Origin of the sequence: Vibrio sp. 10N.247.311.14, assembly GCF_041467715.1 — a bacterium.
In the GTDB taxonomy this organism is placed as follows: Bacteria; Pseudomonadota; Gammaproteobacteria; order Enterobacterales; family Vibrionaceae; genus Vibrio; species Vibrio crassostreae_C.
In genome coordinates, this window is record NZ_JBFSVE010000010.1 from 57672 (window position 1) to 102295 (window position 44624).

Sequence of the window (44624 nt, forward strand, 5' to 3'; positions counted from 1 at the left end):
CACTCTCTCAATGATGACCCTAAAGGCAGCTCCATTTCAACGAGCCCTTTCACTTCAGACAACTGAGTAAAACCTTTTAATTGATAAAGCTTAATCGCGGGATTCTCACTGAACACACGTAGCACTAACTGAGTTGATGCTTGATTGTTCGCATGTTCAATAGCTAAATCGAGACACTTAGAGCCAAAACCTCGACCTTGATAGTCAGCTAATATCTGCAAGTCCCTAAGAAACGTTGTACCACTGGCGTAACTGAAGCGAACAACACCAATACGGCTATCCCCCACATAAATTTCATAGTTATCCAGTTCATCCCAGCTACGTAAAAACTGGCTATGACCCCAAGCGATTCCACGCGCATCGTAGTAACTCGCCATATTCGTTTTGGTGATCTGCTCTGCGAACTTAGGATCTGAACCTTTGACCAACCTTACTTCCATATTGTGTCCTTTTTTTTCAAATCACATCTGAATACGGCATAGAAAAATGCCGCATATGTTGAATCACTTTGAAGGGCTAACTATTGATCTTACCGACCGCACCGCATTTTGGTAACTCACCCGCGGGTTGTTTCCCCAGTACGCCAAGACGTAAACACCTAGTATCTGTGAAGTCCAAAGCAATGCCGATATCAGACAAGCGCTATAAACCTCGGGGAGCATAGCGATTGCCTTGTGATATTTTTCGTCTGGAATTGTCCCTTGCACTTCCATGATGCTCCAAAGTGACGTTAATCGGCGTATAACCTATCCAGAATAAAACCCATGAGCCAGCAGCAACAGGAGATAAAAACAGAAACGGCTTTAACCATCGGTGGGGAAACAAGAAATATAAAAGCATAGACACATACAATACACCAAGAAACAGACTCCAAGAGCGCACGTTAATATTAGCAATCCAATACCTTTCTTCAGCATACATAAACAAAACAACGGTTCCCAAAATACTCGCAAACATAAGTTTGCCGATATTAGTCGTCCTCTTTATCCGAAATAGTACATAACTTAGTATGGTCACCAAGACGGCAAACCACGCCATAATGTCCCAGTCCATTGAGAAAAAGCGTGGAGCATAAGTGTTGTTAAGTATGACAACGCCCAGCAACACTCCGATTGATAAGTACGCGATGCCCAGCCGTACCATGAACCAACCTAGCTTTTTCATTACTTCATTATTCATCAGCGCCAAAACTATCATCCAGCTTTTCTATAAACCAACTTCCTTGGCACGGTCCATTGGTTAAGTGCCATCGGCCATCAAATCTATTGCCACTGCCATGTGCGGAAAAACGATAATCCCATTGGCGATGTTTAGCATATAAACGTAAGTCGCCGCTTTCCGTAACCCAGCCCTCTAACGGTGTACCGTTGTAGGTAAGCCTTAGGGTAGCCTTACCCTCACGAATGGTTCCGGTAATAGTTGTGCGTTCACACATATTATTGCCAGTGGTGTTAATACGGCGGCCTAGCCACTCACTGTCGAAATCGATAGAAGGAACAAATTGGGGACTATCCGGAAGTTTAGGAAACGACTCGGAATTACTGGACCCGAACCACTGAAGCTCACGACCAACAAGGAAGAAGACAACAAAGCCGATTGATATCGCTATCACAAATCCCTTTTTCATTAGCCTCTTCCTAATCCGCTGACCTTAAGAAAAGAACCCTAACATAATGAAAAGTAATAACTTACCATCAGTTTAATTAACTTTGATATATTCCACAAATTGCATTCAAATGTTGAATATAGAGAAAGCGGCATCGTACAAAATACCGCGCATTGAGAATCAATTATGAGCAGTGCCGGAAGCTCTGCACAGAAAAACCCTAACCTTCCAAGGCATTGCGCCAATACTGAACGGTTTTCTCCGACACCGAGCCAGCCTCGGTCGCCGCTGATACTATGAAGTCACATAACCGAGCCGCAACCTCTTCATTACCCAACAAGTACAAACTGCGAATGGCTCGCGTTAACCTTAGCTGGTTATGGTCATGATTCTTTAACCATACGTGATTAGCCGGGCTAAGTGGTAACGATGAAGATATTTCACTCCCGTTTCGCTGCATACCCCAAAACTCAAGCATCAGATCAAGCACTTGTAGATGAGCTGTGCGGAGCGCTTCTGAATTAGCAAAAAGCACCTTATCTTCTTGAGTAACCAACGGGGCATGTTGATTAAACTTAGTCCCCTCATCTATTGGGAAGAACACTTGAATGTACTTATGGTCATGCTCCAACCAAAAATGATTGTAAGCCAATAACTGTTCTATATTTCGACCAAATTTGTCCGGCGCTTCACCAGATATAAAGCGAGCAATCTCACTCATTTTAAAATCCTACTGACTATAAACCCCCACTTGTGGGCGAATGCATTAATACGCAGTAAGCCGTCAAAAGCCTAGTCCTTTACGTTGTAAGTACCGATTTGGCTTAGAACTCCACGTCCCACGCGTTAGGAATCACTTTTGAATAATTTCGACTTACTTTTCTAACAAACGACACGGGAACTCTGCGACACATTTTAGCTCTGCTGTATGTTCAGGGAATCGTTCCTGAAGAAAACACAATGCATCCGTTGGCGTTGGCGTTGGCGTAGCGTATGAGTTTTAGACTAAAGCCAGCAACCAGTGTGTTAATAACTGAGTACCAAAACCTGAACGACTAAAAGAGGTAGGTAAAATAAGCAGCGAAAGATTACATCTTTCAAAGAAAAACCCTTCAGAAAGCGTCCTTCGGTGCATAGAATTTCAAGCGACTTACACTAGTGAATAATGTAAGTCGCTAACATAAGAGGCTAACGCAAGCTTCTGAACACAACCTGCTGGTCGAGTTCATTCTGATAGTCCGTGTAATCAAGCCCTTGATCAAATATGTACTCAGTGACAAGAGTGCGAATGCATTCAACTAATGTGCTTGCTTGCCAAGGCTTTTCAAAGTAACGGTCGATACCTGCTGCATTAATCGCATTGATGGTATCGGTGTGAGTGGCCTGCCCCGTAAGAAGAATTTTCTTTGTATTCGGAAAGCGGCTGTCATGGAATACTTCAGTGAGTAACTCCACGCCCGTTTTCCCTGGCATCACATGATCGGACACGATGACGGTAATGTGTTCGCCTTCTGCGTCAAGTTCATCAATGAGATCAAGCACTTCTAGCGCTGATTCACAATCTTCAATATTCAACCAACTCGCCAGCGGCTCTAAATCTTGTACCACTGCGCTCAGTACTTCTCTCTGGTCATCGACACAGATTAAATTAAGCTTCTCCATGTTCACCCTCTACTGGTAACTTGATTCTAAATACAGTTTTAGAAGCATCACTTTTCACAATGATACTTCCGCCATAACCCGCCACAATCCGCTTAACTATTGATAAACCCAAGCCCAATCCAAACGATAAACCACCTTTTTTAGTGGTGAAGTTGGGCTGAAATACCTTTCTACGAGTCGCCTCGTCTATCTCAGGGCCGTTATTCGCGATCGTAACTAATATCCTTTTCTTACTTAATCTGGTTTGAATCTCTATTGCGGCATCGTCTGAATTCGACATTGCATCACAAGCATTCTTTACAATGTTGACCCAAATCTGAACGAGCTCTGTTTTCGAGCCTTTAAAAGACGGTAAATCCGCAGGGCTCAATCGCACAGACACTCTACGTAACTCACTTTGTAGCAACGATAAGGCATGGTTAATGGAGTCGTTAATATCAACCGCTTCTTCGGTGTCGATATCAACTCTGCCAAGTTGTTTAACCGATTTTACGATGCCGACGGTGTGTCTAGATGCCAAACGCAAATCATGTAAATCACAGCCCATCTGCCAAAAACGAATCGCTTCTTCTGGTTTTTTCAGCCAATGCTTTGAAATAACGTCTGTTGCAGATAAAGCATCAATTGGAATCGCCTTTGCAAGAGAGCGAGCAATGTTCTTGTCTAAACCATATTTTCTTTCAAATTGTCGCCCACGTGTTCGCGCTTCTGACGACGACGTTTTCTGACCATGCATTAACCCAAAATCGAAAAATTGACTGGCTTCTGGATGCACTTCTTCAAGTAGCTCCATGATGACCGTTTCAAGTCGGCCAGATTTACTATTTACTACACCAATAGCGTTGTTAAGCTCATGGGCAATCCCTGCAGCCAATTGACCCAAGGTCGTCATTTGCTCAGCAGTATGTAACTTCTCTAGCGCTTTTTGTTTCGCTATCGCTTCTTGTGTTGCACGGCGTTGACGACGCGACAACTCGTTGACGATCACAGGTGTGAACTGTGCGGTAAGAGGGCCAAAGTTACGTTCATCTTCTGCAGGCGTGTCTTTATCGATCCACGCTAACTCAACATCGGTTTTAGCAACAACCGTTGAAGATGCTGTCCAATTACCTGAAAAGAAGCTATGAACGCCAATAAAAGCCCCACTACCCGCGCTAAACACTCGCACTTGCGGTGTATTCGCTTCGGAATAAAATCCTTCCAGTTCTCCACTAAACACATAATACAAACGAGTGTTTAACGCTGATTGTTCAATAATGGTGTTACCGGCACGGCACGTCACCCGACGTTCGGTCTGATTAAAATAACGATCGATAAGTGCTTCTAGCTTTTGTTGATACACGTATCGTTATCCTATGTGACCAATTGAATGTAGCACCCACACCATAACAAAACTCAGTAGCACACCAACCACACCCAAAATAATACCGATTCTGGCCATTTGATTACTTTGCACATGACCCGTGGCATGAGCCAACGCATTCGGTGGCGTACTGATTGGCAGCGACATACCTAATGAAGCAGCAAAAGTCACAACCAGAATTAACGTTAACTCACCGCCTAGTGGCGTGAGTGAAGCCATAGACGAACCTAATGCAGCCATAATTGGCATTAACAAGTTAGCCGTTGCGGTATGAGACATAAAGTTTGCCATTACCAAACACAAGAACGCCGCTCCGAACAACACCACATATGGTGAGTAAGCATCAAACGGAATGCTGTGTACCACGAGCTTTGCTAATCCAGTTTTATCGAGCGCTAAACCAAGCGCAATACCACCTGATACAAGCCACAATACGTCCCAAGAAATTTTCTTCAGGTCTTCTTTATTGATGATCCCTGTGAGTGAGAACACAGCGACAGGAATCAGAGCGACGGTGTAAGAGTTCATGCCATGGCTTGAACCCATTAACCAAAGAATGATGGTCAGCGCAAAAGTGACGTACACCGCAATAGCTTTGGGTGTTTTAAGGAATTTACCTTTAATACTTAGTTCGATTTTCTTTTGGTCAGCTTTGTACATAAAGCCTATTAAAAACCACGCTAACGCCATCATAATAACGACAAACGGCACACCAAATGCCATCCATTCACCGAACGTAATGAGGTTGTCGCCAACTAAATATTTAAGTGCGATAGCGTTCGGCGGGGTACCGATCGGGGTACCAATGCCACCGATGTTAGCGGCAACAGGGATACAAAGCGCAAACGCTATACGACCGGGGTCTTTCGGGCCAAACACAGCCAGTACCGGCGTTAAAATAGATAGCATCATTGCCGTTGTTGCCGTGTTAGACATAAACATCGAAAAGATACCAGTGATCAACATTAAGCCGAGCATCACAAACTTTGGGTCTTGTCCAAATGGCTTTAACAACACGCGAGCTAAGTTTACGTCTAATCGATATTTAGTGGCAGCCATCGCTAAGAAGAAACCACCTAAAAACAGCATGATGATTGGGCTAGCGAATGTCGCCATGATATCGCTGTATTTTAACAACTCACCAAAATGTTCCTCCCCATGCTCAAACCTTAAAAAGATCAGCCCTTTATCCGACAACATCAACAATTGCAGAACGATAATAACAACAGACGTCGCGTAGATCGGGATGGGCTCGAACACCCAACACAATGCCGCTAATAAAAAGATCGCGATAACGCGTTGTTGAATAATCGTAAGGCCTTCAAATGGAAACGCTGATAGCGGCATTACGAGGATAATGAAAGGAATTAAAATAGGGATAATGTATTTAATATAGGGGCGCATAGCACAAAAACTCTTCCTGAGATAACAACTACTTAGAAATTAGATTTAAAGTTCTAATTTAGATCCGACAACGAATTATCGACCTCTTATCACTATCTCACTATCGGCTAGATCAATGATTACGTAATCGCGATATCCCCTTTTTCGATTTTGTGCGCTACCTCTACGTTTGTATGTCATTTATTGTTGCAATTAAATTCAGGAGAGTGGTTTCTGCGTTTCTAGTCATAATCCGTTCCGGTTATTCTAGGTACTGTCAGAACAGATCAGTCGCTTAAGTCATGTCCATAAATTGAGGACCGCTTCTGAGTAACCTCTCAAATATATGAGTTAGACTTACTCGGATTGTGCGTGGTTTTGCATTTCCTTTTGCCGTAAGTTTATTTTCAAGCTCGCTTAGTAGAGCATGGAAGAAATAATAAAAAGATACCTATTCTCCCCCGAAAACAGTTCTACACAACACAACTTTCGACCGGCTAATAACATGACTATTGTTACATCTAAAAAACGTCCTACCGTTGGCATTGTGCTGCCTATGCTCAGTGGCTTCTACATGGGCGAGCTAAATGCAACCCTTAGAAGGCTTGCGAAAAACCATAAAGTCAATCTGATCTTCATCCGCTCGGGTGAGCGAAGAGATTTTAAACTTCCTATATATTTTAATCATCTCGATGCCCTTGTGGTCGTTCTCCATGCAGCGACAGTAAAGTTGATCGAAGAAGCTATAAACGCAAACATTCCAGTCATTTCTATTGGAGCAAGCTATGCGCCGCTGCCCGTTGAGCAGTATTATAGTGTGCAAAGCGATGGTGTCACTAAGCTCTATGAATGGTTACAAAGTCAAGGACACGAAGAAATCGGCTTTTGTGGCGATCTCACTGTTAATGATATCAGGTCTCGCTTCAAAGCGTATCAACGCACGGTGATTGATCATAAAGGCTCATTCAACCAACGCCATTTCTTCCGCGTGTCGAATTGTTCTCTATCTGGGGGACGAGAAGCCGCAATAGAATTTATACAGCGTAAATCCAAATGCACTGCGGTTATCTGCGCAACTGACCACAATGCTGTAGGTATGATGGAGCAACTGTCTCACAGCAATATCTCGGTACCTGACGATGTCGCCATCGTAGGCATTGATAATATTTTCGTCGGTCAACAATTCAATCCCAAGTTAACAACAGTAGACCAACAGCTTGAGCTTCTAGCGACGCAAGTATTTCACCGCGTGTTGGAACGTATTTCTGGGAAGCCTTTTAATAATGCCAATAATAGTGTCCCGCAAAAGCTCATCGTTCATCAGTCTTGCGGTAACACAAACCCAGATCTCGAACATAAAGAAGATATCAACTCAACTCGCCAAATCCTCTTAAATGTGCAAGGGCGTTCTCCCGCTGAGATATTCGAAAATTTCTATTCACAAGCACAAGGAGGTTTTGACTCAATTAGAGATGCTCAAAGCCTTTACGGAAACAATCTTGACTGGGCCTGTCTCGCTGAGTGTAATTCGGAGCAATACACTATTAGGAAATGGGTAGAAAAAGGCATGACTCAGCCAACTACCCTACCGCAACAAACAGATATTCAAGACGATATTCGCAATTTCCCATTTTTCGAACGCTATGATCATTTCGTTGCTTCCATTCTTCCTATCAACTCAGGGCAAGAAGATCACTGGAAGCTCGTCGCTGTTGTTGATTCATTGCAAGATCACCAAGATATCGGTACACAATCGGTATTCAACAATTATTTAGATATGCTCGCACTGTTCATCGAGCGCGACGAGCTTATCAATACAAGTAACAATCGTCAGAAGAACTCCCAACAGTTGTTGCAACAGCTCAAAGTAGTATCTAACAGCTCAAACGATGGTATCTGGGATTGGGACTTACTAACCAATACTCTTGTCTGGAACAGTCGGTTAACCAAAATGATTGGCTGTCAAGATACCTTTTCTGATCGTAAGTTAGGATGTGACCATCTGTTCCAATATATACACTCAGAAGACTTAGAACTTCTCGAGTCCGCCATTCATAACCACTTAAACGAAGAAGTACCGTTCAAATGTGAATTCAGGATGAAGACGCAACATCGCGGATATATCTGGGTTCATGCCAGTGGCTCAGCGGTTCATAATGCAGAAGGGCAGGCTGTGCGCTTCATTGGCTCAATGACGGATGTAACTCAAGAGCGAGAAGATGCGGAAAAGATTCAACACATGGCGTATTATGATGCGCTTACTGGCATCGCTAATCGCCGGAAAATAATGGAAAGCATCGCGCAACACATTGTGAATCGACCTAACCAAAAACGCGCGGTCATGTTGATGGATCTTAACCGTTTTAAGATTATCAACGACTCTTTTGGTCATCACGTCGGTGATGCACTTCTTTGCCACGTGACCAAACATATTCAGAACGTGCTATCAAGTGAACACCTTGTCGCACGTTTGGGAGGTGACGAATTCTTGTTTTTGTGTAATGTCAGTTCCGAAGCAGACATCAACGCACTCGCCACGCAGATTTTAAATGCCGTTCAAAACCCATTGATCGTTGATGATATTGAGATTATCAGCCAAGGAAGCCTAGGCATCGCTATGTATCCTTATGATGGCGTAAGTGCCGAAGAATTAATTAAGCAGGCCGACATTGCCATGTATCAAGCTAAAAAGCTGGGAGGACAAAGCTATCTCAACTTTCAAAGGTCAATGGCAAAAGAGACGGAAAACATAATCGAAATAGAGCACCAACTCAGTCGTGCCATCGCTCAACAAGAAATAAAGGTGCACTACCAACCTCAATATTGTGGGCAAGATGAAAAGATTACTGCTGTTGAAGCACTAGCAAGATGGGAATCTCCAACATTGGGGGATGTCCCTCCTGACCAGTTTATCGAGGTTGCTGAATCAGCTGGCCTAATCAGCAAGCTTGGTGAATGTATCATTCATCGAGTTTGTAAGGATGTTGAAGGATCTGAATGGCTACAAACCATGAGCCATATTTCCATTAATATCAGTGCAAAACAGCTGATACAGCCTCACTTCGCTCAAGAAATCATTCGAACTATTCGCCAATACCAGCTTCCTTTGACGTTATTCTGTATTGAGATAACCGAGTCAGCAGCAATTGTCGATTACGAGTTATGCATAAACTCACTTAAAGAACTACACGATGTAGGAATTTCTATCTCTCTTGACGATTTTGGCACGGGATTCTCTTCTCTATCTTTACTAAAGCAACTTCCACTAAGTGAAGTAAAGATCGACCGTTCATTTATCTCTGACATAACTCAAGGGCAGACCAACTTAGACTTCGTCAACACTATGATCATGATGGGTAAAAGCTTGGGCTATCGTGTTGTAGCTGAAGGGGTGGAAACTGCTGATCATAACCAACGCCTAAACGGACTGGGGATAGATCTGCTGCAAGGTTATTACTTCAGTAAACCTCGACCATTAAGTGAACTGGAATCAGAAGTGGCTATCAAATTGACTAGAGCTTAACCGTGGCACAACGGCATTATTTAAAAGTAATGCCATTCTTATTCACGCTTTGCGTTAACTTTACTGCCTATTGGCAGGTTAACGGAATAAAAATGAGCGTAAACAGTAGATGACATAAAGGTCGTTTAGAACCACAGATAGACCTCGTTGAGATGCCTTATCTGGACTACGACAAACAGACGTACTACCCCAATCAGACAGTTATCTTCTGGCCTCGCTACCGCTGGGGCGCAGGCGGGAATGCTGTCGCATCGTTTGCACCAGTCACTATTTCGCCAACAGAGTAAGTCGTTTCTTATTGAGTTAGGGCTTAATCGCTAGGCCCTAACTCTTCATTATCGAAGGTAAGTAAAACACAAGAGACCTACTCAGAACCTAATTACAGGGAGTAATCAAACACAATGATGTCTTCTAAAAGCGGACGAAACACATCTTTCAGCGCATCATGCTCAGGGTGCGGAAGGTAATTCTGACGGCCTTCTTCATCGGCGAACGTCATTAACACCGAGTGGGTATAACCTTGATTCTTGTTTTCAGGGCTGTCATTTAATCCCCATTCTATTGAAGTGACCCCTTCAACCTTGTTTGGCATCGCTTCAAACAACATCTTTAGTTTTTGAACCTCTGAAGCCTCAGCGTTTTCTTTAAACTTAATCAGTAGAATATGACGAATCATTCCCGTTTCTTTTTGAGTCATTCCTAGTCCTTTCGAGCGTTCGCTTACTGGTTTGTAATGCTTAACCAACACCTAATAGCGATCTAAATTAGAGAACAACAAAATGCCACACGTTACACAACATGCCAAGGCTAGATCGCTAGAGTTTATAAAATACTCCACAACCCAATAACGAAAAATGCTGCACCCGAGGGCCCAGCATTTCTCATGACAATGGTAAGCACATCTTTAACGTTAATCACGACGACCTGTAAGCTGGATCGTTTGGTCTTGATCAACGTTCTTTTGGAATTTTATTCCGCCATTAGCGGCGTCATTTCTTCCTTCAAGCACTGGATCAGATTCAACACGCTCAGCCTTTACTTGATTGCCTTCGCTTCTCATCATATCGAGAGTACTCGCATAAGTACCGTCAGCCGCGAAAGCCGTGTTCATAGATAAAGCCATCAATCCAAGTGCGATTAACTTGTTCATACATCACCTCATTGTATTTCTAATTCTTTGTTCGTTTGGTATCTGTGTTTTTGTTGGGGTAACTTTAACAATCGAACATGAACCATAGATGTGAGCTATGTGATGAGCTGCCGCCGCTCGCAAAAAGACGCACCTTTGAATCAGTGGTTATTCCAAATGCTAAAGTCTACGCTAAAAAACAAACAAGCGTAGTTCAACATCTAAAGGCCTAAATGATTACCGGGTTAACTGCTTAAAGGCTTAACCGCTTAGCTGCTTAACGACATAACTCCCCTACCATCCAAAAAAAGAAAAGGCTCCCGAGGGAGCCTTTGATTAGGGTTCTAGTGACTATTCGCTTATGTTTTTATTTTAAAATGCTTCTTCGAGCGTTTGTTCGTTCTTTTTTTCTGTTTGTTTCTCGCTGGTCTCTACCTCTTTCAAGCGCGCAGTGAAGTGTCTTAACACCGGCGGCTCGTAGGTAAAATCGAGCCCTTTCACTTGTCCTGCATTCTCTTTCACTTTTTCGAATGCTTCGATAATGAAGTCCATGTGTGTTTGTGTGTAGGTCGCGCGAGGAATGGTAAGGCGCAACAACTCAGCAGGACATGGGTGTTGTTCACCTGTTGCTGGGTCGCGTCCTTGCAGCAAAGACCCAATCTCAACCGCTCTGATACCCGCGACTTTATAGAGTTCGCACGCCAAAGCATGTGCGGGAAACTGACCAGCCGGGATATGAGGCAGCAATTTACCCGCATCGACAAACGCAGCATGACCGCCTGCTTGCTGGCACACGATGCCCATCGCTTCTAAGCCATCAACAAGGTATTGAACCTGGCCAATACGGTACTCTAACCAATCTTGGCGCATGCCGTCATAAAGGCCAACCGCAAGACGCTCCATCGCGCCACCTTCTAAGCCACCATAGGTTGGGAAGCCCTCTTGCACGACACACAAGGTTCGACACTCTGTGTACACATCCATGAAAGCGTCGTCTTTAAAGCACAACAAGCCGCCCATTTGTACCATGGCATCTTTCTTGGCAGACATAGCTAAACCATCCGCGTATTTGTAAGACTCACGCGTGATCTGTTCGATTGTCCAATCCTGATAACCCGCTTCACGTTGTTGAATGAAGTAGGCATTTTCTGCGTAGCGTGCCGAGTCCATGATCACAGGAATATCGTACTTCTGAGCGATTTCATACACGGCTTTTAGATTGGCGATAGACACTGGCTGTCCACCAGCAGAGTTACAAGTAATGGTGCTCACAATGTAGGGAACATTGGCTGCGCCCGCTTCTAAGATCGCTTCTTCCAGCTTCACCACATCGAAGTTGCCTTTGAAATCCGCGTTCACTGAGGTATCGAACGCTTCTTTGGTATAAACGTTCTTCGCCACACAGCAATTCACTTGGGTGTGGCCTTGTGTTGTATCGAAGAAGTAGTTCGACAAGGCGACCATTTTGCTGCGATCGAGCCCTTTCTCCATTTCACGCTTCTTAATAAGAACCGGAATGTAGATCTGCTCTGCACCGCGTCCTTGGTGTGTTGGAATCGTCAACTCGTAACCGAAGATATCCTTAACCGCATTCGACAATGCGTAGTAACTGCGGCTACCACTGTAAGCTTCATCACCCATTAACATCGCGGCTTGCATACGCTGAGTGATAGATCCTGTTCCGCTGTCTGTCAGTAAGTCGATAAACACATCATCACTGTCGAGCAAAAATGGGTTCATGCCCGCGTCGACAATGGCTTGTTCACGATAGGCGCGAGTTGTTCTTTTTACTGGCTCTACAACACGAATACGAAACGGTTCTGGTAGATGTTTGAAGTTTTCCATAATAATACCTTTCAATACATTCCGAACAGGTCGAAATGTATTTTCTTTAGATGTCACGAGTCCTCACTATTAAATTAATAGTTCCGTATAAAGATACACAGAAAATTAACAGTGAAAATAAACAAATTAAATAATGACTTATTAATCAAACCTAAACAGAGGCTAAGATAATTAGCGAGAACGACAAAAAACGAATACCCTACACGGAATAATAAGTGCGACATTCATACGTTCAAAGGTTATCAAAGCTGCTGATACGTAAACAAAGCTCGCTGCTTTGCTGGCGCGTGACGCCTAGAGGGTACTACTCTGAAGAAAGGTGGAACGAGAGTTGGTGATCTAAGGTATACCAAGCTAACAAGGTTAGCCAAGTTGTTGATTGCCATTTCAGATACATGTTCACAATATATCCCTACGTTGAAATCAAGATGATCCGAAGTTTAAATATAGTGCAATTGTTTTATAAATACAGCTTAAAAAAGTATAAATGTGATCAATATTTAGAATGATGATTAAATACGATAGCGTGTTATATAAAATGTGAATCACAGCTGTTTATATACTATTAAACTAGTTCAGCGAGAACCTTAATAATATCAAATCCCTTTTGAAATCAACACCTCTCTAATAAGGGGCGAAGATAGCTGTTTTCTAAAAAAGCCATCATCTAATAAAGCCAAGATCCAAAACTCGCCGATCTAGAAAAGATAAATTCTGATGAGGCTCAAACCTCACCAGAACCGTATTCGCAGTGAATGACTTACTTCTTCTTCACGGCTTGCTTGATGGCCATTTCAGCCAGTTTTGGTGTCGCCGCTTTCAATACGCTGGGTGCCACCTTCTTACCCACTTTGACTGCTTTATTCAGTTGGCCTTTAACCGACGAGCCTCTTTTCATGGCTTCTAAACGTTGGCGGTTTCTCTGAACGTTATTTGCGTCAGCGATACGCTCTATCAACGTCTGCCTTAAAGTATCTAAACCAAACTGTACCTTTTCTGGCGCAATCGCCAGCGGTAACACGATATCGGTTTGCAGCAATATATGATTGTATTCGAGCGCTTGAGCAATGATCTTCGCTTTGGTCGATGTTGGATTCTCTAAGTCATACGGTGGCTGCCAATCGTCTACAGGCTTTAATCTGTCTACCTGATTCACAACCGACACCACAATCGGTTTCTTGCGTGAGATGTTCTTAGGATCGTCATAGAAAGCATCAAATCTATCTTTCAATTGCTTATCCAAATCACGTGCAGACTGATTGGCTTTAAGCACCCATAGCACCACATCCGCTTGGGTCATCTCTTTCAGCATTAAGGCTTCGGTTTTAGGATTGCCATCAAGCCCCTGAAGATCAACAACGCGAACATCATTGTCGTCGACAAACGCGTTATACACCGTTGAAGTGTCGGTTGATGGCAGCACATCCACTTCTGCAACCAACTCTTGCTTGAGTGCATTGATAAGTGAAGATTTACCCGAACTGGTTTGTCCCACCAGCACGATTCGCACGGGTTCTAATTCAGGAGCAAAGCGTTGTTCGTCGAGCTCAGACACATCCGACGCTCTCAGTGCTTCATCTTCAATGCTGAAACGTCCGCTATAGAGATCAATCGCCACCGCCGCAACTTCATCTAATAAGGCTTGTTTAGCGGCGTATTGCATGTCATCAACCACACCTCTTGTCATTGAAGACGTCGCTTGCTCTCTCCCTAAATCAGAAACAACTTTTAGCGGGTTCAAATAGAGGTTTTTGAGGTGATTCCCCCAAATAGCGGCCTTAACGATCTTCTGCCCTAGCTCGCCATATTTATCATAGGCTTCGTAGCCCGCCTTAATGTAAGAAACCTTGAGATACTCAATGCCCGGTATATGCTCTCGCACTACCAGTTTGTAGCGTCGGCTTACCTCTTCGAACAGCTTTAGCCCTTCAGGAATCGAGAAATCGAGCGATTTCTTATCAAACTTTTTCGCCACAAACTCAAGTACTTCTAAACCGGTTTGGTCTAGGTTACCCCACTCTATGTCGACCATTAATTGTTGGCGTACATGGTGTTTTGAATCATTCCAGATCGACAGTTCTTTTTGAGACCAATCAGCCGAAGCCTTAACCAATGCATCGTTGATATCAGCTTTTTTATGCTGTGATTCAGCTTCAGCAGTATCCTCGCCAAGGCCGCCACTCTCTTTATTCGAGAAAGACTCTTTATTTGAAGAGCGGCTTGAAGAACGGCTAGAAATGAATAAAGGAATGGTGAACACCAAGGTACTCACTGCAATGGCAATCGACATTTCGAGTAGATAACCGTATTTGATCGCCAAGAAGACACCAAAACCCATCATGATAATGCTTGGGAAGATCGCCGAAATCAGGGCAATGCCCCAGCGTCCGCTCGATAGCACCGCCAGTAATCGAAATAGGTTTCTAATTTTCTTCATAACCCGACGCCGCCTTTCCTTTTTTCAGAGATTCTTTGTAGATCTTCTGCATCTCTTGTTCAGACACTTCTTCACCTTTGTTCTTGTGATAGAAGTAAAAACAAGCCGCGCGACCTAAACCATAAGAGGTGCCGAAACTCATTGCCGCTGCAGCCACCGCACCTACCGTTTGACCATAAACTGGAATCAGCTTTATCAACTGTCGAGTGCCCAGCTTCATTCCGTATTGCAAAGCAAAGCTGCTTCCCAGAGTGCCTATCAACTCACTAAAGACTCTCTTATTCCATTCGACCCCATATTGATTGGCCAAGCTGTGAAGCATTTTGGCTTGAATCGCAGGTACCGACACCAAACCAACACCCGGAATCAGGTCACTCGCTGCGGCACTTCCTGCATACCAAAGCACTTCGTTTTCTACTTGATCAAAGTTGGCTTCTTCTTGCGTGGAATGTTCTTTGTCTTGCACCATCATTCCTATCACCGGAAGAATACTGCTCAGCTTTTCTAACAAGATGTCATAGTTGTAAACCGCTTCGCTGTTAGACATAGCGTTGTCATCCGTTTCGAAATCGACCGCTACCGATTCAAACTCTTTACCCCAAGCCTTCTCTACTTGGTTGGTGTTGAACTGAATTTGCCTTGCTCGATCTGGTTCACAGGAAGACAACACCGCCGTATGAACCAGCAACAAGTGTTTAATCTTCTTCTGTTTCTTAATCTGTTTTAGAGCCGTAAGCACAGCGGATTGTTCAGGTTCGTCGGCTTTCATTACAACGACTAACGCATTACCTGCCTGACCAATCTCTTCCAAATCCTCTTTCGCATCGTAATTCGCTTCGCTGAGTCCTCTGGTATCAAGAAACCTCATCACGGGTTTGTCTTGCGGAAACTCATACGACATCGCCGTCATGGTACAAGGCGCAAAACCATTGCCCACTTCTACAGAAGAGTCGCCCGTGACCGCTTGAATAAACGATGACTTGCCCGCCCCCGTTTTGCCCAACAGCCACAATGTAGGAAGATGCTTGCGCTGATATTCATGAGCCTGAGTCAAGTCTGGGTTCTTGCTCGGATTAATGAAGTCTTTTATTTGATCAAACATGTTTAGAGTAACGCTCACTTGATGTTGAGATTCGAGTTGATGACAAAGCAATACTGACTTATATAATCACAAATCATATTAAACTTATGTTTGTTCAGTCGCACAGGTTTACAATGCCTAAACGCTTGTTTTTATTTGCGCGCTCATTTTTATAGACGCTTTTTTATACGTACGGGTATCATCGTATTGATTCGGGTACCTAACGAACATCAACAAACACAGAGAGCTCAAAGAGAAGTATGGAACAAATTTATTTAGCTGGCGGCTGCTTGTGGGGTGTACAAGAATTTATTAAGTACGTTCCTGGTGTTATCAGCACAGAAGCAGGCCGTGCTAATGGAAGCGCCCAGCCAACAGAGAACAAAGCGACACAAAGCGACGGCACACAAAGCGATTACAATGGCTACGCGGAGTGCGTACAAATTGAATTTGATCCAAACATCACGTCAGTCACGATTTTGATGGAACACTTGTTTGAGATTATCGACCCTTACAGCTTGAATAAACAAGGTGTCGATGTCGGAGAGAAATACCGCACAGGTGTATACAGCACTAATGCAGAACACTTAACCGAAGCTAAGCACTATGTTGCCTCTCGTGACGACGCCGACCGTATCGCACTCGAGATATTGCCATTGACCAATTATGTTGCCAGCGACGACATCCACCAGCATCATTTGAGCCTATTTCCTGAAGATCATCACTTATGCCATATCCCTTGGGATCTGCTGCATAAGTATAAATCACAGTAGTCACGACGTAAGATCGAGATAGTCACAACCTAAGATCGATAAAGCCTCAACAGACATTATCTGTTGAGGCTTTTTAAGTGTTAATGGTCAAGACAGCTATCGTGAATTGATTTGATAGCTCAAACCATTAAGCATTAGCCATTAAGTAATGACCCATAGCCAATAACTTACTTAGTCGTATTCTCAAGCACGTAGTCCGGACCCGCTGTTTCAGCCGTCACGACCGCAAGTTTAGACACGTCTGCACCTTCGCCTTGATAAGCGTTGATACCGTTCTCAACCGTCATTTTTGGCAGTTCAACCGAATAGCTTTCAATCAACCCAGAATCCGTTACTTGACCTACGTAAGTTTCGTCTGTGTAGGTTGCGCCGACTAATGGGTAATCTTGCGTTGCACGCACACTTACAAATTCAGGAGATTGCGAGTTATCAACCACGTTGTGTTTGAACGCCACATCAACGCCCGCATAAATGCCTTCCACTTCTGCGTTGTCAAACAAACTTACACGGTGGCTTTGGTTGCCGTAAACAATGCCCCACTCAGTGTCGACTAGAGAGTTATTCTCGATGGTGATGTTTTTCGGTGTCCACTGCTTGTTCAGCTCTTTGCCTTTCACCGATTGATCTAGCTGCTCACCATTCGCTACGTCGATAATACCTGTGTTAATAACAATGCCGCCACGTAGGTCAGCGTTGCCTTCGATCAAACCATCGCGGCCTCGAGTGTTTGCAATGTAGTTATTGCGAATCACATGATCTTCATCGTAGATACGGACGCCGCCGGTTAGGCGCTTTCCATTGCCAAGAATCATGTTGTTCTCAACCGTGTTGCCTTTTCCGTGACGCAGTGAAATAAGCGCGGTGCTTTGGAAAATAGTATTACCTGAGATCGTGTTGTCGCCCGACTTAATCGAGATAAGCTCACGCTCACCATCCATATCGATCATCAGGTTGTTCACGAACTTAGAACTTGAATCCCACTGTGAAGCTTTAGAATCACCAATACGGATCGCTTCCCAGCTGTTGCCGTTGTAACGAATCGCTTCTTTGATATCGAATTCATTGAATTGGTTAGGCTTTTGATCCATGAAGATATTATTTGCGATCAGGTGGTTGTCGGCTGTGTCATCTTTTTGTACACCGATCAAAGTGCCGCGTTTTTGCTTACCTTCGAAACGGTTGTTGATGACTTTGCCATCTTTACCCCATAGAGAAACCCATAGGTACTTTGGATACTCAGAACGACGCTCGTCTGGCTCGTACGTGTAATCATGGTTGAAGTAGTAGAATGTTGAGTTTTGCAGCGTGTTGCCATTACCCATCATACGTACTGCACCAAAGCGTTCGTTAGGACCGCCCTCAGTAAATACCAAGCCATCAAGCGTGATGTCATCGCCTTTCAGTTCAAACTGAATCAAACCAGTGATCCACGCAGAGCCTGCTTGCTCAGCCTTGATAGTGATGTCATTCGCCGTGATCGTCACTTGACCTAAGTTCGCGTATTTACCGGCAGGGATAACCACTTCGTCGCCATCTTTTAGGTTTTCAAATTGTGCTTTAAGCGCAGCCACTTGCTCTTCCGAAGCAACGGCTAAAGTGTCGCCATCTACCTCTGTTAAGCGGTCACTGCTCAATAGGTAACTACGGTCAATTTCGCTAACAGCAGGCGTAGCTTGTTCAGCGACACTGACTACGGGTGCTGTTTTTTCTTGTGTTGTACAGCCTGTTGCAAAAGCGAGTGTGAACGCGCTAATAATGCTTACCGATAATAGTTTTTTGTTCATCGTACATCTCACATTAAAGTTTGGATTATAAAAATGACGACCACCCGTTCAGGTGGCCGTGATGTTATTTAGGATGCGTATTAAATTAGCCTTCGGCTGGAGTCACTTCGTCTTGTTGCTCGACTTTGTCATCGACTGCTTTAACAAGTAACAGACCAACAGAGAACACAATCAAGCCACACAGAACGAATACCATGCGTCCCCACATTGGGTTTGGCAGTACGAACATAGTCATTACGCCCACACCCGCTACCGCGATAAGTGAACCCAACATACGACGTTGCTTGTTATCCAGTTTCTTCTGTTCATTACTTTCAGCAACTAGTGGCGTCGCTAGGTTGTTGAAGAACTTGTCTACGTCTTTCTCACGGTGCTCAGCAAGAGGCTTGTAGAACAGTGTTGAAAGAACAAAGAAGCCAGCAGTAAATATGATGTGACCGATAAGGCCGATAGCCACTTTCAGGTCAGCCCACTCACGGCCAGTTAGTTCATTTAGACCGAACCAGTTTTGAATCATGTCCGCAGTGATAACGAAACCAACGAAGTAAGAAACCACACCACCTACAACTAGCGTGCCCCAACCTGCCCAATCCGGTGTTTTACGGATGAAGAAGCCACAGAATGCTGGAATTGTCATTGGGAAGCCGATCAATGCGCCCACGTACATCATGGTGTCGAAAAGGCTCAGACCTTTAAGAGAGTTGATGAACAGAGCAACCAAGATGATCGCGATACCGAAGAAGGTAGACGTTAGTTTAGAAACAACCATTAGCTCTTTCTCTGTCGCTTTAGGACGAAGAATCGGCTCGTAGAAGTTCTTAACGAAGATACCTGAGTTACGGTTTAGACCTGAGTCCATTGAAGACATTGTTGCTGCGAACATAGCGGCAATCAGAAGGCCAACCATACCTGCAGGCATGTATTCTTGAACGAAGTAAAGGTAAGCGAAGTCAGCGGCTTTGCTGCCAGCTTCTGGGTAAGCAGCTGCTAAATCAACACCTTGACCAGCCATGAACCAAGAAGGCATGAACCAGATGATTGGACCAAGCGTCATTAGTACACAAGCAAGCAGTGCTGCTTTACGTGCGTTGTTTGAATCTTTTGCAGCAAGGTAACGGTAAGAGTTAAGCATGTTGTTGGTAATGCTGAACTGCTTTAAGAAGATGAACACAGCCCAGATGCTGAAGATGCTCATGTAATTAAGGTTGTCACCCGTGATGAACGAATCCGTTGGGAAGTCGCTAATGATCTGCGTAACACCGCCACCGTGGTAAATAGCAACGACTGCACATGTCACCGTTACTGCCATGATGATAACCATCTGCATAAAGTCAGATGCGATTACCGCCCAAGAGCCGCCCGTCACTGACATCACCAGTACAACCAGACCCGTTAGGACAATCGTCGTTGTCATATCAAAGCCGAAGATACCCGATGCGATGATTGCTAGACCATTCAACCAAATACCTGCAGAGATAACGCTGTTTGGCATACCAGACCAAGTAAATACTTGCTCATTCACCTTACCAAAACGCATACGAATCGCTTCAATTACCGTCACAACACGCAGTTGACGGAACTTCGGAGCGAAGTAAAGGTAGTTCATTAGGTAACCGAATGCGTTCGCGATGAAGATAATCGCTACGGCAAAGCCATCGGTAAAGGCTTTACCTGCTGCACCAGTAAATGTCCAAGCACTGAACTGGGTCATAAATGCGGTTGCACCTACCATCCACCACAGCATATTACCTCCCCCACGGAAGTAATCACTTGTCGTACTTGTAAACGTTCGAAACATCCACCCTATCGCAATTAAGAATAGGAAGTAGATGCCAACTATCAGGGTATTGAGTTCCATCGTTAGACCTTTTATTTATGTTTTTTTGTTGAGGTCACTATAAATAAATGGCAAGCATATTTGTACTACAATAATCCAAATGCGTGACAATGATCTTACAGTCTGACACTCAATTAATCATACAAGTGATCGAGTTCAAAGTTGCACCACCTAGGAGCGCAATTCCTCAAGTCAGTGCAGTTATCCGCACTAAATTTCGACCAAAACCCCGAAAAACATGAACAAAGTCTCTAAAAATCGAAGATTCATCGTTAAAAACTATTATTCTTGACGATCAAAGCTTAAAGAAGAGCAGCAAAAATATCGTTAGATATAATTTATAAAAATGAATTAAACCAATGCATTTGTAGTACAAATAAGATCGATAATTTGCTTTTAAAAGTTCCCTATATTAGGCAGCCAATAATGAAAACTTGAAAACCACTATTAGATACTGACAGGGATACACGGAAGTGAAATGCTTTTAACACACCCGTTACACTTTCCCCGTCCAATAAAAAGGTGTCATTATGAAGAAATACGTTCCAATCTTAATTGCTCTTAGTACGGTATCTTCTATGAGCTATGCAGCAACACCGCGTGAAGATGCTGTTGACTACTTACAGATGCGTAAAGGCGTGGCTTACCAAGTAAACCATTCAAAACCTTTCACTGGTCAATTTGAAGAGAAGTTCGATAACGGCCAAGTCGCGACCCAAGCTCAGTTTGCCGATGGCTTAGAACTTGGGCTAGAAACTAACTGGTATCCGAATGGCCAAGTCGCTTCTAAAGTGAATTACGTAAAAGGTGAACTGCAAGGCAAAGCTGAAACCTGGTATCCAAACGGACAGAAAAAAGCAGAACTCAATTATAAAGACAATGAACTATCAGGCACCGCCTCTCGCTGGTATCCCAATGGGGAACAAAGCTTGACAGCTGAATACAGCGACGGACAAAAAGATGGATTGGTAACGGACTACTACCCGAACGGTAATAAGGCCAGCCAAGCGAAGTTTGATGAAGGTGAAGTCGCGAACGGAAAACTTACTCGCTGGAATACTAACGGTGACAAAGTTGAAGAACTGACCTTTAAAGATCACAAAGTCACCTCTAAACAGGTGTGGATGCCTACAGAAAGCTAAGCCTCAAGAACAGCTCTCACGGAGCTCTTTGATATAACTAAACGCCTGCTGTTAAAGTTTGCAGCTACACGTCTGCAACTAAGAGACAAGAGAAGAGAAACGAACATTCATGTGATTAAGCGTGAATGTTCGTGGCTTTGATGCTGTAACAGACTCACTTAAGCGTGTTGTCATCAACCTAAAAGCCTATTCTTAAGCCGCGGTTTACACGCTTATTGAGCCGCACACGACTCTCTACTCAAATTTGAAATAAAAAAACGCTCATGTTGCCTGTATCAACATGAGCGCAAGGGTAGATCTTCGACTACCATCTCCTACCTTTCTAGATGAAAGCAGAAGTTATAATTAGAATAGTTGGGAGCAATAATCAAAATGCTTTCGCAAGCACTTCAACGATTTCTTCTTTGTCGCTGATGAGAACAACGGGTAACGATTCGAACCCAGTTCATTCCTATCAAGTTCATACTTATATAGCAGGCTATGTCACTACCTTGCCTACTACATTTCAAACCTTCTCTGATTGAGTTTTAAATCACCTCAAGTAAATGTCTCATGTTCTTAAAGCGGTGGATTTAATCCATTTAGCTTCAAGACCACTCTTACTTATTCGGCTTCACACCGTCTGTTCATGCAATCAACACAGCAAAGTTATGTGTTGCTAAAGAAAGTTAGTAAATAATAATGTATTACAAATAAAAATGGTATCTAAAGGTTCAATTTTTTGCTGTAGCGCACATTTATTGATGAACAAAACTCTTCAAAACCATTATCAACAGCCAAACAAAACACTAAAAATCATAAACTTACCAATACAAACTGACTTTGTAACCCTTTGTAAATAGTGGTTTTGTCCTCACAACACGATCAAGTTCACAGATCATCACGCCTCGGATCGCTACCATATTTGTATTATTTAAATGCAAAATAAATTTGAAATAACCAAGAAATAATTTCAAAAACAAAATGCATTTAAGACAAGAACTACTCTATTTGGCTTGTAATTATGGCCAATACTCAACCATATAAATATGGAATTAATACCATGAATAAAACTAAAATCGTGATTGCTGTGGCATCTGTACTCGCTGCTGGCTCTGTATCTGCTGCGTCTTTCGATATGAGACACGAATACAAGAGTCATACAGATCAACACGCTACTCGTGTAAAACTTGGCGATAGCATTGGCAACTTCCTTGTAGATATCGAAGCGAAATTCAAGGGAGAAGACGGTAAATTCATGGAAGATTTGAAGAACAATGGTTGGGAGCTTGGTCTAAACTACCGTCATGTACTAAACGATAACTGGACAATGACTTACGGTATGCCAATTGAAGCTCGTGAATCTGGCGTTACATACAAGCCTCAAGTTCGTGCAACATACAAAGTGGATAGCGTTGATGGCCTAAGCCTAAGTGCTCGTTACCGTTACGATATGAGACAGAACACTAGCAGCTCAGAGTATCAATTCGATGACAATGGTGATGTTATTGTTGATAGTGACGGTGTTCCAATCACGGTTGATAAAAACGTTTCTAATCAACGTCGTCACCGTCTAACGGCAAACGTTAACTACTCAATGGAAAACTGGCGCTTTGGTCTAGAAGGTAACTACTACAAAGCGGATGGCTATGACATCTACGACAACGACGATACCAACTACGAGTTGAACGCAAGCATTCGCCATATTATGGGTCAATGGGCACCATATGTAGAGTTTGGTGATGTGAGCACTTCATCAACTAAAGCGACTCGTGAACTGCGTAGCCGTGTTGGTCTAACTTACAGCTTCTAATCGATAGCTACATGAATAATCTAAGATAATTACTGTCCTAATTTTCTAAGACCTAAACAAAAGCCAGCTTAATCGCTGGCTTTTTTTCCTTTAAAATCAGTAAAATAAGAGCCGCGCACTTGCAGCTCTTTTTCCTAGTGACTAATCCGATAGAGAAAGGCAACGGTCACATTATCGTTAGGCACAACTCGCTTCTGCTGAGCCAAAAACAATTCCGCTGTCGAAACGGCATCGGCTAATGCATTGTGGCTGTTGTACTCAGGAAGCCCGTACCTTTCGCGAGTCCCTGCCAAGGTTAAATCGACTTCTTCATGATTGCTGATCGCTTTCTCCATGCTTTTCTCAATACACAAGGTATCAAGCCAAAGCAGAGGAATCGCTCTTAAACCGTAGCAGCGAAGAAGGTATTGGCTAATGAACTTCTCTTCGACTACACACGCGTGCGCGACGATAATCTTGCCTTTCGCTGCTTCGAAGAAAGCGAGCATCGCATCATGAATAGATGCGCCCTCTTCCAGCATCTGTGGTGTGATGTGGTTAATCACCGCAGTTTCAGCGTTAATCTGAGAATCATTGTTCAGGTAGATATGCTTGGCAGAAGCCAAATCGATTCGTCCTTTCACCACATCGACCCATCCCATAGACAAGATAAGATCTTGTTCGCTGTCTAAGCCTGTGGTTTCGAGATCCAACACGATATAGTCGCTGTCTTTGGCCAAATCCGTCATTTCAGGACAAGGCTGTTCTACCAGATCATGTAACGCTTCTGGCAGCTTAACCGTACCCAAATATTGCTTACGCTTGCGTTTAATTCGTTCAAGCGGGTGAAAATAGTTTAGCATTCGTTTTAAACATTTATTAGTTGAACATAGCTTCATTAACGTGCTCCGAAACGAATTTTCGCCGCTTCTTGAAGGTCAGCAATGATCCTAAAGGCATCTTTCAAGTGTTTACGCTCAAAGCTACCAAAGCTATCTGGGTTGATGTTGTTGTCAGGCACATCCCCGTTCTTCAGCGCTTCAAGTTGATGGCCAAAACGGAAAGAGAGAATGAACTGGTAAGCACCCAGAATGTTCTTGAATGCATCGTCGCTCAGCATGCCTTTTTCATTGGCAGCAGCGAAACGTTCGTCAGTCGCCGACAAATCGCACTCCACAGCAAGGCCATAAATACGCGCTAAGTCGATAATCAAGTTGATCGCGTACTTCTTCACGTTCAACGTTTTCTTATTCTCACCTGACTTCTCTAGCACTAAGCTATTGAAGATGCCAAGTGGCGGGTTGGTATTGACCGCGTCTTTCACTAGCGTGCTTAAAAACTCACGGTTACCGCGAATATTGCTATGCAGCTCATCGCGCAGAATACCTTCGAACTCACTGTTGCCGTAGATAGTACGAATTTCTAGGAACACACTGATATTAAGCAAGCGTTCGTACTCTGGGTTAGCCACCCACTTCTTGTAGTAGTGCTTCCATACACTGAGTGGCTGACACCATTTTGGCGTCGCAGCCATGAATTTACCTGGACATAATGGGTAGTGACAGCTTGCTAAGCCGTTGGTCACCATCATCGCTAAGTGTTTGAAGTAAATACGGTCACTGTCGGTTGCATCGTCAGCAAGAACAATCGCGCTGTCTTGGTCCGACAACATGTGCACTTCATTACGTGCGTGCGATCCGGCTACGATCCAAGAGAAATCACACGGTGGTGGGCCTAACTTATCAATCGCTATTTGAATCAATCGACGGGTGTAGGCGTCCATAATCATGGTCATTACCTTGCCGACGGTTTCAGGCGCCACTTTACCTTCCACCAGCGCTTCAAAAATAGCTTGTCGCTCTGAGGTGAACGAAGACATGGTTTTCACGCTGCCCGCGTATTTGATTTTCTCGATCAAGAATATCGCTTGAACACGGTGGTTTTGAACCAAATGAGACGTAGTAAGAAGACCAACGACCTTATTCTCTTTCACAACGGGCAAGTTACGGATATTAAATTGCATCATGATAGAGGCCGCATGCAGCACCAGATCATCCGGTTTTACAGTAAGTGGAGAGTGCGTCATTACCTCTGAGATCAGGCTATCAGTACTCACGCCGTGGGCAATCACTCGCTTAGTCATGTCTCGGTCGGTGATCAAACCAACAATGGTTTCACCTTCATAGATCACGGCACACGGTGAGCGTTGATGAAGCATTTCAACCGCAACCGACTGGATGGTTTGCTCAGACTTAACAATTGCCACCTGCCCGCTTGCCACTTCCTCAACTTTACGAATGAACAGGCCTTTCTCTTTATTCGACCAGACCACATCCAGTGCCGACTTCAAGCGAACCTGCGCCTGTGAAGCAAAGTGTTCTGCGCAACTTGGAAAGGCTTTGAAAAGCGTTTGAAGTGCCGAGTGTGGAATCACATAAAGTAAGGTGTTTTCGATTGCGACAGCTCTATAGCCTTTTTCGTCGTTGACTTCAGAATCTAAGAACGTAAAGCCAAACAAATCTTCACTGCCTAGACGGGCACGAAGCACACCATCCGATTTTCGTTGCTCCATAGAGCCCGTTCGAATGATATAGAGCGATTTTTCCTTCCCAGACTCACACAAATCGACCACATCTCCCTTGCCGAGATAAGTAATTTGCACGTTAGAGGCAAGTTCGCGAAGTGCTTGTTTAGGGATCTTATCGAATGGGTCGATTTGACCTATGAATTGAAGAATATTTGGCAGTAGAGACTGGGGCATAATCACACTCACAATAATTTAATTAGTATTATTATATAACTTAAAATACTGGTTACTAGTGCTTTTAACGAAACAGCAAATAATAGATTAAATATTGGACACCAGTCAGGTTTTCATCAAATTTGGATGCAAAAAAAGCACGTATCAAACGTGCTTTTTAGAGGTCACTGCTGAAATTAGCTTTTGAATAACCGTAATTTTAACTTTGACTACCCTAGTTTTACGAGAATGCCCTCTCGTCGATAATGCAAAACGATCAAAGCTAAAATAACAGTGAAAACAATTAACTAGCGGCTGGTAATCTGTGGTTTGTTTCTAACAGGTGACTTGCTGACGCGTGGCGTGCTTTGTCACTATTACCTGCCATGATTGCTTCATAAATCTGGCGGTGTTCGTTAATACAAGTACTTCCCTCTTCAGAAGAGTGAGAAATAAAGTTAACAAACATGGTCGTTAAGATGTTACCAAATGGAAGATAGAAGTCGTTACCTGTTGCATTGAAGATCAGGCTATGGAACTTCATGTCGATATCTAGCCAACGCTCTTGATCAAGCGTTTCTTCGCTAGAAATTTCTACCATTTGTTGGAAAATACCAGACAGCTCAATGCGTTGTTCTGCACTCGCGAACTGAGCAGCTAAAGCACACGCTTCTGGTTCAATCGCGCGGCGTAAACCCAAAAACTGATGACAGAATTGGTCTGTATCGGCCAAACCGTCCATCCATTCGATCAATTGTGGATCTAAGAAGTTCCAGAATGCACGGTCAACAACGCGAGTACCGATCTTAGGACGAGATTCTAATAGACCTTTTGAAGTCAGAAGCTTAACCGCTTCTCTTAATGCTGTTCTACTGATACCAAATTGCTCACACAGAGCCATCTCACCAGGGATAATAGAACCTTGAGGCAAATTGCCCGACAAAATACCACGGGCGATTTCACGTGCAACTTGCACATGAAGGCTTCGCTTAGAGCCTGAAATAGAATTGAAAGAGCCAGCCATGTGTCTACTTACCGATTAGATATGTATTATTTAACTCGGACTATAGCACTGATTTATATCTGCACCAACTAAGTATAAGAATAACGTGAGGTCACGAATGATATAGGCTAGCGAAGATTTTATGAACATTATAAGTATTTAGTTCATCAAACTAATTAAAAACATTTATTCATACAAATGGTTCTTATTTACACCGTTTTTTGTATGCGCAAACTCACAAAACGACTCTTACTCTCACTATTTATGTCGTTGATGATCAGTTTTGAGATGACTATCCTTGAATACTGCAAGTGTTATTGTATGATTTATTAACGCGAATGATCTACAATATAGGCGACTGTGATGTTTAACGATTTAAAAGGCAAACGCATTCTAATTACTGGCTCTACTGCAGGTATGGGCTTAGCTACAGCACGTATTTTCGCAAAGTATGGTGCAAAAATTGGTATCAATAGTCGTGCTTCTAGCCCAAAAGTTGATGACGTTCTATCTGAACTTACCGCACTGGGTGGCGATGTTGCCTTTTTTCCTGCAAACCTAATGGACACGTTAGAGTGCGAAAGGTTAGTCAAAGAGTTCACTGATCATTTTGGTGGCATGGACGTGTTGATTAACAACGCCGGTGGCCTTGGTGGTCGCGCCAATCTAGAAAATATCGATGATGAGTTTTATGAGCGCGTAATGAACCTTAATGTTCGCTCTGCGCTGATGACAACCAAGTTCTCTATCCCGCACTTACGCGCCTCTGCTGCTGAGTCCGGGCAAACATCTTGTGTGATTAGCACGGGTTCGATTGCCGCTCGTGAAGGTGGTGGTGTGGGTGCTGGTGTATATGCCGCATCGAAAGCTTGGTTACACGATATCCATCGGAACTGGGTAAAAGAATTTGCTAAAGACAATATCCGTTTCAACATAGTTTCACCAGGCACTATCGATACCGCATTTCATGACGGCAAAAGCGATGAGCTAAAGTCGACCATTGCTAGCAATATCCCTATGGGTCGCTTTGGCAGTATTGAAGAAGTAGCACCTACTTTTGCTTTCTTTGCCTCACATGCTTGCAGCGGTTACATCACAGGTCAAATCCTAGATGTTAACGGCGGACAAATAACGCCCTAGTTAGCTGGTTTATATAAGCTCACTCAGCGATTTAAGTTCGCCACACTATATAAGGTTAACAGACCCGAGTAGATGAGGGAAAACCTCACACTAAATTCGACGTATACACTGACACTAAACACCAGATTCGTCTGGCTTTTAGTGTTTTCAAAGTTTCAATTTCAGGTGGTTTAAATGTCAATATTTACATTGGTGGAAGATTCAAGCCGCCGAATTCATGTTCAAGTGGCGAGACAAATTGCTCGCAAGATCTTGTCAGGCGAGTTAGAAGAAAATCAAAAGTTACCCAGCGAAATGGAGCTGTGCGAAATCTTTGGAGTGAGCAGAACTGCCCTTCGAGAATCAACTAAGCTACTTTCGGCAAAAGGTTTAATCGAGTCGAAGCCAAAAGTGGGCACTCGTATCAAACCGAGAACACAGTGGCACTTCTTGGACCCGCAATTGCTGTACTGGATCCAAGATTTAGAAGATACTAAACCCTTCTTGTCTCAATTTTTAGGCTTAAGAAAAGCGATTGACCCGGAAGCGTGTGCGCTCGCTGCAACCAATGCAACTGTAGAGCAACGCAAAGAGCTTTCGATTCTTTTCCAGAAAATGACCATCGCAGCAAATAGCTTCGATTATGAAGAGTGGACGACCAACGATCACCTGTTTCACCAAACGATTTTCTTATCGACAGGTAATCAATTTTACATTCCATTCGCGAACATTCTGTCGACTATCTTCAAGCAGTTTATCGACCACTCCGCTGAAGGCGGTCGCTTCTGTTTAGAAGAACACAAAGCGATTTACGACGCAATAATGTCTGGCGATGCCAAGCAAGCTCGAATTGCTTCTCAAGTCCTGCTAGACGATGAGAACCAAAAGCTCTCTAGGGTTGAATTAGCCATCGCATAACCGAGATTAACCAAACTGACTTGTTTTTCAAAGACACAAGTCAGTCTTGTTTTAGCACCCATTTTTTAACCATCAACTACCGTAGTGTTTTCTTCTTTAAACGCTCTACTCCGCCACCTCAGAGAAAGCTTACGGTTATACACATAAGGTGTTGTTTGTGTCTTCACAATCGTACGTAAGGAAAAATTTCTCTCTCGCCTGGCCCCTCGCCTTAAACGGTATCTTGATGCAGTCGATGTTGATGATCGACACACTGCTTGTCTCTCCTCTTGGTGAAATCCCTTTAGCTGCAATGGGGATTGCGACGACTATCGTTGCCTTTGTACTGGGAATTCAAATGGCGCTGGCAAACGGTACTCAGTTAGTATTAAGCCGCGCAGTGGGCTCTGGCATCGCCGCGTCATTATCTAAAGCATTTTGGGCAGGGTTATTTATCAACCTTGGCGTAGCAACACTATTTTGGCTTCTACTTACTTTTTTCGAACAACCCTTGATTCAAGCTTTAACAGATGACGCTTCCCTTCACTTAGAAATCAGCCGCTATCTAGACATCTCGAAATACATCGTTATTTTTACCGCGTTAACGCAGGTGATCATTGCTTTATTTAATGCGCTAGGCAGAACTAAAGTCCCATTCAAAGGTTACTTAATTGAACTGCCTATCAATGCTGTACTCTCATATGTGCTGATTCATGGTTTTTCTAATTTTGAAGGGATTGGAGTACAAGGCGCTGCATTAGGCAGCATTATTGCAATAACGATCCGCTTGCTGTATTTGGTTTTGTGCGTGCATTTAAGCTCAGCGATTTCACTCAAATTAGACGCTCAGCGCTCTGAATTCTTTACCAACGTTCGCCGTCACTTTATCGAAATATTCCCTGTAGCAGCGAACGTGACCATGCTTTTGATTGGCGCAACGATATATCAATTGTTGTATTCGCAACTTAACATCAACGCTTACGTAGCGATTACTTTGGTGATGCCTTGGATCAGGGCTGTCTCTCAATTTATTACCGCTTGGGCTCACTCTTCCGCAATTACTATCAGCCAAGCGATTGGCTCTAAAAAGATGGATGACCTAGTCAAAAACGTCGATACCAGTATTGATATTGCGGTCGTCATTTCTTTTGTGTGTGCAATCTTGTTCGCAGGATTAAGTCTGGTCATTGGTGACATTTACCCGAACTTGGATGAGTCTACCTATCAAGCATTGGCCGTTATCGCCCCACTCTACATCTTCTTGCCGATTGTCCGTGGCTACAACACGGTTCATGGGAATGTACTAAGAGCACTAGGAAAAACGACCGCAGTCTTCAAAATCAACTTTACTGGTCAATGGGTAATTTCAATTCCATTGTGTGCATTGATCATCTTTGGATTAGACGGTTCTATCTTTTGGGCTTTCGCTATCCAACCATTCGAAGAAGTCGTTAAAGCTTTCCCATTCCGTCATTTGGCTCGAAAGTCTCTTAAAGAGTTTGATGCCGACAAAGCTAAAGAGTTGATGTATGACTAAAATCCGTATCGAGTTGCCGTCCTAAAATCTTCCCACGCGTTCTGAATACAACCTTGTCTTTTGACAAGGTTGTATTGTTTTAGCTGTACCGTTCATTGGTAAGCTTCATTGTACTCTCGCTGATACCCGGCTCATCTTAAATCTCATAGAAAACAAAAAGACCACTCAACATTCGGTTCAGTGGTCTTCGAAAACATTCCTTAAGGCCTGTTTCTAACTAGCCTTATGTACTATTTGCCGTTCAACTTTAGTGCCGAGAAAGTCACACTGTTGTAATCGCCATTCTTTTTATCGATAGCGAAATCGCCAGTACCGCCACAACCAGGTCCCCATACAGGGTGAGAATCGCTCACGCTACATTGGCCGTATGCGCCCGCTTTGTAGTAAAAATCATCTTCAGCATAACCCGTTGGTGAATCAAGTTCATCGATGCCCTTACTCAGGTCGATTTCATACTTAACGGTATCGTGACGCTCGGTTTCAAACGTTAGGTACATCATGGTGCCTTTCACTTCCACTTTGTAACTAAACTCTTCACCAAGAGCAATACCCGCTTCACCCGGCTCTGCAGGGTTTTCCCACGTGTTACCCCACACTGGATAAGCGATATCGGCACGGTTAGGATCTTTTTTCTCTAGGTTACGTTCATAGTTCCAGAATACTGAACCCATTTCTTGGTCAGGAAACTTCTTATAGAAGATCTTTAGTGGTTCATTACCATGCCCATAACCGGTTCCAGCTTTGATTAGCTCATTATGTTTTTTAGCGTGAATCTGACCAACAACCACCGAGTGAGCTGGGTACTTTTCTGGGAACTTAGCGTTAACTGAGACGTGATTAACTTTTAATGTCGCTTCTAATGTTCCGCCAACAGCACTGTATTCACTAGCCGCTGGGTGACTCGACAGTGCCCACTGGTTTCCTTTGTCCGCCGTATCGATTGAGAAATCAGCACCGCGTGGCATCTGGCGTAACTCAGAGCGTGCGTTTTTCGAGTTCTTCGTGGTAATAGCTTGGTTTTGTACTTCAAAGACGAGATTACCGTCTTTATCAAGGTGGAAGAAATCGCTGTGTGAGTAGCTCATCATTGCCACCCCTTCGATTTCGTCAACACGACCATCTTCATTGATATCTGAAGGTATAGTTATTTTCCAATTGTGCATATCGAATTTATCGGCAGGTACGGGGGAAGAAACACCGTTATTTGCGAAAGTAACCATTGGTACAGTCGCTAATAGCGCCACTGCTAATATGTTTTTCTTAAACATGACTCATCCTTTATTGTTAACAGATACCGAGTACACACTCAGTACAGAAACCACTTTTGAACACGAATTAGTACTAAATATTTTCTCTTCGACTTAAATAAGCCAACCGATAAATAGAATTTACATTTAGCCATTTTGTAACTTTTATTAAACATCTGGCTATGGTTTATATTTATGCCTCTCAACATGCTCCCTATGTTTAAGCCACGATGGTTAAAATCATCATTATTAACATATAGAAACACTTAATATTTGTATTATTTTAACACATGCAAAAAAGTGATTTTCTAAGGTTTGTGAATATGAGAAGTACGTCATGATTGATTTAATACACAAGCCCTAAATTGAGATATTCATAACATTTAGCTATATACTTGGGCCATTAGTCAGAACTTTTTGATAGATCTCACAGAAATCTGACTCAATAATAAATACCATATTTGTCATACATTAATTTAATACCATGTAAGGTATTGGTTTGTGAGCCACGGGTACATTGGATGTATCCAGAATTAAAAAATAATAGTGAGACAAAGGTATGAATTCTGTTACAAAAATTGCTGCAGCTGTTGCATGTACTCTTTTAGCGGGCACAGCTACTGGTGCATCTCTTGATTATCGTTACGAGTATCGTGCTGCGACGGATTATACAAAAACAAATGGCGACACAGCTCACGTAGACGCTCGCCATCAACACCGAGTGAAGCTAGGTGAAAGCTTTAAACTGTCAGATAAGTGGAAGCACTCAACGGGCCTTGAAGTTAAATTCCATACTGACGATTCTTACTACGACGCAGATTCTGGCGAAGTTAAATCAGCAAACAGTAGAAGCTTCTATGACGGCAATTGGTATATTTACGGTATGGAAGTAGAAAATACAGCAACTTACAAAGTCGATAACAACTGGTATCTACAAGTTGGTATGCCGATCGCTTGGGACTGGGATGAGCCGAACTACAACGGCGGTGATTGGAAGATGAAAAAAGTCACTTACAAACCTCAATTCCGTGTTGGTTATAATGCGGATATGGGATTAACGACTGCCATTCGTTACCGTCACGAGTATGCTGATTTCCGCAACCATACACAGTTTGGTGATAAGGATTCAGAAACTGGCGAACGTTTAGAATCAGCTCAAAAATCCAAAATAACGCTAACAGGTGCATATAAAATTGAGTCTCTACCGAAGCTTGGTCTTTCTTACGAAGCAAACTATGTAAAATCTTTGGATAACGTACTTCTTTATAATAGTGATGACTGGGAATGGGATGCTGGCTTAAAAGTAAACTACAAGTTCGGTTCTTGGAAACCTTTTGCTGAGATTTGGTCTTCTGATATCAGCTCATCTTCTAAAGATCGCGAAGCAAAATACCGTGTTGGTGTTGCTTACTCATTCTAATTAGAAATAGTCAATTTATAAAATACCCCTCTCCTCTTGCAAATTTTTGGGGCATATTTTAAGCACTTTATTTAAATAATAGGATGTTCTAATTAACGTTAGTTTCATCCTAATAAATATTTAACGACTATTCATTATCTACTTCTTATGTGATTTACATATGGATTTAATATCATAAAGAGAATATTTTATGCAGATTTCTAAAGTCGCTACAGCTGTCGCTCTTTCGACAGGTTTATTATTCGGTTGTAACAGTGATGGTTTACCTATCCCGACCGATGGTTCTACTGATCCAGGTAACCAACCTTCAGCATTAACTACGGGTTACTGGCAAATCAGTGATGGTAACTCCGCTTCAATATCCGCGTCATCAAATGCAGATCTTCCAAATGTGTATGTTTTCCAAGAAGATGGTAATCATAAATACTATGACGACGATGATGACTTAGGTACTTACACGATTAAAGATGCAAGTGCTTCTACTAATAATTATGATGAAGAAGCCGGTACGGTCTCTTTCACATATTATGAAACAGGCACATCAACGATCGAAATTCTAGATGGTGTTTTTTCTTTCGATGACGCTGGTGCTCTGAATATTTCAGATAACACCACTGGCATAGACTACTCTGGTTCAGACCAAACTGCGACTGACGCCGTACAAGAAGCTATCAGTAAAGCCAATGAAGCAAATGGTATCAATGGCTACGTTCAAATCTTGGACACCAACAATGGTGGTGTAAAGAATGATGTGGGTGAACTACGTTTGAAATTGTCTGACAGCAGCACAGGGGCAACAGTAGACAGTATCGCATCAGGAAAGGTAACCGTTGACTTAATCTACCAAGTAGATGAAAACACCGAGCAAGAAGCGAATGGTTCAGGTAACAACGCTTATATTAGTCTCTACGCTTCTGGTACTTCTAACACTAATTTACACGGCGAAGTTATTTTTAATGCTGGAGAAATTTTCTACCGTTCCACGGTTACCGATAGTAGCGGTAAACCTCAAATTCCTGATGAGCCTGTAGGCACTTACACTTTAGGTGAAGATCTCGCGGTTGAAATCAGTTGGGCGAGCGGTTACTACACATTCAAAGTCAATGACACTGTATACGACAATAGCGGCAACGGTTTTGAGGCTTTCGACAAAGCTGCCGTTACTATCGTGTCATTGAAGCTTGGTGATACTTCTAACACAACACACTACGAGTTAAACGCTGACAACTTTAAAGTTTATTCGAATGACACAGCTTCTGATGAGCTAGTGTTTGAAGATAACTTTAACAATTACCCGAATGGCCAAGCGCTATCAGGTAATCCGTACAACAACAATACTGCGGAAGCGACAGTTGTTGTTGATGGCGGCAATACTGAGCCAGAACCTGAACCAGATCCAGATCCAGAGCCCGGCGAAGTAACAGACAACTTCGATTCTTATACTGTAGGTACGCAGATCGATGTGGCTAACCCTGCGTACCAGACAAAAGGTGTTGATGGGGTTTTAAATACAGCAGTGATCAGTAGTGACTTTGCCAAGTCGGGTTCTAACTCTTTACGAATTGAAGATGGTGCGGACTCAACCACTGATAATAACAAAGCTATCGTTGGCCGCGACTTTGCTAATGGCGCAGCAGAAACTGGCTCTGTTTCTACATCTGTATACATCCCTAGCGATGGCTATGTAAAAGCATCATACATTTTCTTAGGTTCTAATAACGATGCATCATCTAGTGGTCGCTTCACTGAAGTTGTATTTACATCTAGTATGATTAAATTCCGCAACGAATCAGGCAGCCAAGTTGACCTTGCTTCATACTCAAAAGACACATGGGTAGATGTGACCATTTCATGGGTAGATACAGACATTACCGTCAATGTTGATGGAACAGACTACACTGGGTTAAAAGCTGAAAGTGCAGGTGGTTCCCCGACCGCTATTGCGCTATACAATGGTGACAATGGTTCAAAAGGGACATACACCTACTTCGACAACCTAGATTCAGACCTATTCTAGTTCTCACTAGAAAGTCTGTTTGACTTGATTGCTAGATAAAACAAATCCCTATCAACGTAATTTGATAGGGATTTTTTATTGTTAGCTCAAGAATAAAAAGCAGACTGGCGATTCAGTTAAGCTCTCTGACTCAGCGGAACTTTGCTTCAGCGTTGAATAAGCACCGATGCTGCTAGTAACGAATGCCCCCTTGCCTCTCTAACTTATTTAACCCTCTCAAAAGCCCTGTATCTATCATAGATAAACAAAACCCCTCAGCTCTGCACTCAACCCACAAATTATTATTCAACATCACCGTACCATACAATCAAGGTATTTACGGCCTGCAAGCAACTAACCCTCAAGCGCATCCCCTTGAGCACTGGATTCGTTTAACCATCGACTTGAACCCGCCTGAGTATTTCATGAAGCATTGGCGCTAATAGAATGATGGCTAACCCTGCCCTTCTAGTTATGAAAGAGTTGAAACACTACTTATTGCTGTTGCTAGGAGTCTTGCTAAACAACCCAAAAGTGGAGGTTTCAAAAACAGTACGGGAGTATTCAGCCGAGTTAATGCTTATTAGTAGACCACGCACAACAATACGTTCATGTGTAGACGTCGCATTAGTACATACCTTGAGAACGAAGTCGAAGTTTTCTAGCTCTGGCGATTCCAAAATAATATTGGCATTGTTTAGCTTTGAATGAGAGCCAATATGACCTGTTGTCAGCTGAGATTAATCATGACTGAGGTTAATGGTGATCGGCGATTGGCGATTGGCGATTGGCGATTGGCGATTGGCGATTGGCGAGAGGATAGTAACTGAAACTGATAATGACTACAGTTAATACTGAATGAGCTTAATGATATTGTCTTAAACTATGTGTAACTGATAACTACCCTTCTCCGACTCAATTAAATCATACGCTTAAGCCCAAACAACAGGAGGCAAAAAAGCCTCCGAACCCTGAGGCTGGAGGCTATTGCGATAACTTAAATATTAAGTGTTATTCGATCAGATTACTTTTGGTATTGATCGTGCGATACGTCTAGCTGGTAGAAAGTCGCTTGTGAGTAATCGTCTAGGTCGCCGCTGATGTTTTGGTTGTAAACACCTGCTTTGAAGTACATGTACTTGCCGCCTACGTCGTAACCGCTGTTGCTCATATCAACCACTTGTACAACGTCGTCTTTGCCTTCACGCATTAACGTTACAGTCATCGTGTTGCCTTTAACGTCAATACGGTAGCTGAACACTTCGCCAAGTGCGATACCATCGTCACCCACTTCAGCCGTCATGTCGCCCACTAGAGGGTAGAAGTCCTCTTTAGTTGCATCTTGGCTTTCGTGTGCGAAGTAAACCGCACCCGTTGCTTGGTTTGGCAGTTTACGGTAGTACAAACGAATTGGTTCATCGTTTTGATCGTGAATCTGACCAATGATAAAGCGGCCTACTTCGTTCGCATTACCTGTTGTTGTTGCGTGATCGATTTTCAACGTTGCTTCTAAAACGCCATCAATACCAGCAGCAGCTTCTAAGTCAGACTCAGGTGCGCTTGAGAATACCCAGTTGTTCTTGTTAACACCTTTAGTGCTAATAGACTGGTCACCACGGCGCATCATTTCGCGAAGCTCTGTACGCGCATACTTAGTATTTTTAGAGGTACGAACACCTTTCACGTAAGACTTGAAGACTAGACCACCATCGTCAGCTGTGTAGAAGATCTCTGGGTGTTGGTAACCGTTTGCAAGGTTCCACTCAGAAACATCATCAGGCTTACCGTTTTTGTCATGGTCGAATGGTTGAGATAGGTACCAATGCGTCATGTCAAAGTTTTCGCTTGGCGCGTTACCTGCAACTGGTGTCGCTGGCAGGCCTGTCGGAACTGGCAGTGCACTGCGTGTGTCACATTCAACTGAGGTCTCACAAGGGTAAACCGCTGCTACACCAAAGTTACCTGAACGAAGATCTTTACGCGCATCTTTACGTGCTTTTTCCACTGCTTTCATTTCAGCGATAATAACTGCTTCTGCTGCTACCACGTCTGAAGTGATGATATGGCTAGCAGGACATGCGTTAATGTTACAGTTAACCGCAGCTAACCCTGTCACACTGTTCCAACCATTTTTGGTGTTACCGTGACCAACGTATCTTACGTAGCGCGCTTGCACTGCTGGCTCGAATTGGAAACGCTCTAGGCCGATCGCTTTACCTGAGCTCAGTTGGTTTTCAAGTACGGTTGTCCAGGTTTCACCATCGACACTTACTTGAATATCAAATTTAGACTGGCGCTCGTTACCTTTGCTGAAAGATGCTTGAACCGCATCAAATTCTTGAACTGAACCATAATCTAGCATTGCCCACTCACCGTCACCCGCTGAAGACCAACGTGTAGTTAGGTCTTGGTCAATGAGACGATCAGGTCCGTTACCATCATGGCTACTAGCGGCAACAGCAACTGGCGTCAGAAGCGCTTCACCAGTTTCTTTGTTATTTGGGAAATCAACAGTCGGTGTGCTCGTGCTCGCACAACCAACTGCAAGTAAAATAGAAGAAGCGAGTAAGGTTTTTAGAGTAATTTGTTTCATATCTAATCCATTATTATAATACAAAGACAGCGTTCGTAAGTGAAAGATAAATTGGCAAACACGAGCTATAAGGCGTTTTCTCTCTCAGTATTTGCGATAACACAAAAATATTACGTAATCTTATAATACAAATAAAACACTTCGTTGAATAAATGAGACTGGGAACACTTTTCGCTTTTTCCATACTTTAACTGGATCACACTTCCTATTGATAAAAGACAACATATGAAAATTTAGAATGCGAAATGGGCTATCAAGGGCGAAAAATCCGAGCGGTAATGGTGAGAATGTGCATCACTCGAGCAGAGCATTTATCGTTCAGAACATCTCATTTAACAGTGTCGCAGCAGTTAAAAAAAGACCACATTGTTAGGAATCAATATGGTCTTTAAAGCAGTCATTGTTGTTACTCAAACGTTAGCTAATTCAAATAGTGTTCAGCTCTAAGAGAACTAAAGCTCACATCAAACACTTCACCCGCATAGTCGCTATCAGGCTTAAATTGTGGATAGATGCCTGCTTTGAAATAGAAAGCGATGTCTGTCGATGTCCAATCTGATGTTAACGAAACCGTGTCCCCATCTTTATCTGTGTAATCTTGTCCCCAAGGGATTAAATGAGAAACGGTGTTGGTTCCATCTAAATCATGAGTCGCCAAGTAGATACCGTCTTGATTGGCACGAATCGTATATCGCCACTCTTCACTTGCCGAATAAGTCCCTAACTCGACACTGAACGGGTCACAATGATTACAGTCTTGGTTGTTGCGCTCAAAATCAGAGTTCAGTATCACTCTTACTGGCTTACTCTCGCCTTCCCATAACAGTTTCACCAGTGCTTGATTGATCTTCCAACCATGGATTTGTCCAAGTACCACTTTTGGATCTTGATTGTTGATGTTCGGGTAATCTTCAATTCGCAAGCTTGCGGTTAACTCGTGACTGGTAGCGTTCGTTCTAGTGTCGTCCAAATACCAACTTGTATCTTCATCGCTGGTGCTACAATCCGGTTGAACACTGCTTTGATACAACTCCCTGAGCTCAGAGCGAATATAGCTAGAGTTTTGGGTAGAGGTGCCGTATCCCATATCCGCTCTAAAGTGCATTCTTCCTTCATCAGTATTGAAGTAAGAAAGATCAATATCACTGTCGTACACATCGCTGTCATTTGAAAGAAGATCTTTACTCGATTCACAACGTTCTGGTTCTAACTCAGCAGCACTGTCACCACCGCTTCCATACCAATCATTCTTACTCGGTGGAATAGTCAGCTTCCAATCATTAATGTCCCAATCGTTTGATCCATCGATTTGAGTCGTGGTGTATCTCAACGCCTGATAGTAAGCAATCGCTTCACCATTCTCAAATTGGTTATAGATACCCGCTTTGAAGTAGCTCAATAAATGCTGCCAGTAAGCGATGTCTTGATTCACTTTTACTTCATCATTCACTTTGAGCGACAGTGTGTTCTCATAAACAGAAAGATCAAATTTGGTAAAACTGTCCAATTCCGCCTCACCTAAATCGTAGCGATTGTATGACGTGGCATAACAATCCGAAGAGTCAGCAGCGCTGCTACAATCAACGGCATTGTTTTTCATGACTGCCCAGTAGTGACCTGTGAGGCCATCTCGTTCTTGCTCCCAAACCACACGCAATAGCGGATGAGGGATATAACCCGTACCACTCTCATCAGTCCCCTTATTGTGTATCTGCAGCAACGTCACTTCATCATGATCAGCGGGAGAACTCGCCATGGCATGCTCAATATCAGGCAAACTTATTTCCGCATACAGACTGCGCCTTACGCCCGCTTCGTTGATATCGAAGTTTTCTCCCTCACGAACTTCAGAGCGCATCTTGTAGTTCGTCATTTTGAAGATAAGATTTTCCGTCTCTTCATCAGCATAAAAATAATCACTGACATAACCATCGAAGTTACCATCTTTGACTTCAGAGGTTTTATTGCCCTCCTCTCCATTAGGATCAGAGACCTGAAGATCTGAGCTGGAAAGGATGTTTTGATACTTGGTAATATCATAGGGAGCAACAACACCAGCGGGCATTCCTGGGTTATTGGTATCGGAAGGATCACTGCTGTCACTGGAGCTGCTTCCACCGCAGCCATACGTAAGCGAAACGAGTACTACGACGAAGATTGGCTTATTCACATTTATCTCACTTATCCATAAGAATAGAGTGACAATGTATATTTGTATTATTTTATGTCAATTATATATTTATCAGAATGTGAGATGCGGCAAATGAAGTGGGATGAATGAGTATTGCGTAGAGTTAGACTCAAGAAAAACGCAGAAAGGCCACTCTAAACTCGCAAGCTATTGAGTGGCTCTCAGATCAACAACTAAACTTAGTATGTTGATTTTTAAATATAAATATTAGAAAAGTTAAACCTTAAAGCTGCTCATCAAGTCACTAACGCTGCCGTTAAGTGTTTTGATTTCTGCTGATTCAATCAACTGATCTTGGCTTAGCTTATTAAGCTCTTCAACGAAGCTTTCAATTTTATGCATGTTCTTAGCAATACTCTGAATCAAGGCATTTTGCTCAACAGAAGAACCTGAGATATCGTTATTGAAACGACTCACGGTTTCCATCTGTTCCGTTAGTTTCGCTAGCATGTTTACCGCTTGGACAACTTGAGCACGAGTCATCTCGCAATTGCTCTTCGTTAACTCAATCGATTTGACCAAGCCATCCGATTTAGATTGCAACCCAGATAACGCCTCTTCTATTTCAGAAGTACTGATTTGAGTTCGGTTTGCTAGCGCACGGACTTCGTCAGCCACCACGGCAAAACCTCGACCATGCTCACCTGCTCTCGCCGCCTCTATGGATGCATTCAACGCAAGCAAGTTGGTTTGCTCAGCAATACCACCAATCACAGACACTATCGACTGAATGCTCTGTGTTTCATTAGCCATAGAACGAATATCATCAGACGTCGTGCAAACTTGCTTCTCAAGATCACTGATGTACGTTTCTGTCACCGTGTTAATTTGCTTAGTCTCGTCACTGAACACGGCCGCATCTCGCGCTGCTTCTGCCGCTGACTGTGAGTTCTTCTCGACTTCACTTGAAGCTTCAGACAATCCATTAATCGCAGAGACCACCTGAACCGTTTCATCGGTATGAACTTTCAGTACATCGCTGGTTTCTTTGCAGCCTTCTCGAATACTTAATACCTTGGTATCAAGATCCGAGTTCTTGAATTTGACGTCCTTAACCATCTCTTGCAGGCCAATGATGAACAAGTTGATGTCTTTGGCGATATGCCCTAAGTCATCATTCCCCTTCTCAACAAGCCTTTGAGTCAGGTCTCCGTTACCTTGAGATAGATCGTGGACGATTTTTCTCAGTGACACGATTGGGCGGTAGAAGCGATTCAGCAGTAAAATCATCAATATCACCGAGCCAAGCACACATGCCACGATAAGGATACGCGCACTCGACATCACGCCATTCAACTGATTGAGCGCGAGTTCAGGATCGATACTAGATATCATGTACCATTCTTTCTGGCTGCCAATATCCACTTTCTTGGCCATCAAAATTCTCTGGTTGCCATCAATCACACCCTCAATGAATTGGTCAGGTAGTTCAATAGCTTCATTGAGTTTCATTAAGGCGTCAGCAGAAGATATATTGCTCTGTGGAAGCACGTTTTCTATTGTGGATGCAATTACCATCCCTCTCTCATCCACGATGATACCTTTGGCTTCGTAGATGCTATCTAGCTGTTTGAGCTGAGTTTCCAAATCATCAAATCGAATGTCTGCCATGATGACGCGATCTTGATAGGTGTAAGTCACACCAATCATAGGTACTTGAGTACTCTTGGTGAAAAACAGATCACTAAAAGATAAACCTGATTTCAATTTCGCTTGTTGATACCAAGGACGAGTCGTTGGGTTGTATTTTTCTTTGATTCCAACACCGTTTGGGAAAGACTCTGAAGGACGAGAAGTGTAAGAACGACCATCATCAAAACCCACTACAATCTTGTCAATACCACCGAGCTTAGCGGCAAAATGCATCAGCGCTTCGTTTGGTACTTGGTATGGGGATTTCATGAACTCTTGTGCAACGGAATTGACCGTATCGATGGTGCGCTGGACGGTGCTTTCAATCTGATTAATTTCTATCGTTAACGAGTGATCAATCTCGTTATAAATCGTTTGGTTTACTTGATCAGTCGCCAAGTTAAGCGTGAACCAGTTCGTAAATGCCAAGGCACTGGAACTGACGATCGCCACCATTAAAATCAATTTTCCTTTAAACCCTAGAGACAATTTTGAATTCATAAAACTCATAATCCATATCAACCTATGTCTATTATTTTTATCCGAATGAAATGGTCATTTTTTAGATATTCGAAGATACGGGAAGCAAAACTTGTTCATGCCGTTCCATCGTCACAACCATCAATTTAATTAATATTGTATGTTTAATTTACTGCACTTTCTGTGAGCAATCTTGACATATCAAAACTGGTTAAAATCACCCTGTGACATAGGTATCATTTATGAGTTTGAACTTTTAACATGATTAGAAAGGAATAATTAACCAATTAAAAATGATCAACTTTCAGATGATTACCTCACAACTTCGCCGATAATGCCTCCACTCAAATTATTCATATCACTTTCGGTCACCTGACTAGGAAAGTGAGCCTTAGGTCACATTTTCACTAACCAACCATTCACTCAAGGCATTCAATCTTAAAATTTATTTGTAATACAATAAGCCTTAAGTTATGGTGTATTTGAATCATAACTTAAGTTCTTTCTGGATGCTTTTGTTCAGTTCAAAGTGATAATTGAAGCAGCCGCTTTAAGGTCATTGAACTCGTTTAACGTAGAAACTGTCGGGGGATCTCGTTATTCGTTTTTTCACTTTCTATTGATCATTTGTTTTTCCAGACGGCTCGTCCGAACATGCCCATGCAGTCACCAGCTGTGTGGGTTTTTTTTACTTTCTTTTCAGACCCGATATACGAGCGGTGTTAAGCCATCGCCAACAATCAGTTAAGTGCACTGGTTTAAGCTTGCGAGGAAAAGTGAGTGAGTTGGTGCTAGAAGGCTTTGAATTTACAAATAGATATAGATATAGATATAGAAACAAAAATAGGAATTGAGGCAGTAACAAAGTTGAACAGAGTTTGGAGTAGGTGTAGCTGAGGAAGTAGAAGTAGAAGAGTTTAACGAGGGAACAAAGGGTTGGGTATGGCAGATAAAAACGAACCTCGCTGAGGTATCGCCGCCTAAAAAGACAGGCAATACCCTAGCGAGGTCGTACGTCGATTACTTCTCTAGTTTAGCGAAGTAGTCGAAGATTACTGGTACGTCGTTGTTACCCATTCCTGCGTCAACAGCAGCTTGTAGGCTAGTTGCAGTACCTTGAGCAATTAGAGACTCAGTACCTAGCTCTTCACAAAGAGCAAGGAAGTAACCAAGATCTTTGTTAGCGTTAGCAACAGAGAAACCTAGCTTCTCTTCGCCGTCTACTGCGTAGAACTTACAGAATTGCATGAATGGTGAGTTAGATGGACCTGCAGACATGATGTCAAACAGTTGTTGGCCATCAACACCAGCGCGTTGAGCAACAGCGAAAGCTTGAGACATAGTCGCAACAGTCGTCATACCCATGAAGTTGTTTACAAGCTTAGTAACGTGACCAGAACCTAGAGCACCTAGGTGGAATACGTTTTCGCCTTGCTCTTCAAGAACAGGTTTAACTTTGTTGAAAGTTTCCATGTCGCCAGCAGCCATGATGTTCAGAAGACCATCTTTAGCGTGTGCAGGAGTACGGCCTAGAGGTGCGTCGATCATGCCCGCGCCTTTTTCAGCTAGAGCTGCGCCGATTTTCTTAGTAGAAGCAGGGATAGAAGTACCGAAGTCTACTAATACTGCGCCTTCTTTGATGCCAGCTAGAACGCCGTCTTCGCCGTAAACGATTTTTTCAACAACAGCTGAAGTTGTAAGACAAAACTGGACGATGTCACTTGCAGCAGCTAGTTCTTTAGCAGAAGTGAATGCAGTCGCATTGCCGCGATCTGTAACGCGAGCAACAGCTTCAGCGCTTAGATCCATTACGTTTACGTGGTAGCCGCGCTTTTGTAGGTTTTCAACCATGTTGCCGCCCATAAGACCTAGGCCAATGAAACCGATTACAGGTTTAGTCATGTTCAAACTCCAAATATAGTATTGTATGATTATATGGTCATTATAATAACGACGTCTTTTCCGTTACGCAATAGTTTTAGGGTAATCCTTCAATGCTTAGACGCAAGTTGTGACGGGGATTCACTTTACGAGAAAATATGGTCACGCTTTGTACTTACAAGAGCGATATCCCAATCAAAAAATAACCTATTGATGAAATAATGCACTCTAAATGTCATACGATTAATGAGAATAAGCCACTCCAATAACGATTATTAACCTGCCGTCCCTTTTTTCAGACAAGATTAAGGCTGCCCACTGTCAGTAGTTGACAAATTATTGGAAGACAGTCACTGCCCTAGCCTTAGTAAGGTTTACTGAACACGGGTTTTAAACCAAGTTTTGTCGCCACTTACTAAGCCTGGCACTCTTGCTACTTAGCCTCTAACTAACCAACGCAACCTCTTCCCACCTCGTAGGCTACTGCCTGTTCTGTGCAATCGAGTAGGAGGAGGCCTCACGGCCTCCGTCCTCTCACACCACCGTACAAGC

The 44624-nt window shown here is 43.1% G+C and carries 31 protein-coding genes and 2 pseudogenes (1 of these 33 only partly in view); 11 read left to right on the forward strand and 22 right to left on the reverse strand.

Annotated features, from left to right (window positions below; translation table 11 throughout):
- The 7 genes from AB6F11_RS05560 to AB6F11_RS05590 all read right to left on the reverse strand — a co-directional run.
- A protein-coding gene (locus AB6F11_RS05560) for an N-acetyltransferase (protein WP_102394504.1) crosses the window boundary here: on the reverse strand, positions 1 to 440 show its 5' portion. Its footprint begins 10 nt before the window's first position; 440 of the gene's 450 nt are visible here — the first part of the coding sequence; its start codon is at positions 438 to 440; the stop codon falls past the left edge of the window.
- Between the two features lie 202 nt (positions 441 to 642).
- On the reverse strand, positions 643 to 1197 hold the full coding sequence (locus AB6F11_RS05565) for a hypothetical protein (protein WP_102394503.1): 555 nt from the start codon (positions 1195 to 1197) through the stop codon (positions 643 to 645).
- Positions 1172 to 1627, reverse strand: coding sequence for a hypothetical protein (locus AB6F11_RS05570; RefSeq protein WP_102394502.1), 456 nt, complete (start codon positions 1625 to 1627; stop codon positions 1172 to 1174). Before AB6F11_RS05570 ends, AB6F11_RS05565 begins: the two co-directional genes overlap by 26 nt.
- Positions 1628 to 1826: 199 nt before the next feature.
- Positions 1827 to 2327: an opioid growth factor receptor-related protein gene (locus AB6F11_RS05575; RefSeq protein ID WP_102394501.1), complete on the reverse strand. Its 501-nt coding sequence runs from the start codon at positions 2325 to 2327 to the stop codon at positions 1827 to 1829.
- Positions 2328 to 2794: 467 nt separating this feature from the next.
- Positions 2795 to 3268, reverse strand: a complete 474-nt coding sequence (locus AB6F11_RS05580) for a response regulator (RefSeq protein ID WP_102394500.1) — start codon at positions 3266 to 3268, stop codon at positions 2795 to 2797.
- Positions 3255 to 4610: an ATP-binding protein gene (locus AB6F11_RS05585; protein WP_102394499.1), complete on the reverse strand. Its 1356-nt coding sequence runs from the start codon at positions 4608 to 4610 to the stop codon at positions 3255 to 3257. Before AB6F11_RS05585 ends, AB6F11_RS05580 begins: the two co-directional genes overlap by 14 nt.
- A gap of 6 nt (positions 4611 to 4616) precedes the next feature.
- Positions 4617 to 6035, reverse strand: coding sequence for a DASS family sodium-coupled anion symporter (locus tag AB6F11_RS05590; RefSeq protein WP_102394498.1), 1419 nt, complete (start codon positions 6033 to 6035; stop codon positions 4617 to 4619).
- A gap of 484 nt (positions 6036 to 6519) precedes the next feature.
- Between AB6F11_RS05590 and AB6F11_RS05595 the strand changes: the two genes are divergently transcribed.
- Together AB6F11_RS05595 and AB6F11_RS05600 are read left to right on the forward strand one after the other, a co-directional pair.
- Positions 6520 to 9537, forward strand: a complete 3018-nt coding sequence (locus AB6F11_RS05595) for an EAL domain-containing protein (protein ID WP_372179393.1) — start codon at positions 6520 to 6522, stop codon at positions 9535 to 9537.
- A 122-nt stretch (positions 9538 to 9659) separates the two neighbouring features.
- Positions 9660 to 9770 (forward strand): annotated as a pseudogene (locus AB6F11_RS05600) (DUF3103 family protein); the annotation flags it as partial.
- Between the two features lie 146 nt (positions 9771 to 9916).
- On the opposite strand, the gene AB6F11_RS05605 reads toward AB6F11_RS05600, so the two are convergent.
- Both AB6F11_RS05605 and AB6F11_RS05610 read right to left on the reverse strand, forming a co-directional pair.
- Positions 9917 to 10234 (reverse strand): Dabb family protein, encoded by a 318-nt coding sequence (locus AB6F11_RS05605; protein ID WP_102394497.1) that lies wholly within the window; start codon positions 10232 to 10234, stop codon positions 9917 to 9919.
- A gap of 213 nt (positions 10235 to 10447) precedes the next feature.
- A complete protein-coding gene (locus tag AB6F11_RS05610; protein ID WP_017069969.1) occupies positions 10448 to 10687 on the reverse strand; it encodes a hypothetical protein in 240 nt (79 codons plus the stop codon).
- Positions 10688 to 10768: 81 nt separating this feature from the next.
- Here AB6F11_RS05610 and AB6F11_RS05615 point away from each other — a divergent pair.
- Positions 10769 to 10879, forward strand: a pseudogene (locus tag AB6F11_RS05615) (LysR family transcriptional regulator); the annotation flags it as partial.
- Positions 10880 to 11038: 159 nt separating this feature from the next.
- On the opposite strand, the gene tnaA reads toward AB6F11_RS05615, so the two are convergent.
- The 3 genes from tnaA to AB6F11_RS05630 all read right to left on the reverse strand — a co-directional run bounded on the left by tnaA (position 11039) and on the right by AB6F11_RS05630 (position 16050).
- Positions 11039 to 12511, reverse strand: a complete 1473-nt coding sequence (tnaA, locus tag AB6F11_RS05620; protein ID WP_102394496.1) for a tryptophanase — start codon at positions 12509 to 12511, stop codon at positions 11039 to 11041.
- Between the two features lie 760 nt (positions 12512 to 13271).
- Positions 13272 to 14948, reverse strand: coding sequence for a GTPase family protein (locus tag AB6F11_RS05625; protein WP_102394495.1), 1677 nt, complete (start codon positions 14946 to 14948; stop codon positions 13272 to 13274).
- On the reverse strand, positions 14935 to 16050 hold the full coding sequence (locus AB6F11_RS05630) for a YcjF family protein (RefSeq protein ID WP_102394494.1): 1116 nt from the start codon (positions 16048 to 16050) through the stop codon (positions 14935 to 14937). Before AB6F11_RS05630 ends, AB6F11_RS05625 begins: the two co-directional genes overlap by 14 nt.
- 239 nt (positions 16051 to 16289) lie before the next feature.
- Between AB6F11_RS05630 and AB6F11_RS05635 the strand changes: the two genes are divergently transcribed.
- Complete coding sequence (locus AB6F11_RS05635; RefSeq protein WP_102394493.1) at positions 16290 to 16802, forward strand: peptide-methionine (S)-S-oxide reductase; 513 nt, start codon at positions 16290 to 16292, stop codon at positions 16800 to 16802.
- A 167-nt stretch (positions 16803 to 16969) separates the two neighbouring features.
- Here AB6F11_RS05635 and AB6F11_RS05640 read toward each other — a convergent pair whose 3' ends face one another.
- Together AB6F11_RS05640 and AB6F11_RS05645 are read right to left on the reverse strand one after the other, a co-directional pair.
- The gene (locus tag AB6F11_RS05640) at positions 16970 to 18586 is read right to left on the reverse strand and encodes a polysaccharide lyase 6 family protein (RefSeq protein ID WP_017069965.1); all 1617 of its coding nucleotides are present in this window, start codon (positions 18584 to 18586) and stop codon (positions 16970 to 16972) included.
- Positions 18587 to 18671: 85 nt separating this feature from the next.
- Positions 18672 to 20444 (reverse strand): sodium:solute symporter family transporter, encoded by a 1773-nt coding sequence (locus AB6F11_RS05645; RefSeq protein ID WP_017067389.1) that lies wholly within the window; start codon positions 20442 to 20444, stop codon positions 18672 to 18674.
- Positions 20445 to 20953: 509 nt separating this feature from the next.
- Between AB6F11_RS05645 and AB6F11_RS05650 the strand changes: the two genes are divergently transcribed.
- Together AB6F11_RS05650 and AB6F11_RS05655 are read left to right on the forward strand one after the other, a co-directional pair.
- The gene (locus AB6F11_RS05650; RefSeq protein ID WP_017061462.1) at positions 20954 to 21565 is read left to right on the forward strand and encodes a toxin-antitoxin system YwqK family antitoxin; all 612 of its coding nucleotides are present in this window, start codon (positions 20954 to 20956) and stop codon (positions 21563 to 21565) included.
- A gap of 1042 nt (positions 21566 to 22607) precedes the next feature.
- A complete protein-coding gene (locus tag AB6F11_RS05655) occupies positions 22608 to 23357 on the forward strand; it encodes an oligogalacturonate-specific porin KdgM family protein (protein WP_017069963.1) in 750 nt (249 codons plus the stop codon).
- Between the two features lie 134 nt (positions 23358 to 23491).
- Here AB6F11_RS05655 and AB6F11_RS05660 read toward each other — a convergent pair whose 3' ends face one another.
- The 3 genes from AB6F11_RS05660 to AB6F11_RS05670 all read right to left on the reverse strand — a co-directional run bounded on the left by AB6F11_RS05660 (position 23492) and on the right by AB6F11_RS05670 (position 27100).
- Entirely contained in the window at positions 23492 to 24235 is a 744-nt protein-coding gene (locus AB6F11_RS05660) for a 3'-5' exonuclease (protein ID WP_102394492.1), read from the reverse strand.
- Complete coding sequence (locus tag AB6F11_RS05665) at positions 24235 to 26097, reverse strand: DUF294 nucleotidyltransferase-like domain-containing protein (RefSeq protein WP_017069961.1); 1863 nt, start codon at positions 26095 to 26097, stop codon at positions 24235 to 24237. Before AB6F11_RS05665 ends, AB6F11_RS05660 begins: the two co-directional genes overlap by 1 nt.
- Before the next feature lie 283 nt (positions 26098 to 26380).
- The gene (locus AB6F11_RS05670; RefSeq protein ID WP_017072471.1) at positions 26381 to 27100 is read right to left on the reverse strand and encodes a FadR/GntR family transcriptional regulator; all 720 of its coding nucleotides are present in this window, start codon (positions 27098 to 27100) and stop codon (positions 26381 to 26383) included.
- A gap of 342 nt (positions 27101 to 27442) precedes the next feature.
- Here AB6F11_RS05670 and AB6F11_RS05675 point away from each other — a divergent pair, with 342 nt between their 5' ends.
- From AB6F11_RS05675 to AB6F11_RS05685, 3 genes are all read left to right on the forward strand, one after another.
- Positions 27443 to 28219 (forward strand): SDR family NAD(P)-dependent oxidoreductase, encoded by a 777-nt coding sequence (locus AB6F11_RS05675; protein WP_065584137.1) that lies wholly within the window; start codon positions 27443 to 27445, stop codon positions 28217 to 28219.
- Between the two features lie 174 nt (positions 28220 to 28393).
- Positions 28394 to 29116, forward strand: a complete 723-nt coding sequence (locus AB6F11_RS05680; RefSeq protein ID WP_017063624.1) for a FadR/GntR family transcriptional regulator — start codon at positions 28394 to 28396, stop codon at positions 29114 to 29116.
- A gap of 148 nt (positions 29117 to 29264) precedes the next feature.
- On the forward strand, positions 29265 to 30632 hold the full coding sequence (locus AB6F11_RS05685) for an MATE family efflux transporter (RefSeq protein WP_080582237.1): 1368 nt from the start codon (positions 29265 to 29267) through the stop codon (positions 30630 to 30632).
- A gap of 230 nt (positions 30633 to 30862) precedes the next feature.
- Here the strand turns inward: AB6F11_RS05685 and AB6F11_RS05690 are convergent, their stop codons facing one another.
- A complete protein-coding gene (locus AB6F11_RS05690) occupies positions 30863 to 31900 on the reverse strand; it encodes a polysaccharide lyase family 7 protein (protein ID WP_102394491.1) in 1038 nt (345 codons plus the stop codon).
- Positions 31901 to 32438: 538 nt separating this feature from the next.
- On the opposite strand from AB6F11_RS05690, the gene AB6F11_RS05695 reads away from it, so the two are divergent.
- Complete coding sequence (locus AB6F11_RS05695; RefSeq protein WP_017072468.1) at positions 32439 to 33299, forward strand: oligogalacturonate-specific porin KdgM family protein; 861 nt, start codon at positions 32439 to 32441, stop codon at positions 33297 to 33299.
- A 190-nt stretch (positions 33300 to 33489) separates the two neighbouring features.
- On the forward strand, positions 33490 to 35316 hold the full coding sequence (locus tag AB6F11_RS05700; protein ID WP_102394490.1) for a hypothetical protein: 1827 nt from the start codon (positions 33490 to 33492) through the stop codon (positions 35314 to 35316).
- Between the two features lie 1003 nt (positions 35317 to 36319).
- Here AB6F11_RS05700 and AB6F11_RS05705 read toward each other — a convergent pair.
- The 4 genes from AB6F11_RS05705 to AB6F11_RS05720 form a co-directional block, all read right to left on the reverse strand.
- A complete protein-coding gene (locus AB6F11_RS05705) occupies positions 36320 to 37888 on the reverse strand; it encodes a polysaccharide lyase family 7 protein (RefSeq protein ID WP_102394489.1) in 1569 nt (522 codons plus the stop codon).
- 421 nt (positions 37889 to 38309) lie between these two features.
- Positions 38310 to 40058 carry a polysaccharide lyase family 7 protein gene (locus AB6F11_RS05710; protein ID WP_102394488.1) on the reverse strand — a complete coding sequence of 583 codons (1749 nt, stop codon included), beginning with the start codon at positions 40056 to 40058 and terminating at the stop codon, positions 38310 to 38312.
- Between the two features lie 237 nt (positions 40059 to 40295).
- On the reverse strand, positions 40296 to 42167 hold the full coding sequence (locus tag AB6F11_RS05715) for a methyl-accepting chemotaxis protein (protein ID WP_102394487.1): 1872 nt from the start codon (positions 42165 to 42167) through the stop codon (positions 40296 to 40298).
- Positions 42168 to 43211: 1044 nt separating this feature from the next.
- The gene (locus AB6F11_RS05720) at positions 43212 to 44093 is read right to left on the reverse strand and encodes an NAD(P)-dependent oxidoreductase (protein WP_004733521.1); all 882 of its coding nucleotides are present in this window, start codon (positions 44091 to 44093) and stop codon (positions 43212 to 43214) included.
- Between the last annotated feature and the right edge of the window lie 531 nt (positions 44094 to 44624).

What these genes read in the sequence shown, in the direction of transcription:
- AB6F11_RS05565 (WP_102394503.1), bottom strand. Translation starts at nt 1,197, where the DNA reads ATGATAGTTTTGGCGCTGATGAATAATGAAGTAATGAAAAAGCTAGGT.
- AB6F11_RS05570 (WP_102394502.1), bottom strand. Translation starts at nt 1,627, where the DNA reads ATGAAAAAGGGATTTGTGATAGCGATATCAATCGGCTTTGTTGTCTTC.
- AB6F11_RS05575 (WP_102394501.1), bottom strand. Translation starts at nt 2,327, where the DNA reads ATGAGTGAGATTGCTCGCTTTATATCTGGTGAAGCGCCGGACAAATTT.
- AB6F11_RS05580 (WP_102394500.1), bottom strand. Translation starts at nt 3,268, where the DNA reads ATGGAGAAGCTTAATTTAATCTGTGTCGATGACCAGAGAGAAGTACTG.
- AB6F11_RS05590 (WP_102394498.1), bottom strand. Translation starts at nt 6,035, where the DNA reads ATGCGCCCCTATATTAAATACATTATCCCTATTTTAATTCCTTTCATT.
- AB6F11_RS05595 (WP_372179393.1), top strand. Translation starts at nt 6,520, where the DNA reads ATGACTATTGTTACATCTAAAAAACGTCCTACCGTTGGCATTGTGCTG.
- AB6F11_RS05605 (WP_102394497.1), bottom strand. Translation starts at nt 10,234, where the DNA reads ATGACTCAAAAAGAAACGGGAATGATTCGTCATATTCTACTGATTAAG.
- AB6F11_RS05610 (WP_017069969.1), bottom strand. Translation starts at nt 10,687, where the DNA reads ATGAACAAGTTAATCGCACTTGGATTGATGGCTTTATCTATGAACACG.
- tnaA (WP_102394496.1), bottom strand. Translation starts at nt 12,511, where the DNA reads ATGGAAAACTTCAAACATCTACCAGAACCGTTTCGTATTCGTGTTGTA.
- AB6F11_RS05625 (WP_102394495.1), bottom strand. Translation starts at nt 14,948, where the DNA reads ATGAAGAAAATTAGAAACCTATTTCGATTACTGGCGGTGCTATCGAGC.
- AB6F11_RS05630 (WP_102394494.1), bottom strand. Translation starts at nt 16,050, where the DNA reads ATGTTTGATCAAATAAAAGACTTCATTAATCCGAGCAAGAACCCAGAC.
- AB6F11_RS05635 (WP_102394493.1), top strand. Translation starts at nt 16,290, where the DNA reads ATGGAACAAATTTATTTAGCTGGCGGCTGCTTGTGGGGTGTACAAGAA.
- AB6F11_RS05640 (WP_017069965.1), bottom strand. Translation starts at nt 18,586, where the DNA reads ATGAACAAAAAACTATTATCGGTAAGCATTATTAGCGCGTTCACACTC.
- AB6F11_RS05645 (WP_017067389.1), bottom strand. Translation starts at nt 20,444, where the DNA reads ATGGAACTCAATACCCTGATAGTTGGCATCTACTTCCTATTCTTAATT.
- AB6F11_RS05650 (WP_017061462.1), top strand. Translation starts at nt 20,954, where the DNA reads ATGAAGAAATACGTTCCAATCTTAATTGCTCTTAGTACGGTATCTTCT.
- AB6F11_RS05655 (WP_017069963.1), top strand. Translation starts at nt 22,608, where the DNA reads ATGAATAAAACTAAAATCGTGATTGCTGTGGCATCTGTACTCGCTGCT.
- AB6F11_RS05660 (WP_102394492.1), bottom strand. Translation starts at nt 24,235, where the DNA reads ATGAAGCTATGTTCAACTAATAAATGTTTAAAACGAATGCTAAACTAT.
- AB6F11_RS05665 (WP_017069961.1), bottom strand. Translation starts at nt 26,097, where the DNA reads ATGCCCCAGTCTCTACTGCCAAATATTCTTCAATTCATAGGTCAAATC.
- AB6F11_RS05670 (WP_017072471.1), bottom strand. Translation starts at nt 27,100, where the DNA reads ATGGCTGGCTCTTTCAATTCTATTTCAGGCTCTAAGCGAAGCCTTCAT.
- AB6F11_RS05675 (WP_065584137.1), top strand. Translation starts at nt 27,443, where the DNA reads ATGTTTAACGATTTAAAAGGCAAACGCATTCTAATTACTGGCTCTACT.
- AB6F11_RS05680 (WP_017063624.1), top strand. Translation starts at nt 28,394, where the DNA reads ATGTCAATATTTACATTGGTGGAAGATTCAAGCCGCCGAATTCATGTT.
- AB6F11_RS05690 (WP_102394491.1), bottom strand. Translation starts at nt 31,900, where the DNA reads ATGTTTAAGAAAAACATATTAGCAGTGGCGCTATTAGCGACTGTACCA.
- AB6F11_RS05695 (WP_017072468.1), top strand. Translation starts at nt 32,439, where the DNA reads ATGAATTCTGTTACAAAAATTGCTGCAGCTGTTGCATGTACTCTTTTA.
- AB6F11_RS05700 (WP_102394490.1), top strand. Translation starts at nt 33,490, where the DNA reads ATGCAGATTTCTAAAGTCGCTACAGCTGTCGCTCTTTCGACAGGTTTA.
- AB6F11_RS05705 (WP_102394489.1), bottom strand. Translation starts at nt 37,888, where the DNA reads ATGAAACAAATTACTCTAAAAACCTTACTCGCTTCTTCTATTTTACTT.
- AB6F11_RS05715 (WP_102394487.1), bottom strand. Translation starts at nt 42,167, where the DNA reads ATGGTGGCGATCGTCAGTTCCAGTGCCTTGGCATTTACGAACTGGTTC.
- AB6F11_RS05720 (WP_004733521.1), bottom strand. Translation starts at nt 44,093, where the DNA reads ATGACTAAACCTGTAATCGGTTTCATTGGCCTAGGTCTTATGGGCGGC.